Source organism: Vibrio clamense, from assembly GCF_050337905.1.
GTDB lineage: Bacteria > Pseudomonadota > Gammaproteobacteria > Enterobacterales > Vibrionaceae > Vibrio > Vibrio cortegadensis.
On the sequence record NZ_JAKJTJ010000033.1, the window covers coordinates 1 to 57,529 of the forward strand.

At 42.4% G+C, this 57,529-nt stretch carries 56 protein-coding genes, 1 tRNA gene, 2 rRNA genes and 1 riboswitch; of the genes, 40 read left to right on the forward strand and 19 right to left on the reverse strand.

Annotated elements, in window-relative coordinates; all coding sequences use genetic code 11:
- The 3 genes from L4C39_RS17825 to L4C39_RS17835 all read left to right on the forward strand — a co-directional run.
- Positions 1-237, forward strand: a 23S ribosomal RNA gene (locus L4C39_RS17825); the annotation flags it as partial.
- 125 nt (positions 238-362) lie between these two features.
- Positions 363-478, forward strand: a 5S ribosomal RNA gene (gene rrf, locus L4C39_RS17830).
- Positions 479-572: 94 nt separating this feature from the next.
- Positions 573-649 (forward strand) — tRNA-Asp (locus L4C39_RS17835).
- A gap of 210 nt (positions 650-859) precedes the next feature.
- Here L4C39_RS17835 and L4C39_RS17840 read toward each other — a convergent pair.
- From L4C39_RS17840 to hemC, 5 genes are all read right to left on the reverse strand, one after another.
- Positions 860-1,189, reverse strand: coding sequence for a c-type cytochrome (locus tag L4C39_RS17840; RefSeq protein WP_429747249.1), 330 nt, complete (start codon positions 1,187-1,189; stop codon positions 860-862).
- A 128-nt stretch (positions 1,190-1,317) separates the two neighbouring features.
- Entirely contained in the window at positions 1,318-2,499 is a 1,182-nt protein-coding gene (locus L4C39_RS17845) for a heme biosynthesis protein HemY (protein WP_429747251.1), read from the reverse strand.
- Complete coding sequence (locus L4C39_RS17850; RefSeq protein WP_429747253.1) at positions 2,499-3,716, reverse strand: uroporphyrinogen-III C-methyltransferase; 1,218 nt, start codon at positions 3,714-3,716, stop codon at positions 2,499-2,501. Before L4C39_RS17850 ends, L4C39_RS17845 begins: the two co-directional genes overlap by 1 nt.
- A 17-nt stretch (positions 3,717-3,733) precedes the next feature.
- A complete protein-coding gene (locus tag L4C39_RS17855) occupies positions 3,734-4,462 on the reverse strand; it encodes a uroporphyrinogen-III synthase (RefSeq protein ID WP_429747255.1) in 729 nt (242 codons plus the stop codon).
- 2 nt (positions 4,463-4,464) lie between these two features.
- The gene (gene hemC, locus L4C39_RS17860; RefSeq protein ID WP_429747257.1) at positions 4,465-5,403 is read right to left on the reverse strand and encodes a hydroxymethylbilane synthase; all 939 of its coding nucleotides are present in this window, start codon (positions 5,401-5,403) and stop codon (positions 4,465-4,467) included.
- Between the two features lie 347 nt (positions 5,404-5,750).
- Between hemC and L4C39_RS17865 the strand changes: the two genes are divergently transcribed.
- On the forward strand, positions 5,751-8,279 hold the full coding sequence (locus L4C39_RS17865) for a class I adenylate cyclase (protein ID WP_429747259.1): 2,529 nt from the start codon (positions 5,751-5,753) through the stop codon (positions 8,277-8,279).
- An 84-nt stretch (positions 8,280-8,363) separates the two neighbouring features.
- On the opposite strand, the gene cyaY is transcribed toward L4C39_RS17865, so the two are convergent.
- Entirely contained in the window at positions 8,364-8,678 is a 315-nt protein-coding gene (cyaY, locus tag L4C39_RS17870; RefSeq protein ID WP_017052860.1) for an iron donor protein CyaY, read from the reverse strand.
- Positions 8,679-8,753: 75 nt separating this feature from the next.
- Between cyaY and lptM the strand changes: the two genes are divergently transcribed.
- The 8 genes from lptM to L4C39_RS17910 all read left to right on the forward strand — a co-directional run bounded on the left by lptM (position 8,754) and on the right by L4C39_RS17910 (position 18,743).
- Positions 8,754-8,870, forward strand: coding sequence for an LPS translocon maturation chaperone LptM (gene lptM / locus L4C39_RS17875; RefSeq protein WP_017052861.1), 117 nt, complete (start codon positions 8,754-8,756; stop codon positions 8,868-8,870).
- Positions 8,871-8,901: 31 nt separating this feature from the next.
- Positions 8,902-10,155, forward strand: a complete 1,254-nt coding sequence (gene lysA / locus L4C39_RS17880; protein WP_113798805.1) for a diaminopimelate decarboxylase — start codon at positions 8,902-8,904, stop codon at positions 10,153-10,155.
- A gap of 11 nt (positions 10,156-10,166) precedes the next feature.
- Positions 10,167-10,997 carry a diaminopimelate epimerase gene (gene dapF / locus L4C39_RS17885; RefSeq protein ID WP_113798807.1) on the forward strand — a complete coding sequence of 277 codons (831 nt, stop codon included), beginning with the start codon at positions 10,167-10,169 and terminating at the stop codon, positions 10,995-10,997.
- Positions 10,998-11,037: 40 nt separating this feature from the next.
- A complete protein-coding gene (locus tag L4C39_RS17890; protein ID WP_429747262.1) occupies positions 11,038-11,757 on the forward strand; it encodes a DUF484 family protein in 720 nt (239 codons plus the stop codon).
- Positions 11,723-12,664, forward strand: coding sequence for a tyrosine recombinase XerC (gene xerC / locus L4C39_RS17895; protein ID WP_429747264.1), 942 nt, complete (start codon positions 11,723-11,725; stop codon positions 12,662-12,664). The genes L4C39_RS17890 and xerC overlap by 35 nt, the downstream gene beginning before the upstream one ends.
- Before the next feature lie 55 nt (positions 12,665-12,719).
- Entirely contained in the window at positions 12,720-13,436 is a 717-nt protein-coding gene (gene yigB / locus L4C39_RS17900) for a 5-amino-6-(5-phospho-D-ribitylamino)uracil phosphatase YigB (RefSeq protein WP_136995775.1), read from the forward strand.
- A gap of 164 nt (positions 13,437-13,600) precedes the next feature.
- Positions 13,601-16,090, forward strand: coding sequence for a bifunctional diguanylate cyclase/phosphodiesterase (locus L4C39_RS17905; RefSeq protein ID WP_429747266.1), 2,490 nt, complete (start codon positions 13,601-13,603; stop codon positions 16,088-16,090).
- A gap of 166 nt (positions 16,091-16,256) precedes the next feature.
- Positions 16,257-18,743: a bifunctional diguanylate cyclase/phosphodiesterase gene (locus L4C39_RS17910; RefSeq protein ID WP_429747300.1), complete on the forward strand. Its 2,487-nt coding sequence runs from the start codon at positions 16,257-16,259 to the stop codon at positions 18,741-18,743.
- Between the two features lie 96 nt (positions 18,744-18,839).
- On the opposite strand, the gene L4C39_RS17915 is transcribed toward L4C39_RS17910, so the two are convergent.
- From L4C39_RS17915 to L4C39_RS17930, 4 genes are all read right to left on the reverse strand, one after another.
- Positions 18,840-19,478, reverse strand: a complete 639-nt coding sequence (locus tag L4C39_RS17915; RefSeq protein WP_429747268.1) for a tRNA-uridine aminocarboxypropyltransferase — start codon at positions 19,476-19,478, stop codon at positions 18,840-18,842.
- A gap of 50 nt (positions 19,479-19,528) precedes the next feature.
- Complete coding sequence (locus tag L4C39_RS17920; RefSeq protein WP_113798819.1) at positions 19,529-20,557, reverse strand: COG3650 family protein; 1,029 nt, start codon at positions 20,555-20,557, stop codon at positions 19,529-19,531.
- Between the two features lie 186 nt (positions 20,558-20,743).
- Positions 20,744-21,595 carry a Cof-type HAD-IIB family hydrolase gene (locus L4C39_RS17925; protein ID WP_261888642.1) on the reverse strand — a complete coding sequence of 284 codons (852 nt, stop codon included), beginning with the start codon at positions 21,593-21,595 and terminating at the stop codon, positions 20,744-20,746.
- Between the two features lie 152 nt (positions 21,596-21,747).
- Positions 21,748-22,734: an alpha/beta fold hydrolase gene (locus tag L4C39_RS17930; protein WP_429747271.1), complete on the reverse strand. Its 987-nt coding sequence runs from the start codon at positions 22,732-22,734 to the stop codon at positions 21,748-21,750.
- Between the two features lie 76 nt (positions 22,735-22,810).
- Between L4C39_RS17930 and rhtB the strand changes: the two genes are divergently transcribed.
- From rhtB to arsJ, 6 genes are all read left to right on the forward strand, one after another.
- Positions 22,811-23,428 carry a homoserine/homoserine lactone efflux protein gene (gene rhtB / locus L4C39_RS17935; protein ID WP_017052873.1) on the forward strand — a complete coding sequence of 206 codons (618 nt, stop codon included), beginning with the start codon at positions 22,811-22,813 and terminating at the stop codon, positions 23,426-23,428.
- Between the two features lie 38 nt (positions 23,429-23,466).
- Entirely contained in the window at positions 23,467-24,693 is a 1,227-nt protein-coding gene (locus L4C39_RS17940) for an EAL and HDOD domain-containing protein (RefSeq protein WP_017052874.1), read from the forward strand.
- Between the two features lie 120 nt (positions 24,694-24,813).
- The gene (locus L4C39_RS17945) at positions 24,814-25,149 is read left to right on the forward strand and encodes a metalloregulator ArsR/SmtB family transcription factor (protein ID WP_429747273.1); all 336 of its coding nucleotides are present in this window, start codon (positions 24,814-24,816) and stop codon (positions 25,147-25,149) included.
- A 36-nt stretch (positions 25,150-25,185) separates the two neighbouring features.
- A complete protein-coding gene (locus tag L4C39_RS17950; RefSeq protein WP_017052876.1) occupies positions 25,186-26,187 on the forward strand; it encodes an ArsJ-associated glyceraldehyde-3-phosphate dehydrogenase in 1,002 nt (333 codons plus the stop codon).
- Between the two features lie 12 nt (positions 26,188-26,199).
- Positions 26,200-26,703 carry a cyclin-dependent kinase inhibitor 3 family protein gene (locus L4C39_RS17955; RefSeq protein ID WP_429747275.1) on the forward strand — a complete coding sequence of 168 codons (504 nt, stop codon included), beginning with the start codon at positions 26,200-26,202 and terminating at the stop codon, positions 26,701-26,703.
- A gap of 124 nt (positions 26,704-26,827) precedes the next feature.
- Positions 26,828-28,051 carry an organoarsenical effux MFS transporter ArsJ gene (gene arsJ, locus L4C39_RS17960; protein ID WP_017052878.1) on the forward strand — a complete coding sequence of 408 codons (1,224 nt, stop codon included), beginning with the start codon at positions 26,828-26,830 and terminating at the stop codon, positions 28,049-28,051.
- A 102-nt stretch (positions 28,052-28,153) separates the two neighbouring features.
- Here the strand turns inward: arsJ and L4C39_RS17965 are convergent, their stop codons facing one another.
- On the reverse strand, positions 28,154-28,993 hold the full coding sequence (locus L4C39_RS17965) for a LysR family transcriptional regulator (protein WP_429747278.1): 840 nt from the start codon (positions 28,991-28,993) through the stop codon (positions 28,154-28,156).
- 143 nt (positions 28,994-29,136) lie between these two features.
- Between L4C39_RS17965 and L4C39_RS17970 the strand changes: the two genes are divergently transcribed.
- On the forward strand, positions 29,137-29,856 hold the full coding sequence (locus L4C39_RS17970) for an SDR family oxidoreductase (RefSeq protein WP_371730981.1): 720 nt from the start codon (positions 29,137-29,139) through the stop codon (positions 29,854-29,856).
- 121 nt (positions 29,857-29,977) lie between these two features.
- Positions 29,978-30,991, forward strand: coding sequence for an acyltransferase (locus tag L4C39_RS17975; protein ID WP_429747280.1), 1,014 nt, complete (start codon positions 29,978-29,980; stop codon positions 30,989-30,991).
- Positions 30,992-31,017: 26 nt separating this feature from the next.
- Here the strand turns inward: L4C39_RS17975 and L4C39_RS17980 are convergent, their stop codons facing one another.
- The gene (locus L4C39_RS17980) at positions 31,018-31,353 is read right to left on the reverse strand and encodes a DUF2500 domain-containing protein (RefSeq protein WP_113798834.1); all 336 of its coding nucleotides are present in this window, start codon (positions 31,351-31,353) and stop codon (positions 31,018-31,020) included.
- Between the two features lie 247 nt (positions 31,354-31,600).
- Here L4C39_RS17980 and L4C39_RS17985 point away from each other — a divergent pair, with 247 nt between their 5' ends.
- The 4 genes from L4C39_RS17985 to L4C39_RS18000 all read left to right on the forward strand — a co-directional run bounded on the left by L4C39_RS17985 (position 31,601) and on the right by L4C39_RS18000 (position 34,515).
- A complete protein-coding gene (locus L4C39_RS17985; RefSeq protein WP_017052883.1) occupies positions 31,601-31,969 on the forward strand; it encodes a hypothetical protein in 369 nt (122 codons plus the stop codon).
- 934 nt (positions 31,970-32,903) lie between these two features.
- Positions 32,904-33,524, forward strand: a complete 621-nt coding sequence (locus L4C39_RS17990; protein WP_113798836.1) for a lysoplasmalogenase — start codon at positions 32,904-32,906, stop codon at positions 33,522-33,524.
- A gap of 75 nt (positions 33,525-33,599) precedes the next feature.
- Positions 33,600-33,833: a YecH family metal-binding protein gene (locus L4C39_RS17995; RefSeq protein WP_017052885.1), complete on the forward strand. Its 234-nt coding sequence runs from the start codon at positions 33,600-33,602 to the stop codon at positions 33,831-33,833.
- Between the two features lie 97 nt (positions 33,834-33,930).
- On the forward strand, positions 33,931-34,515 hold the full coding sequence (locus L4C39_RS18000) for a YhgN family NAAT transporter (protein ID WP_017052886.1): 585 nt from the start codon (positions 33,931-33,933) through the stop codon (positions 34,513-34,515).
- A gap of 75 nt (positions 34,516-34,590) precedes the next feature.
- On the opposite strand, the gene L4C39_RS18005 is transcribed toward L4C39_RS18000, so the two are convergent.
- The gene (locus L4C39_RS18005) at positions 34,591-34,857 is read right to left on the reverse strand and encodes a DUF1145 domain-containing protein (RefSeq protein WP_017052887.1); all 267 of its coding nucleotides are present in this window, start codon (positions 34,855-34,857) and stop codon (positions 34,591-34,593) included.
- The gene (gene rsmD / locus L4C39_RS18010) at positions 34,854-35,453 is read right to left on the reverse strand and encodes a 16S rRNA (guanine(966)-N(2))-methyltransferase RsmD (RefSeq protein ID WP_017052888.1); all 600 of its coding nucleotides are present in this window, start codon (positions 35,451-35,453) and stop codon (positions 34,854-34,856) included. The genes L4C39_RS18005 and rsmD overlap by 4 nt, the downstream gene beginning before the upstream one ends.
- Positions 35,454-35,637: 184 nt before the next feature.
- Between rsmD and ftsY the strand changes: the two genes are divergently transcribed.
- The 6 genes from ftsY (at position 35,638) to glpG (ending at position 41,209) form a co-directional block, all read left to right on the forward strand.
- Complete coding sequence (gene ftsY, locus L4C39_RS18015) at positions 35,638-36,912, forward strand: signal recognition particle-docking protein FtsY (protein ID WP_429747284.1); 1,275 nt, start codon at positions 35,638-35,640, stop codon at positions 36,910-36,912.
- A 44-nt stretch (positions 36,913-36,956) separates the two neighbouring features.
- Complete coding sequence (gene ftsE / locus L4C39_RS18020; RefSeq protein ID WP_017051804.1) at positions 36,957-37,631, forward strand: cell division ATP-binding protein FtsE; 675 nt, start codon at positions 36,957-36,959, stop codon at positions 37,629-37,631.
- The gene (gene ftsX / locus L4C39_RS18025; RefSeq protein ID WP_113798840.1) at positions 37,621-38,592 is read left to right on the forward strand and encodes a permease-like cell division protein FtsX; all 972 of its coding nucleotides are present in this window, start codon (positions 37,621-37,623) and stop codon (positions 38,590-38,592) included. The genes ftsE and ftsX overlap by 11 nt, the downstream gene beginning before the upstream one ends.
- A 206-nt stretch (positions 38,593-38,798) precedes the next feature.
- A complete protein-coding gene (rpoH, locus tag L4C39_RS18030; protein WP_017051806.1) occupies positions 38,799-39,656 on the forward strand; it encodes an RNA polymerase sigma factor RpoH in 858 nt (285 codons plus the stop codon).
- A gap of 398 nt (positions 39,657-40,054) precedes the next feature.
- Positions 40,055-40,375 (forward strand): thiosulfate sulfurtransferase GlpE, encoded by a 321-nt coding sequence (gene glpE / locus L4C39_RS18035; RefSeq protein WP_113798842.1) that lies wholly within the window; start codon positions 40,055-40,057, stop codon positions 40,373-40,375.
- The gene (glpG, locus tag L4C39_RS18040; protein WP_113798843.1) at positions 40,376-41,209 is read left to right on the forward strand and encodes a rhomboid family intramembrane serine protease GlpG; all 834 of its coding nucleotides are present in this window, start codon (positions 40,376-40,378) and stop codon (positions 41,207-41,209) included. It abuts the gene before it with no gap.
- 137 nt (positions 41,210-41,346) lie between these two features.
- Here the strand turns inward: glpG and L4C39_RS18045 are convergent, their stop codons facing one another.
- The gene (locus tag L4C39_RS18045) at positions 41,347-41,754 is read right to left on the reverse strand and encodes a flagellar basal body-associated protein FliL (RefSeq protein WP_017051809.1); all 408 of its coding nucleotides are present in this window, start codon (positions 41,752-41,754) and stop codon (positions 41,347-41,349) included.
- A 151-nt stretch (positions 41,755-41,905) separates the two neighbouring features.
- Here L4C39_RS18045 and L4C39_RS18050 point away from each other — a divergent pair, with 151 nt between their 5' ends.
- A complete protein-coding gene (locus tag L4C39_RS18050) occupies positions 41,906-42,445 on the forward strand; it encodes a chorismate lyase (RefSeq protein ID WP_113798845.1) in 540 nt (179 codons plus the stop codon).
- Complete coding sequence (ubiA, locus tag L4C39_RS18055; protein WP_429747288.1) at positions 42,446-43,300, forward strand: 4-hydroxybenzoate octaprenyltransferase; 855 nt, start codon at positions 42,446-42,448, stop codon at positions 43,298-43,300.
- A 109-nt stretch (positions 43,301-43,409) separates the two neighbouring features.
- Here ubiA and plsB read toward each other — a convergent pair whose 3' ends face one another.
- Positions 43,410-45,830 (reverse strand): glycerol-3-phosphate 1-O-acyltransferase PlsB, encoded by a 2,421-nt coding sequence (gene plsB, locus L4C39_RS18060; RefSeq protein WP_113798847.1) that lies wholly within the window; start codon positions 45,828-45,830, stop codon positions 43,410-43,412.
- A gap of 469 nt (positions 45,831-46,299) precedes the next feature.
- Between plsB and lexA the strand changes: the two genes are divergently transcribed.
- From lexA to dinF, 3 genes are all read left to right on the forward strand, one after another.
- Positions 46,300-46,914: a transcriptional repressor LexA gene (gene lexA / locus L4C39_RS18065; RefSeq protein ID WP_029203273.1), complete on the forward strand. Its 615-nt coding sequence runs from the start codon at positions 46,300-46,302 to the stop codon at positions 46,912-46,914.
- 83 nt (positions 46,915-46,997) lie between these two features.
- Positions 46,998-47,810, forward strand: a complete 813-nt coding sequence (locus tag L4C39_RS18070; protein WP_371730970.1) for a class I SAM-dependent methyltransferase — start codon at positions 46,998-47,000, stop codon at positions 47,808-47,810.
- Positions 47,811-47,924: 114 nt separating this feature from the next.
- Entirely contained in the window at positions 47,925-49,295 is a 1,371-nt protein-coding gene (gene dinF, locus L4C39_RS18075) for an MATE family efflux transporter DinF (RefSeq protein ID WP_429747291.1), read from the forward strand.
- Between the two features lie 134 nt (positions 49,296-49,429).
- Here the strand turns inward: dinF and sthA are convergent, their stop codons facing one another.
- Positions 49,430-50,830 (reverse strand): Si-specific NAD(P)(+) transhydrogenase, encoded by a 1,401-nt coding sequence (gene sthA / locus L4C39_RS18080; RefSeq protein WP_017051815.1) that lies wholly within the window; start codon positions 50,828-50,830, stop codon positions 49,430-49,432.
- 299 nt (positions 50,831-51,129) lie between these two features.
- On the opposite strand from sthA, the gene fabR reads away from it, so the two are divergent.
- A complete protein-coding gene (fabR, locus tag L4C39_RS18085) occupies positions 51,130-51,771 on the forward strand; it encodes an HTH-type transcriptional repressor FabR (protein ID WP_029203275.1) in 642 nt (213 codons plus the stop codon).
- Positions 51,771-52,148: a YijD family membrane protein gene (locus tag L4C39_RS18090; protein ID WP_017051817.1), complete on the forward strand. Its 378-nt coding sequence runs from the start codon at positions 51,771-51,773 to the stop codon at positions 52,146-52,148. Before fabR ends, L4C39_RS18090 begins: the two co-directional genes overlap by 1 nt.
- 62 nt (positions 52,149-52,210) lie before the next feature.
- Here L4C39_RS18090 and trmA read toward each other — a convergent pair whose 3' ends face one another.
- Entirely contained in the window at positions 52,211-53,320 is a 1,110-nt protein-coding gene (trmA, locus tag L4C39_RS18095) for a tRNA (uridine(54)-C5)-methyltransferase TrmA (RefSeq protein WP_429747294.1), read from the reverse strand.
- A 154-nt stretch (positions 53,321-53,474) separates the two neighbouring features.
- Positions 53,475-53,679, forward strand: a riboswitch (cobalamin riboswitch).
- A 40-nt stretch (positions 53,680-53,719) separates the two neighbouring features.
- Here trmA and L4C39_RS18100 point away from each other — a divergent pair.
- The 3 genes from L4C39_RS18100 to murI are packed head-to-tail and all read left to right on the forward strand — an operon-like array spanning position 53,720 to position 57,114.
- Complete coding sequence (locus L4C39_RS18100; RefSeq protein WP_429747296.1) at positions 53,720-55,534, forward strand: TonB-dependent receptor domain-containing protein; 1,815 nt, start codon at positions 53,720-53,722, stop codon at positions 55,532-55,534.
- 42 nt (positions 55,535-55,576) lie between these two features.
- A complete protein-coding gene (locus tag L4C39_RS18105; protein WP_429747298.1) occupies positions 55,577-56,254 on the forward strand; it encodes a Dph6-related ATP pyrophosphatase in 678 nt (225 codons plus the stop codon).
- A gap of 56 nt (positions 56,255-56,310) precedes the next feature.
- Complete coding sequence (gene murI / locus L4C39_RS18110) at positions 56,311-57,114, forward strand: glutamate racemase (protein WP_029203276.1); 804 nt, start codon at positions 56,311-56,313, stop codon at positions 57,112-57,114.
- Here murI and L4C39_RS18115 read toward each other — a convergent pair.
- Positions 57,077-57,529 carry an RNA recognition motif domain-containing protein gene (locus L4C39_RS18115; protein ID WP_017051822.1) on the reverse strand — a complete coding sequence of 151 codons (453 nt, stop codon included), beginning with the start codon at positions 57,527-57,529 and terminating at the stop codon, positions 57,077-57,079. The two genes, murI and L4C39_RS18115, sit on opposite strands and share 38 nt — an antisense overlap.

Here is a 57,529-nt window from a genome sequence, read left to right on the forward strand (position 1 = left end):
GGAGTGGACGAACCTCTGGTGTTCGGGTTGTCACGCCAGTGGCATTGCCCGGTAGCTAAGTTCGGAATCGATAAGCGCTGAAAGCATCTAAGCGCGAAGCGAGCCCTGAGATGAGTCTTCCCTGGCACTATAAGTGCCCTAAAGGGTTGTTCAAGACTAGAACGTTGATAGGCAGGGTGTGTAAGTGCTGCGAGGCATTGAGCTAACCTGTACTAATTGCCCGTGAGGCTTAACCATACAACACCCAAGGGGTTTTGATGGACTCGATATATACAGACAAACTTGAATGAGTTTAGAGATAACTTTTAAATATAGCTTTCCAGATTATTTTTCTGAAAGAAAATCAGAGAAGAAAGAATTTGCTTGGCGACCATAGCGTTGCGGACCCACCTGATCCCATGCCGAACTCAGAAGTGAAACGCAGTAGCGCCGATGGTAGTGTGGGGCTTCCCCATGTGAGAGTAGGACATCGCCAGGCTTGTTTACTTGTTTTTAGATTTTGAAAAATCTAAAGGCAAAACTAGATAAAGCAATCTAACCATAAGACTTTATTTAGTAAAAGATACCACTGCGGAGTGGTAGTTCAGTTGGTTAGAATACCGGCCTGTCACGCCGGGGGTCGCGGGTTCGAGTCCCGTCCACTCCGCCACTTATTTTAAAAAGCCCTAATCGAAAGATTAGGGCTTTTTTACGTCTGTAACTTAGACAAAATTATAGTCTTTATGCTTATATATAGACGGTATAGGTGATACTACATGTGTCGCTAATACAAAAGCCAAAGTGGATCAATCTAGACCTAGAATGCATTTGAAACACTAAGACATCCTACCTCGACGAGCTCGAGATGTTATGCGATTGGTTATCCGTTGATCTTTTGGATGTATGCAAAGATATTCTTTACATCTTTTTCTTCCAATACACTTCTCCAGGCCGGCATGCTTTCATTACCGTTTAGCACAGTATCGATAAGTTCATACTCAGGCTCAAACCACGAGTTTAGACCTTCGTAAATATTTGAGGGTTGCTCTGATAAAGCCTTTCCAGCTAGGCCGTCGCCATGACCTAATTCACCATGGCAAGAAACACATAGGGTTTTGTAAGTACTCTCACCTGCGCTGATATTAATGTTGTCGGCATAAGCACCAGTACTGATAGTTGCAATTAGTAAAATGGCAGTGATCTTTAGCATAAGCTAGGCCTTCTGTATAATTGGATTACCTATAGTGTATGCTATGTTTGATGAATGAAGGCTGAATGAAATGTTCAAAAAAGCCGATGATAAACATCGGCTTAATCACGATAATGGCTAATGATATTTTAAGCGGGATTCATTAACTCTAGAGCTTTACGAGACACCTCATGGGCTGCTTTCGTTAAGTTTTGCTTCTCTAGCGCGTCAGAAAGATAACTGTAGTCAGACACGCTTGCACGTAACTCTAGTGCTTTTTCAAAGTGGTCTTGTGCTTCTTTCCACTTTTGATCTCGTAAGTAGAATTGAGCTAGAGCACTGTGCGCTTCCGCATTGCTACTGTCCTTATTCAATGTTTTTTCCAATAGGACCGTCGCAGGATATGCATCAGGAAGATTCATTTCAGGCAATAGGGTAAAAAGCTCAGGACTTGGGTTCTTTTTCAGAGCTTCTTTGACAACCGTATAGGCTTCAGAATCAGCTTTTCTTGCAATAAGCTGTTTAACAAAGCAATGAGTTAGATGTTGGCTCTGCTTTACTTTGCGAGGTAGGGAGTCCCAATGGCTAATTAAGCCTTCACTTCCTTGTTGTTGAGCAACCTCTGTTAATAAACCGCACTGCGCCGTTTGAGTTAAGCTCGCGTGCTCTTCACTATCGATTTGCTTAGCTTTAACAAGTTTAGGCAGCAAATCCAACAGTGGTTGCCATAGGCTTAATTCCATGTAGGTGGTTTTCAGTAGGTTTAATACAATGCTGTTATTTGGGTAACTTGATTTAAGTGATGACAAGATATCGAATGCTTTATCAAATTCACTATCGCGTACCGATTGCTTCGCCTTAGTTAGCTCAACAGCAAGGTGAGAGTTTTCTTCTTTACTTGCTAACGCTAAATAGTTATCACGCTTCTCTTTATTGCCCATGCCTTGTGCTGCTTCAGATGCGACTAAATAGCAGAGTAGAGGCATATCGTGGTGGTTTGCCCAGCGAGTGACTCTTTTCTCAGCCCCTTTCCAATCACCTTCTAACAATTTTATGATGCCTTCGTTGGTATAGCGGCGAGAACGCTTCAATTTACGAACGCTAAACCAGTTCCATGTTGTTGAGCTTGCGTACAATGCTTTTTTTAATAGGAACTCTAAGCCAAATAAGATAGCAAGCAGTGCAATAATCATTAGCACTAATGTTGTTACACTCATCTCTATGGTTTTTTCAGCGATAGAGATCAGTACGTAGCCCTGCTGTCCTGAAAATTGGGTTCCGGCGAATAGTCCAGCCCCAAGGATAATGAAAAGAAAAATCCAACGTACCATTATTTCTCCTCCGTAATGATGGTTGTCACTTCACGGCGCAGACGATCGGTTATTACATCGGATAGAACATTTTGTGTTTGCAGTTTCACTGGGTATTCAACCTGAACATTCTGCTTACTTAGCTGATTCAAACTCTTATTGAACTCTTTTACGGCATTATCATCTTGATTGAAGAAAGCTTGAGACCAATCATTCGCGACCGATAAAGCCGTGGTGTATATCTCTTGTTGGTCAACATAAACAGCTTTGATTGCTGTTTCTAATTTGGCTTTAATGTTCTCTCTTAAATAGAAGTGCTGCTCAGGAGAGAGAAGAGGGATGACATTACCATCACGAGTTCGGAAAGTAATAAACTGCTCGGAGAATGCTTTGAGTGAGGTAGTTAAGTTAGTCTGCCAATCATTGATATCTTGAGATACTTCTTTTTTAACTTCTTGAGGTGCGTCAGGAAGAATGGCATTGGCTAATGGAAGTTTATTCACTTGCTGTTGAAGGCTTGTTAAGCGAAGAACGAGACCATCTCTATCAATGAGTGGAATGGTTCTTAATTTGGTGATGTCGTTAGCCATTGCTTGGCGCAGCGGGACAAGGCTTGGATCATTCAATGCCGCTATGCGCTGATCCGCACTTTCCATTAGCTTAGTTGCACTTACCACGTCCTGTTCTAGGAATAATTTACGGCCTGCAAGTTTTACTAGGTAATCGGCTTCTGCTAGCAACCAATCATTTGGTCGGCGGCCTTTAACATCGGCAATCGCGAGTTGAAGGCTTTCAATGCTTTTTTGTTGTTGATCTAAAATGACTTCAGCTTTATGGCTCGCAACCGTCGCTTTCTCGATGGTTTCATTTTTAACGTTATTAAGCTCACTCTGCATTGATGTTTGAGCTTGCCCTAGCTGATCTTTTAATGCTGAGATTTGTTGCTGGTACACGGCATCTTTTTGCTGCATTTGGAATGTTAATCCGCCACCAAAAAGAATGGATAAAATAATCGCAACAGTACCGAGTTTGACGCCGCGTTTTCCTTGTTTTTCTACAAATTCAGCAGGTTGTGCTGGCGCATTTTCTTTCTCAGGTTGAGGAGGCATGCTTTGCTCTTCTTGCTTGGCTTCAGGCGTAAGGCTTTCGGCTTCAACAGAAGTTTCGTCAACTACGGGGTGGTTTTTTTCGTTCTTATCTTCAGGTTCAATATGCTGATTGTTTTTTTTACTTGTCATACTTATATCCTGTTGTGCTATGGCTGGAGAGTAGCCAGTAAATCTGAATTTGATGCGCTACCTACGTTCAGCGCGTTTATAAAGCCTAAATTTATTGCTGTTTCTACAATACGTTGACTTGGAACGAGCAGTTGAAGGTTAAACAGCCAAGTCTGATAAATTGGTGGTGTTTGAGAGACAAGAAACGCGAGTTGTTCACTACTTGTTATCACAATGCGAGTAACGTCATGTTGTTGCCAGTAAGGGAATGCTGATTCTGCAGAAAATGAGATAAATTCTCTGCAGTAGGTTTCACAATATTCAACCTTTGCTTGGCGTTGAACTAAGCGTTGATAAATTAACTCACGGCCACCATTACCGCGTAAAATTAAAACTCTTTTTCCATCAACATCTTGTAGTTCTGGTATTTCCAACAAGTGCTCACTATCCCCTACAAGCGGATAGTTTACTTTTTGTTTCGATAGTTTGCTTAAATAGTGTGCTGTTTTTTGACCAACGCCAAGGTAAATAATACCCGCAGGCCAGTTTGAAGAAGCATTTGAGAGCAATTGCTGGGCGAAATTTACAGCGTGTTGGCTTATGGCTATTAAGATGTCACATTCCGCAAGTTGGTGAGCTAAATTGTTTCCATTAGGGTTTGCGACAATATTAATGAGCGGATGGTGGATTGCAGGAATCCCCACCCCCACCAATTGCTGGCAAAGTTCTCGCCCTTGTTGATCGGGTCTAGTGACCAACACAGTCATGATTAATCGTGTTCAGCGTAAAGTTTTTCTAGAATTTCACGCGCACCATCTTCTAAAAGTTGGTTGGCTAAAGTCACACCTAGAGTTTCCGCGTCTTTTCTATGGCCTTTAATTTCACCACGTACAATTTTTGAACCGTCTGGTTCGCCAACAAGCGCACGTAGCCAAATATCATCGCCATCGAGTAAAGAGTAACTGCCAATAGGAACTTGGCAGCCACCTTCTAAGGTGAGGTTCATCGCTCGCTCACATAGAACGCGATCGGCTGTGTCTTTGTGATTTAATGCACTAAGTAGTGAAATAACGCGTTCGTCATCTAGGCGACATTCAATACCAACAGCACCTTGGCCAACAGCAGGCAATGATTGTTCCGGTTCGATAAAGCTGCGAATGCGCTCTTCAAGTTCAAGGCGCTTTAGCCCCGCAGCCGCAAGTACAATAGCATCATAATCACCAGCATCGAGTTTGCCTAAGCGAGTTCCAACATTACCGCGCAACTCTTTGATGATTAAATCAGGACGCTGCTCTTTCAATTGACATTGACGGCGTAAGCTACAAGTCCCAACGGTTGCACCTTGAGGTAAGTCTTCAATGCAATCATAAGTATTTGAAACAAAGGCATCACGTGGGTCTTCACGTTCACAAATCGTCACTAAGCCTAAGCCTTCAGGAAAATCGACTGGCACATCTTTCATTGAGTGAACAGCCAGATCAGCACGGCCTTCTAGCATCGCGACTTCAAGCTCTTTTACGAACAAACCTTTGCCGCCAACCTTTGCAAGTGGTGTATCAAGAATGATGTCACCTTTAGTTACCATGGTAACCAATTCGACTTCTATACCTGGATGGGCCGCTTCAAGTTCGGCTTTAACAAAGTATGCTTGCCATAGTGCTAGAGGGCTTTTGCGAGTCGCAATGCGGATAGGGGAAGAGTTTGTCATTTGAGTTCCGATACTTATCTATTAATGGGGTAATCGTACCATTCAAATATCGAAAGTATTACTGTTAGATCGAGTCTGTGATAATTCGGTGATTGAATATGAATAATTAGCCAAAATAGTGTGACAAAGTTCTCATTTGATAGATGGACTATTATTAGTGAAGAGCATTAGAGTGGACACTATCGGCGCTCAAGCGTTTGTCAGTTTTTATCTCTTTGTTCGCTGAGATATGAAATTGCAAATTCTTTACCATTCAGGATAAAAGTGTTAAATTGATCACGTTTTGTTGTCGCTTTAGAATAAAACATAAACAAAACGTGCGTTTATACTCAAACCAAGGAAACACCTTGCAGGCTTACACTCAAACGTTAATCCAAAGATTAGATAACCTTAATCAACAGCGCATTGATCGTGCGTTAGCTCTCATGGATTTAGCCAGTCAGCGAGTGTTCCATCTCATTCCTACCCTATTTCATTTTAATCACCCTGTGATCCCTGGTTACTTCGATCAACAAGTGCCTTTTGGTATCCATAATTTTGAACTTAATGATATTCAATCGCAGTTTATTGAAGATACCCAACTGACTATTTCCCAAGAGCTTAATACAGCAGAAAAGCCTGCGATATTGGGCTTGTATACCATGGGCAGTACTTCATCTATTGGGCAAAGTACATCAAGTGATTTAGATATTTGGGTATGTGTATCACCACAAATGAGTAGTGATGATAAAGAGAATCTGAGTAATAAATGTTTACTGATCACTGATTGGGCGAAAGGTTATGGTGTTGAAGCGAACTTCTTTTTAATGAATGAAGAGCGTTTCAGAAGTAACCATTCTGAGGAGATGACCGGAGATAACTGCGGGTCTTCTCAGCATTTACTTTTGCTTGATGAATTCTATCGTTCGGCTGTGCGCTTAGCGGGCCAGCGATTGCTGTGGCAAATTGTGCCTCCAGAAATGGAAGAGTGCTACGACGAATATGTGCAAGGCTTGTGTGACCAAGGTTACATTGATTGTTCTGACTGGATTGATTTTGGCCAATTGAACCATATTCCAGCAGAAGAGTATTTTGGCTCAAACTTATGGCAGTTATACAAAAGTATCGATTCGCCATACAAATCCGTATTGAAAGCCATTTTGCTTGAAGCCTATTCGTGGGAGTACCCTCACACTCAGTTATTAAGTATTGATACAAAGCGTCGTTTTTTCGCCCATGAACCCGATCTCTATGGCATGGATGCGTATTACTTGATGCTTGAGAAAGTGACTCGTTACTTGGTTCGTATCAATGATACGACTCGCTTGGACTTAGTTCGACGTTGTTTCTACTTAAAAACCCATGAGAAGTTGTCCCGAGAGCCTAGCATGGGATCGGTAGCTTGGCGTCGCGAAGCGCTCAGTGACATGATCCAGAAGTGGGATTGGGATGAGTCGGTGATTGAAGAGTTAGATTCGCGCCGTAATTGGAAGGTTGAGCTCGTTCAAATTGTACATCATTCATTACTAGATGCTTTGATGTTGAGTTATCGAAATCTGATCCAATTTGCTCGTCGTAATGGCATAACGTCTGCGATTAGCCCGCAAGATATCAGCATATTAGCTCGAAAACTGTATGCTGCTTTTGAAGTGCTTCCAGGAAAAGTCACCTTACTTAATCCACAGATCTCGCCAGATTTACATGAAGAAGATCTTAGCTTTATTGAAGTTCGAGAAGGGCGCAGTAATAAAGCCGGTTGGTATCTATATAAACAGCCGTTGATTGCTCATCGCATTATAGGTCAACCAGCGTTAGAGCATCATGAATACTTAAGCAAACTGGTTGCGTGGTCATTTTTTAATGGCTTGATCACGGAGTCGACCCGTTTGCATTCGGTTGTTCGTGACGCGCATATTGATATTGATAAGTTTTACCAGATGGTCAGCGACTTGAGAAATACCTTCTCGCTTCGTAAGCGTCGCCCAAGTATGCAAGCGTTAGCGAGCCCGTGTGAAATTAGCCAACTGGCGATGTATATTAACTTTGAAGATGATCCGACTGCTGAATTAAGTGGTAAGTCTCTTAAGGTTGATTTGAAAAATATCGATATTTTTAGTTTCGGGCCTGAAGCAAAAAGCTTAGTGGGCAGTGTGGATTTGGTGTATCTAAATTCATGGCACGAAGTCAGAACCCTGCATTTTAAGGGTGAAACCGCCATGCTAGATGCATTGAAAACGGTACTCGGAAAAATGCACCAAGATGCGATTCCCCCTGAATCCGTTGATGTGTTCTGCTACAGCAAGAATCTGCGCGGTGTGATGCGTAATATGGTGTATCAGCTTTTGGCTGAATGTATTGATTTGCGCCTTAAACCCGTAGAGCAAGAGAAACGTCGTCGTTTTAAAGCGATTCGTCTTGCTGATCAAATGTATGGCCTGTTTTTTGAACGCCGTGGCGTATCGGTACAAAAACTCGAAAATTCCGTCGATTTCTATCGCAGCATTTCGACCAATAAGCTGAAAGGCTCACCGCTGTTGATGTTGGATCGTGATCAGGAGTTCCAATTACCACGAGTAGTGGATGGCTTTGCGAGTGAAGGTTTGATTCAGTTTTTCTTTGAAGATACAGATCAAGGTTTCAATATCTATGTGTTAGATGAAGCGAACCAAGTGGAAGTGTATCACCAGTATAATGGTGAGAAAGATGAAATGATCGCAAGCGTAAATAGCTTCTATACCTCGGTTAAAGATGAGAACCAAGTTTCGTCGAAATACATTAACTTCAACTTACCGCAGTACTATCAAATCGTACATCCGGAAGATGGAGAAGCTTACGTCGTGCCTTATCGTAATGATTCATCACCGCACTCTAAACCCTCTAAAGCGGTGAATGCATAGATCTCAGCTTTTGGGTATGAAAAAGGAGTGATGATTCACTCCTTTATTGATTTCATTGCTTATCAAGTGATCTAAATGAGCAGGTTAAACCCAATCAATCGCTTCACCCGCGTGTTTTACGCACTCTTCCTTAACCATCTCAAAGAGTTCGATACCCGTTTTCGAGCATGTCCATTTATCATCAATTAATTTGAAGTGAAAACCACCCGAACGAGACGCTAACCAGATCTCATGCATTGGCTCTTGGCGATTAATGATGATCTGACTGCGATCATCAAATTCAAGCGTCATCACATTGCCAGATGTCTCAAAATCAATATCCGCACCCGATTCATCGATCGCTTCTTCGATGTTTTGCATCTGTGTATCTACAAGTTGATGAAATTCCGTATCGTTCATCCCGTCTATCCTATTGCTTTTCTTGAGTGTGGTGCGATTATAGGGGGCATTGAATCAATAATCACGATATGCAAAATGAAAAAATCAATCGCAGCCTTGTTTATGCTCTCTTTACTTGCCCTTTCTGGGTGTGGTCAAACCGGTGCGCTCTATCTACCAGAGCAAGCTCAACCAAGTGAACAGACGCAGTAATTGCAGTCGTTTTTTATAAGGGAAAAGAATTTTGGATTACTTCAACTATCAGGACGATGGCCAACTTTGGGCCGAAGATGTGGCGCTTTCAGAACTTGCTCAGCAACACGGAACACCTTTGTACGTATACTCTCGCGCAACATTAGAGAGACACTGGAATGCCTTCGATCAATCTGTTGGAGAGCATCCGCATTTGGTGTGTTATGCCGTTAAAGCGAACTCTAACCTTGGAGTACTTAATGTTTTAGCTCGTTTAGGCTCGGGGTTTGATATTGTCTCTGCGGGCGAACTTGAACGAGTGATCGCTGCTGGTGGTGATCCCGCTAAAGTTGTTTTTTCTGGTGTGGGTAAAACTGAAGCAGAAATGAAGCGAGCTTTAGAGTTAAAAATAAAATGCTTTAATGTTGAATCTGAACCAGAGTTAGAGCGATTAAATGACGTTGCGGGAGAATTAGGGGTGAAAGCACCTATTTCACTTCGTATTAATCCCGACGTTGACGCTCACACCCACCCTTATATTTCGACGGGCTTACGTGATAATAAATTTGGTATCGCTTTTGATCGAGCACCACAGGTTTATCAGTTTGCGAAAACGTTAAGCAACCTAGATATCCAAGGTATTGATTGCCATATTGGTTCCCAACTGACAGATCTTGCGCCATTTATTGACGCGACAGACCGTTTGCTTGCACTGATCGATCAGCTTAAGGCGGATGGGATTAATATCAAACATCTCGATGTTGGCGGAGGCTTAGGGGTAACGTATCGTGATGAATTACCGCCGCAACCGTCTGACTACGCAAAAGCGCTACTTGCTCGTTTAGAAAAGCATGCAGATCTAGAGCTGATTTTTGAGCCAGGACGTGCGATTGCGGCAAATGCTGGTGTACTATTGACGAAAGTTGAGTTCTTAAAACCAACAGAGTATAAAAACTTTGCCATTATTGATGCGGCCATGAATGATTTAATGCGCCCAGCACTTTATCAAGCATGGCAAGATATTGTGCCTGTCAAACCTCGTCAAGGCGAAGCGGTGACTTACGATTTAGTTGGTCCAATTTGTGAAACGGGTGACTTTTTAGGTAAAGATCGTGATCTTGTTCTTGAGCAAGGTGATTTATTGGCTGTCCGCTCGGCGGGTGCTTATGGATTTGCGATGTCGTCAAACTACAATTCTCGTTCTCGTGTGGCGGAAGTGATGGTCGATGGTAAAGATGCACACCTCGTTCGTCAGCGTGAAGCACTATCAAGCCTATGGGCTCTTGAAAATATTATCCCGGAGTAAGTTGAAGCATTATGCATTTCCATTTTTCTAAAATGCATGGTTTGGGTAATGACTTCATGGTCGTTGACTGCATTACCCAAAACATATTTTTTTCTCCTGATTTGATTCGCCGTTTGGCGGATCGCAATACAGGGGTCGGCTTTGACCAGTTGTTAGTGGTTGAAGCCCCTTACGATCCTGAAACTGATTTCCACTACCGTATTTTTAATGCAGACGGTAGTGAGGTGGAGCAGTGTGGAAATGGCGCTCGCTGTTTTGCCCGTTTTGTTCGTATGAAAGGTCTTACCAATAAATACACCATCAATGTCAGCACCAAAAAAGGCAAGATGGTATTAAAAATTGAAGACAACGATTTGATTACGGTGAACATGGGTGAGCCTGTGTTTGAACCGGCTAAAATCCCATTCAAAGCCAAGCAGACGGAAAAAACCTACATTATCCGCACTGATGAACACACCCTGTTCTGTGGTGCGGTAAGTATGGGTAACCCTCATGTCGTAACGGTCGTTGATGATGTTGATACCACCGATGTCGATAAACTGGGGCCTCTACTTGAATCACATGAACGATTCCCTGAGCGAGTTAATGCTGGTTTTATGCAAGTCGTCAATCGCGAAGAGGTTCGCTTGCGAGTGTATGAACGTGGCGCGGGTGAAACTCAAGCGTGCGGCAGTGGTGCATGTGGCGCCGTTGCTGTTGGTATTAACCAAGGTTTACTCGCTGAGTATGTGACGGTTCAGCTACCTGGTGGTGAATTGCAAATCAGCTGGCAAGGTCCGGGTTCTCCTCTGTATATGACAGGCCCTGCCACTCATGTATTTGATGGTCAACTTTCCTGTTAAGTCTTTCCATTATATAAAAATAAATTGTAGAGGATGAGTTTTGTCTCAAGTAGAAGCGAATGCCCTGACGGCTGAAATTGTTGCGGAGTATTTGCGTGATAACCCCGATTTTTTTCTCCAGCGCCGCGAACTTGTTGATCGTCTATCGTTACCGAATCATCAACAAGGTGCGGTTTCGTTAGTTGAGGTTCAGCTAAAGCGTCAGCGTCAACGAATTGAAGAACTCGAAGAAGAAATTACAACGTTAATGTCGTTGGCGGCCAATAACGACAGAACGTTTTATGAATTTATGGAGCTTCAAGAGCAAATTTTACAGTGTGATAATATTGCTCAAGTGGTTAAGGCGATAAAGCTAAAAGCGAAAGATTTAGGCTTGAAGGCTTATGTCCGTTTGCTTAACCAAGAGGTTCCAGAACTTCGTCTTAGCCCAGAACTGAATCTTAGCAAAGAAGGTTGGGCTCGGTTTTCAACCAATCACTTAAATGGTAAAGATGCGTATTTAGGTCGGTTACGTAAAGCCGATCGAGAAGCGCTATTGGGTGAGCATTCAGGGCCAGAACTCGGTTCTTATGTCGTTTTGCCTTTAGTTAAGCAATCTTCATTAGGGGCTTTGGCATTCTCCAGTGAAGATGGCGGCCATTTTCAACCTCATATGGATACCCTTTTCCTACGCCACCTTGCATTAGTTGTGGCTCACCTTATTGAGACCTTAACCTGGCCAGAGAATGACGAACGAATCCAACACACCTCTTTCTTCTAGCTTGCAAAAGCCCTTAAACCGCTTCTATGAATACCTTAGAAGTGAAAAAGGGCTTAGCTTGCATACTCAGCGTAATTACAAACAACAACTTGAAACCATGGGCAACCATTTACTCCAAATGGGGCAAGATGAGTGGCAACAAGTGGATGCCGCTTGGGTGCGCCAGCTTGCAAGTAAAGGGATGCGAGAAGGGATGAAAGCCAGCAGTTTAGCGACTCGCCTCTCCTCATTACGTAGTTTCTTTGATTTTATGATCTTACGTGGAGAGATGACGGCCAATCCCGCAAAAGGGGTGTCTGCTCCTAGAAAGCAACGAACGCTACCAAAGAATTTAGATGTAGATGAAATGAACCAGTTGCTTGAGGTGAATGAAGATGACCCTTTAGCTATCCGCGATCGAGCGATGATGGAGGTGATGTATGGTGCGGGCCTGCGTCTGGCTGAAATGGTTGGGATTAATGTAAAAGACATTCATGGCAGCCGTGGTGAAATTCGCGTGATTGGTAAAGGCGATAAAGAACGGAAAGCGCCGTTTTCTGGACAAGCCAAAGAGTGGGTCGCGAAGTGGCTTAAAGTCCGTGGTGATATTGCTGCACCGGGTGAACCCGCACTGTTTGTCTCTAAACTCGGCAGTCGGATCTCTCATCGAAGTGTGCAAAAACGAATGGCTGAGTGGGGTCAGAAGCAAGCTGTTGCCAGCCATATTAGCCCTCATAAATTACGCCACTCATTTGCAACACACGTATTGGAGTCGAGTAATAATTTACGTGCAGTCCAAGAATTGCTGGGGCATGAAAATATCTCGACCACACAGATTTATACGCATTTAGATTTTCAACACCTTGCTCAAGCGTATGATGATGCTCATCCTAGAGCTCATAAAAATAAGAAACCCAAAGAATCGTGAGTGAATTGGCACATTTACCCATTGAAAATTTGGCACAGTAACGTAGGAGTTAAGCATGCACATCTATCGCCGAACATCAGTCGTCAAAGCCATGACATTTGATCTTGATGACACCCTATATGACAACTGGCCTGTGATTCAAAATGTAGAGCAGAAGATGGTGGTTTGGCTGCATACTCATCACCCGGTATCGGCACTGATGAGCATTGAGCAATGGCAGGTGCTGAAACATGAACTGGCGATTCAAAACCCGAATTTAAAGCATGATGTCACTTTATGGCGCGAAACTCAGATTCAGCAAGGATTAATTCAATTAGGTTATGGTGAACCTGAAGCTACATCGGCAGCCAAAGAAGGGATGGAGCATGCATTGTGGTTGCGAAACCAGGTCGACGTTCCGGAACTTACTCACGAAGTGATGACCATTTTGGCAGAGAAGTTCCCACTGATCGCGATTACCAATGGAAATGTGGATCCTGATAAAATTGGATTGGGGCAATACTTTTCACATGTATTGAAAGCGGGGCCTGATGGTCGAGCGAAACCTTATGCAGATATGTTTGCTCGGGCGGTGGATTTGTTGGGCTTGCCTGCTGAGTCTATTTTGCATGTTGGCGATCATTTGATCACTGATGTATACGGGGCTAAGAGTAACGGCTTTCAAGCATGTTGGTATAATGACCAACGAAAAAATATTCAACATTGCGAAAAAGTGAGAGTTCTGCCTGATATAGAAGTAAATTCTTTGCGTGATCTCTTATACTTCAAATAGAAAAATTCCCATTTATGATAACTTATTGATAGATTAGATATTCTTGTACTCAATGTTTATCTGTTTATTCTTGATCTGCCTCGAAGAATGCGGACGGTGTCTAGATTTATGTTGGTATTGATTCAAATCTTTAACCGTACTTTATAGACAGACATTAGGCTTTCATGAAAACACACTCAATTCTGTTTGATTCCATCGAACAGTTAAATGCCCAGTTAGAAAACTCAGTTTGGAATACGAACAAAAATTATTTAATCCAAGTCTTTTCAACTCAAGCGCCAGAAACAGTCCAACAATACGCCGAAATGCTTCAAATCAAATATCCTAACGGCGTTATCATAGGACAGAGTACAATGAATATCATCTGTGCGAATCAACTTGAGAGTGCGGGAACGTTATGCTTGGTGAGTGAGTTTGATGACACGACATTTTCAGCGACACGGCAAGAGTACAGTTTCTCCCCTAAGCACGATAGCGCCCAACTACTCAATTCATTGAACCTTAAGCCTAATACTCAAGCTATTATCAGTTTTTCAGATCAAATTGAGGATGGTGATTATCCCATCTATTGTGCTTTCAATCAGTCTGACAATTTACCACCTATTTCTGGGGGCCAAGCGCAAGAAAATAGGCATGGCTGTTGGGTTCTATTTGGAACCAAGACATATCAAAAAACGTGTGTCGCAGTGGCATTACACAGTGATAGCTTAAAAGTGTGGCGAGATGCTTACTCTGAGTGGAACCCGATAGGAATGAAACTGAGGGTGACAGAGGCACAAGGTAATCGAATCGATACCATCGAGTACAAACCCGCTTATGACGTCTATAAACATTACCTTTCCGATGGGCATAAGCTCTCTTTTGGTCAGTTGGTTCATTTCCCGTTGTATCGAGAATCCGGTACTTGTAAAGGCGTATGCACCGTCAAACAGGTGCTAGATAATGGCAGTATAGAGTTTGATCAAGCGTGGGAAATCGGTGATGAAGTTCGTTTTTGCTATAACCACCCTTCGTTAACGGTTGAACAAGTTCGTCATGGTACCGAACGTTTAGCTCTGCATCAGCCTGAATCCGTATTCATCTATAACTGCGCATCTCGACTTGATTTTATTGATGGTGCCGAAGAATTAAAAACCTTTGAGGGGGTGGCAAGTAGTCACGGCGTCTACTGCATGGGTGAGCTGTATCGCTCAGAGCAGAAGCAAGAAATTTTGCATCACAGTATGACCTATTTGGCGATGCGAGAATCGTCTGTGATTGCCAAAATGACCAAGTTTGTTCCTCAAAATGAGCATGTCATTTCTCCACTATTCAGTTTAATCCGTAACGCAATTTCTGATTTAGACACGATGAATGCGCGTATGGAATACAAGCTTGATAAGCAATCGAAGAAACTATTAGACAGCTATCGCTATGATTCCCGAACTGGCTTGTTAAATCGCGCAGCGTTAAAAGAACACTTGGTCCATATTGATCCTGATGAGCATTTATTAACGTTAAAGCTGGTGAACTTTACGCAAGTGAATGAAAAGTATGGTTACCAAGTGGGTGACCAATTGCTGTGTGATTTATCCCAAAACTTCCAATCCCGCTTGGCGGATGTGGTTGGGGAGAAGAGTAGTTTTCGTCTGTTCAGTATTGGTGTTGGTGAGTGGGCGGTTATGTTCAAATCGAACATGCCGAGTTATACCATTAAGGCCCAGTTCGTCCAATTTGCGGATGAAATTGAACACATGAATTTTGAACCTTATGGGTTATCCGATGTGGATTACTTATCCGTTTCTCTGTGTGGAGGGTTGGCAAGTCGTCGTGATTTCATGTCTGACAGCGGTGATGAATGGCTGCTGAAGGCGATAGAAGCTCGTCGTGAGGGGGTCAGAAATAATACTCACATCTTTAATGCCAATGAGATTGAGTTGGGTGATGAAAAGCGAAGAGAGCAACTTGGCTGGTTAAGCTGTGTAAGCCGAGCGATCTTAGAACAGAAGATTGTCACCTTTCATCAGCCGATTGTCGCCGCCCACACTCACGACGTGGTTTCACATGAGTGCTTGGTGCGAATTATTGAAGATGATCAGATTATTCTTCCCGGTAAATTCCTACCGATTATTGAAGGGACTCATCTTTACACTCGATTAAGTCGACATATGATTAAAAAAACACTCGATTACATGTCAGATAAGGATCAGTCATTTTCAATCAATTTATCCCCTCAAGATCTGATGAGTGATAAAACGCTGCTATTACTTGAAGCATCAATTAATAATTTGCAGCACCCAGAAAATATTGGGTTGGAAGTATTAGAGTCGGAACAGATTAAAGATTACGGGCGGATGATTGAAGTTTGTAACCATTTCAAATCATTAGGCGCGCGGATTATTGTGGATGATTTTGGTTCGGGTTATTCGAATATCGATGAAATAATTAAACTTGAACCGCAAGTCATTAAGCTTGATGGAAGCCTTATTCGAAATATTGATACGGACTTAAAACAACGTAAAATTGCGTCACAACTTGTTAGATTATGCCAAGTGATTAATGCCAAAACCGTGGCTGAGTTTGTGCATAATGAAGAAGTGTGTCGCATTGCTGAAGGGATGGGCGTCGATTACTTACAGGGTTTTTACCTCGGTGAACCTAGCCGTCTGTTTTGATGGAGGGTTAACTTTTTACACTGCAAGGCATGTATCACGAATGAGAATTTAGGTTAGACTTAATCGTTAAATTCACATAATTAAAAAAATCTATAACCATTCAGTGCTATAGCGACGTTACCATTGCATAATGTTACGTATTACCACTCGTAACTGCTATGTGATTATGATATCTCAGTCTTACTTGATACACGATATTGAACAATTAAGAAGTGAATTGGCTCGCCTTGATAGCCAATTCACGGGTTCAGTGCTGGTTCAAATATTTTCATCACAGCCTCGTTCACTCGTCACGCAGTATAGCCGTGAAATTCAGCAATATTTTAATGACGTCACCATTATTGGGGCCAGTGGAAAGTACGCGATTAAGAGTGGCACGATCCAAAGTGAGAGTTCGTGTTTCGTCTTTACCTACTTTAAACAGTCGACATGTACATCATCGGTCGTGTCATATAGCGCTAATGCGGCGAGCGATAGCCAGTTGCTTGCCACAGACCTACATCTATCCTCATCGACAAAAGCCATCATATGCCTTGCCGACCGTCTTTCAGTTAGTGAACGCTCACTTTTTTCAGCCTTCAGTGAAGGGGAGTATCGTATCCCTGTCGCGGGCGGAGCATCTGCTGATACCGATACTGGCCGTTGGATATTACATAATCAAACTATTTATGAGAATGCTTATGTTGCTGTGGCGTTGCATGGCGCGGAATTATCGGCATGGACAGGAAGTTACTATGAGTGGAACCCGATAGGTAAAAAGTTTCGAATCACTCATGCCGATAAGCATCGAATTTACAGTTTGGATGATCAGCCGATTCAGCATATTTACAATCGTTATTTAGCGGATGGGCTTGATGTGCCTTATGCGCAGATTACCGACTTTCCTTTAATGATTGGCGATCCTCGTGAACAGAATGTGTACTTACCATTAGCTTGTCATCAAGATAATTCCATAACGTTTGACGGTGAGTTCAATGTGGGTGATGAAGTTCGATTTTGTTATGATCATCCCTCACTGACCATTGAACAAGTTCGTTTGGGGTTGCAGCAAGTTGCGTTGCATCACCCACAACAGTTTTTTATCTATAACTGTATATCTCGTTTGGATTTCATTGAGGGAAACCAAGAGTTAGAGCCTTTTCAACAGGTCGCGAATAGTGATGGATTCTTTTGTTTTGGGGAGTTTTGCTATGAGAATGACCATCAACAGATTCTACATCATAGCCTGACGTATTTAGCTCTGCGAGAAGGGCCTGCCGATAATGTGGTTCGTTCAATTCCGCATCATGAACACACGAGTTCTATTTCGCCGCTATTTTCTCTGATTCGAAACGCTTTATTAGATGTTGATATTATGCACCAGGATATGGCACAGAAAATTCAACATCAAGCGAAGGCATTAACAACAAGCTATCGAATTGAAAGAAGAACGGGGTTACCCAATCGAACGGTACTGCGTGAACACCTTGCTAAAATGAAAAAAAGTGAGTATTTGCTAACATTAAAAGTCACGAATTTTCATCAAATTAATGAGAAGTATGGTTACCCGGTTGGGGATATGCTGCTTAGTGATTTAAGCCAATACTTTAAAGATAAGTTACACAGGGTATTTGATAAAAAATGCCAACTATATGGGGTTGGCATTGGTGAATGGTCCATCATCTTCGAAAGCCAAAATAAAATGTCACATATTCAGCAGCGTTTTTCTGAGTTTGCTGAAAATATTGAGCATGTGAATTTTGAGCCGATGGGCTTGCCCGATGTTGATTACCTCTCTGTCTCAGTGAGTGCAGGTATCATCAGTAAAGCCGACTTTCCAAATAGCTCTGTAGATGATCTATTATTGCGTTCAATTGAAGCGCGTCGTTATGCGGTGAGCAATAATCAACACTGTTGCAATGCCCGTACTTTGAAAGAGCAAGAGCAGAAACGTCAAGAGCAGTTAAGGGTGTTATCTTGTGTTAGCCGAGCGGTGTTAAATCAAAATGTGATCGCCTATGCTCAACCTATCGTGGCTGCGCATAGTCATGAGGTACAATCTTTAGAGTGTCTGGTTCGAATCGAAGAGGAAGGGGTGATTATTCCGCCAGGCAAATTCCTCTCGATTATTGAAGACACGCATCTTTATACTCGTTTGAGTCGCCAAATGATCTCACGTACTTTCGATTTCATGAGTAATACAACGGATTCATTTTCGATAAATTTATCCCCCCAAGACTTAATGAGTGATAGAACACTGCAACATCTTGAAGCCGCGATAAGCAAAATTAGCCACCCTCAACGCATTGGTTTAGAGGTGCTTGAAAGCGAGAAAATAAAAGATTACGGACGAATGATAGAAGTCTGCGATCACTTCAAAGATTTAGGGGTGAGCATTATTGTGGATGATTTTGGCTCGGGTTACTCGAATATCGATGAGATCATCAAATTAGAGCCGCAAGTGATTAAGTTAGATGGCAGTTTGATCCGTAATATTGATACCGATAAAAAGCAGCGTAAGATCGCGCAGCAATTGGTGAGTTTGTGCGGCATATTTAAAGCGAAAACCGTGGCTGAATTTGTTCACAACGAAGAAGTATGCAATATCGCAGAAGACATTGGTGTGGATTATCTACAAGGTTACTATTTAGGAAAACCGAAGCGGTTGTTTTAAATCGGTGACGAAACCATTGCTGGTGGAAGTGTTGGTAAAAATGAAACAAAGGCTCGAATTTTCGGGCCTTTGCTTTTTCTTCGATGCGATGCATGGTTACTTTTTGAGAAGGTGACCGCATTTGTCAGCTTTGAACATGGCCATGTAATGATCAAAATACTGGCTGAGCTGTATTGATGAAGATGTCTCTCCTAGCTGACTGAGTAACTCAATAGCGACTTCACAGGTACATAAATGACCATCATCTTGATTACGTCGGAGCTGATAGCGTGAAGAGGCGGTCGATGACAAATGCACATGAGGTAATGCTTTTAGCCATGGGCTACGACGAAGCATCTTCTTGGCTTCTTGCCAGGTTCCGTCCAAGATAATAAAAAGTGGCTTAATGGCTTGGTGTTGAGATGACGTATCTGACTCTGCCGAATTTTGGGCAGCGGTAGTGTCATGCAGTGTCGTGACATCCACGCTGTGTTCATTGGGGAACAATAAGTAGGGCTGAAGACCTTGAATCTTTATTCGATTGAGTAACGCTTCAGGTTGCTCTTTTCTGACCCAAACATGTTGGCTGCATTCGGGCAGCGTTTGTAGCAGTAGACGCCCAGTATTGGTATCTCGCGATAGCTCATTTTCATGCATCAGCAATGCAATCGGTAATGACGAGTGAATGTTAGGTATATCATTACAGATGCATTGATGTTGGAACCCACAATGAGGGCATGGTTTAGTCTTGGTCATTCTGATTGTGTCTTATTCTAAGCTTAACGATGATGATTCGAGTGAAAGTCTTAATTCCCTTGTTCCTGAAATAACACCAATCCGCCATTCGCGATGGGGTAGATAGTGTCACCGACTTTCTCTTTTTGTGCCGTTATTTTTCCATTATGACCCGTAAAGATGCGTTCTGACACTAAGTATTGCCGTTGGTGGCGTGTCATCACCACTTGAATTTGATTGGCATTGAGTTGCTGCCAGAACCCCGTTTCAATCGTAGGAGAGTCACCGTTAGCATAATCATAGGTGGTGATTGCGGTGTGATCTGACTTTAGTTCTAAATTGACACTGAAGTTGACGGATTGAGTGTGGCTTGCAAAATAATTACCCACCCAAGTTAATGTAGGATCTTGATTCGCGAGTGTCGCACACCCGGTATAATCTTGTTTGTTAATATTCAGTTTTGCTTTCCATCCATAAATAGAGTCACTCATGGTGTCATTACAGGTGGTTTTATTAAGGCTCAGTTGCCCATCACTAAAATAATACTTGCGGCTTGCTTGCTGTATAAGGGTTTTATCTAATGCGACTGTTTTCGTCTCTTCTCCCATTGGCTCAAAGTTTATGTGCCCTTTAGAGAAAGAGAGAGACCAAAATGGTTCGTTACCAAATGCGCGAGTAGAACGTAAGGATTGGTCACAGCGGTTCGGATTTTCTGCGGTCAGGAAATTTACATGGTCGACAACAAAACGAGCGGTGTAATCAGCATCAAACCCCATTTGAGTTGGACGCTCTAAATGACCGATAACTTCCCCATATAAAGGTTGATATGGGCGGGAAGTTAAGTTCATCACTTGTTGAGTATACGTTTGAGGTAATGTGAGCCAGAATTGTTTATTACTGCCACAAGGTGTGATGGTTTGAGCTTCATGACCAATAACAACTTCACCTTGCATGATAAATGTAGGAGGCGAAATGGATGATGGGCTATCTAAGCTCGCTTTTGGCATAGGCGTTGGGCTAGGCTCTGATTCTTGTGGAGTAGAGCAAGCTTGTAAAGTGAGTAACACAAGCAGCAAGCCTGAGATTTTAAGCGTTTTCATGCCATTCATTCCTTATACGGAGACAGGTCAGCAAACATTATGGCATATCAGTGGTTTAAAATAGAGCGATAGGGCTTCTATTGACCGTTTCCAGACATTGAGGTGGCAGATGTAGAGATGAAAATGTGGAAAGGAAAAGGCAACCTAAGCTGCCTTTGATTTCGTTACTTTGGATATGGAGTGTATTTAGAAAAGGTTATCTCGTAAGTAATGCGCAACGGCATCATCAGCATGGCTGCCAATGACCTGATTATTCGGTAGTGCTTTCATTACTTTTTCATGAGAAGTGGCCATGACTAACCCTTTTCCTGCCATTGAGAGCATTTCAACATCGTTCATGCCATCTCCGAAAGCAATACAGTTCTCTAGCGTCTTGCCAAGTGATTCAGCCACGACTTTGAGTGCTTCGCCTTTTGACACTTCAGCGGCCATCACTTCTAAACACCAAGGCGTTGAAAATGCGATATTCAATTTGTCACCAAAAGAGGCGTTGAGCTCCTCTTCAAACTTAACTAAGTATTCGTGATCTTTTTCGGGATGGGTAAGAAAAACTTTGGCAATGCCATCGGTCGGTGCATTGTCTTTATCGAATAGCGTGTAAGTAAAGCGTGAATCTTCATGAAAGTTTTTCATGTATTCATCTTCTTGGTTGAGTAACCAGTTGTCATCCTGATAGATGTGTATCATCAAATTAGGATCTTGCTTCATGATATCGACGACGGGCTGGATTAGATCTTGGGGGACATTCTGGCTGTACATTAACTGGTCATTTTTATCATGAACACGAGCGCCGTTTGAGGTAATCATGTAAGCAGGGATCCCTGTTTGCTCACGAATACCGGCTACATCTACATGATGGCGACCAGTCGCAAAAATAAAAGTGAACCCTTTTTGATGCAACTCTCGCAAGGTTTGCTTGGTAAAGTCACTAAGCTGATGATTTGGTGCCAGTAATGTTCCGTCTAAATCTGACGCTACAAGTTTGATCATTGCGTGATTATCTTCAATACAGTTTTTGCTTAGTGCGCTAGTGGTCATGCAACCCTCTTTGAACATCAATCGATGACAGTAGTTAATAAATATAGCCCGATTTAAAGCGTGGAAAGCCATCGGTTAAGCTAAGGATTTTACGCCAAATTAAACAGGAAAAAGAGGGTAAAAGTCAGGTGGTTGATTTCCTTATTTCGTCATTAATTGTTTTTAAAAAAATTAAACAGCGCATCTAATGTTTGGTTACGATACCGATCTTGTTCGAACAGTAGCTCATGTTTAGAGCCCGTAACACGGATCATTTGGCTGCAATGATTCGTTTTATTGAGTTTAGTAAAGAAGGTCTCTTGAGCGGTGTTACTGACGATCTGATCATTACCTGCCTGCAATAGAAGCAGAGGAATATGTATTTGTCGGGTTTGCTGAATGCACTGTTTTGCCGCCATCAAGCCTTGCCAAACCCAGCGAGTACTTGGGCCTCCAAGTTTTAACTCAGGCTTTTTCTCATAAAGGTCTCGGAACCAGTGGTAGCGAATGGCACTTTGGGTAAGCAAGCTATCTTCAAAAGGTTTGGCATAATAGGCTTTATGGCCGGGAGCGTAATTTGGGGTTGCATGAACTTCGGTAAGCAGTTGGCTTAATCCCATTGCAATTGGGCGTAAGTACCACGCGACGTTAATACCGTACATAGGGGCACTTAACGCGATCGCATCAAAGCTATGCTGTGGTGTTGTCTCTAAGTAACGGGTCGCAATGGCACCACCCATAGAGTGAGCTAATAGATAACGCTTTTGATAGTGGCCGAGTTTAAAATGGTCGACCATAGCAGCGAGATCCACTAGGTAGTCATCAAACTCATCTACGTATCCCATTTGTTTATCGTCAATCAGGCGATCGGATAAGCCTTGACCTCGATGATCAAATGAGTAGATGTCATAACCCTGTTGGTAAAGGTCATAAAACAACTCTTGATATTTCCAAGCGGACTCAATACGCCCATTGACTACCACAATGGCTTTAGTATGCGACGCTGAGGTAAGGGAGCACCAATAGAGTGATTTTTTGTCGCTACTTTTGATATAGCCATCATTACGCTGCTGCCACAGTTCTGCAATCTGATGATTGATTGCTTGCTCAAAATTGCTCTCTTGGGTATAACGAGAATTCACAGAGCTCGAATTGACCATAAAACTACCTATTGTATGGATTGATCTTGAGTGGCGATTAATATTCGCTAGATTAAAGCAGTAGAGAGGAAATGCAATGGATACTCATGTTTGGTTGGCATATGTTGCTACCGCTATTATTTTTAGTTTAGCGCCGGGCTCTGGAACCGTAAATTCGATCAGTAATGGCTTAAGCTACGGCACTCGAAAGTCACTCGCGGCCATCGTTGGGTTACAGTTAGGCATGATTTTCCATATCATTTTAGTCGGAGCTGGCATCGGTGCATTAGTCGCGCAATCGGCATTGGCATTTTCAATCATTAAATGGGTTGGGGTGGTTTACTTGGTGTGGTTGGGTATCCAAAAGTGGCGAGATCGTTCGAGCATGGTTGCGAGAATGGGTGATGATGGTCTCTCAAGCATGACATTAATGCGTAAAGCGATACTGATCAATTTAACCAATCCTAAGTCGATAGTCTTCCTCGTCGCGCTTTTCCCTCAATTTTTAGACCCAGCGAAAGACCAACTTACTCAGCTTTTAATTCTGGGTGCCACTACGGTATTTATTGATGCGGTTGTTATGTTAGGTTACACATCATTAGCGTCACAAATGGGACGATTTATTCGCTCAGATGCCGTGATGGGTAAAATAAATAAAGTCTTTGGTTCAATGTTTATCGGTTGTGGTGCATTATTAGCGGCAGCTAAAGCGTAGCAGATCAAAATAATCAAATAGTTATATTGAGTGGATCGATGAATAACACCTATGTGGCAAGACAGCCTATTTTTAACCGAAAACAGAATACTATCGGGTATGAGCTGTTATTTCGTGACGGTGAAAATAATGCTTACCCAGCCCATATTGATTCAAACCGGGCCACTTATCGGCTGATTGTCGAAAATTTCTTATCGATAGGCGTTAATCCGACGATTCAAAGTTCGCGTTGTTTTATTAATTTCCCTCAAGCTAGCTTATTGCGTGGCTTGCCTCTGACTCTGCCTAAAGAAAGTATTGTGGTAGAAATTCTAGAGACGTGCGAACCGACGGATGAATTGCTTGAGGCGATACGTGAACTTTATCGCCGTGGTTATATTCTGGCTCTTGATGATTTTACCTTTCTTCCTGAATGGGAACGTTTTCTACAGTACGCCCATATCATTAAACTCGATATTATGGCGTTAGGCTTAGACAATGCTTGCCAAATTGTGCGTGAACAGCAGTTAAAAAGGACTAAGTGTCAGTTTCTCGCTGAAAGAGTCGAAACGGAAGCTGAATTTGAAAAAGCAAAAAACTCAGGTTTTAAGTTTTTCCAAGGTTACTTTTTTAGCAAACCTGAAGTGATGAAAACGCAATATGTCGGGCCAGAACAAGCGATTGCAATGGAGCTATTTCAAGAAGTTTGTAAGCCCGGAGTTGACTTTAAACAGGTGGAAAATATTGTCGCTAAAGATGTGGCGTTGTCATATAAATTATTGCGCTTTGTTAATACGATGTCACCGCGCCTTGAAGTCACTATCTCCTCTTTTCGCCAAGCTTTAGTCTATTTAGGGCAAGATAAGCTTAAGATTTTTGTCTCTTTGGCTGTTGCGTCTTATGTTTCTGATAAGAAGCCGAAAGAGCTATACAATATGTCACTGCATCGTGCTCAATTTTGTCAATTGATGTCTCGGTATCGCCCTTTTCAAGATCATCAAGAACAAGCCTTTATGATTGGACTGTTTTCAATGCTTGATGCTCTGCTTGATCTCTCCTTAGACAGTTTGGTTGAACAACTTCCGTTAAGCCATGTTATCAAGGTCGCACTACTCAGACGAGAAGGGCCCTACGGAAGCTTACTAGCATTGGAAGAGTGTTATGAACATGCTGATTGGAGTGGCATGGAGGAGCACTGTAAAATATTAGGCTTAAATATGGATGATGTGCGCTATGAATTAGTGGCGGCACAGAAATGGAGCCAAGACATGGTCAGTCTTTCTTAATTGCTCGACGCCACCTTATCATTTTTGGATATGAATTTTTGATGACAAGAACGCACTCGCATTGACGGGTGCTTTTTTTTATCTATTATATATGGATATGCGTATATGTGAGATTTAAGTATGTTACCTCATCAATTTTTTAAAATGCTTGCGGATGAAACTCGCATGCGCTGCCTGCTAATTATTGCCCGTGAAGGCAGTTTGTGTGTGTGTGAATTAACGCAAGCTTTAGGTGAAAGCCAGCCTAAAGTATCGCGTCATTTAGCACAGTTACGTCAATCCGGCGTGCTGGTGGATGAGCGAAAAGGGCAGTGGGTGTATTACCAAGTCTCAAGCGATCTTCCTGGTTGGATGAGGAAAGTGATCACCAGCTTGAAGGAGTCAAATTGCTTGCAGCAACAGTATTTAACCGATAGTGAACGATTGAAATTGATGAGCGATCGACCTTGTGTTTAATGGATTGAATTGAGTAAAGATTGAGAGAGAAAGAGTATGACGATTAAGATTGGTATCAATGGATTTGGACGAATTGGTCGCTTGGCTTTAAGAGCGTCATTTGATTGGCCAGAAGTGGAGTTTGTGCAAATAAATGATGTGGCTGGAGATACCGCGACTTTAGCGCATTTGTTGGAATTCGATTCTATTCAAGGCCGTTGGCACCATGCTGTAACGGCTAAAGATTCAGATATTGTTATTAATGGCCATAAGGTTGCGACTTCGCAAGAGAAAGAGATTAATGCCGTTGATTGGTCTGGCTGTGATGTTGTGATTGAAGCGACAGGCGTACATCGCAAAACGGCTTATTTGAACCAGTACCTTGAGCAAGGAGTGAAGCGCGTTGTGGTTTCTGCTCCGGTAAAAGAGGACGGTATTGCCAATATCGTTGTCGGTGTGAATGACCATATTTTTGACCCTGCAGTACATAAGATTGTAACAGCGGCATCTTGTACGACGAATTGCTTGGCTCCTATCGTTAAAGTGATTCATGAAAAGTTAGGCATTGAGCAAGCCGCGTTCACGACGATTCATGATTTGACCAATACTCAAACCATTTTGGATGCACCTCATAAAGACCTACGCCGTGCTCGTGCATGTGGTATGAGTTTGATCCCAACCACCACAGGGAGTGCTACAGCAATTGTTGAAATATTCCCTGAGCTAAAAGATAAGATCAACGGTCATGCGGTACGTGTACCTTTAGCGAATGCGTCACTGACAGATATTATTTTTGATGTTCAGCGCGATACAACCGCTGAAGAGGTGAATGCGTTACTGAAAGAGGCGTCAGAGAATGAATTAAGCGGCATTCTTGGCTTTGAAGAGCGTCCATTGGTCTCTATTGATTACAAAGGGGATCAACGTTCAACGATTGTGGATGCGCTTTCAACGATGTTGGTCGGTAAGCGTATGGTGAAAATTTATGCTTGGTACGATAACGAAATGGGGTACGCGACTCGTACTGCTGAATTAGTTCGTACTGTTGGTTTGGCATAAGGAGCAAACATCATGACAAATTCTACTGTTCACCCAACGTGGCAACTGGATGTAGAGACGGGAGCCTTAGTGCTCACACCGTGTCCAGGTACTAAAGGGGTCGATCTCGATACTTCTTTAGCCCAGCTTAAAACTCAAGGTGTTGAAGCGATTGTCACTGCACTTGATGACGCTGAACTGGCAAGCAAAGGCGTGAGCGAACTCGGTGAGAAGACCCAGGCTCTAGGCATGCGATGGTTTCAAATTGAAATTGAAGATGACTGTGCGCCAGGGGCTGATTTTGCCGAAAAATGGCAAGCGACAAGCCCGACCCTTCATAAGATTATAAGTAATGGAGGCAAGGTGGCGATGCACTGCATGGGTGGGTCAGGTCGTACAGGGCTATTTGCAGCGCACTTTCTATTAGAGAAAAACTGGGCATTAGAAGAGATTATTCGTGATGTTCAAGCTCTTCGTCCGGGAGCGTTTACCAAATCCGTTCAAGTTGAATACATCAACAGTGTCGCGGCTCAATAATTTTTGATTCGTTAGCTCATAGAGCTTTAGGATCACCATGTTCCTAAAGCTCTATGAACGACAGCTCTGGAAATAAAAGCTCCATGAACTACCTGAATCATTTTCCTTCGATAGGTATGACGTTATGTTTTCAAGCCTAAGCAAAAGCGTTCGCCAATATATATTGGTCACTTTTAATTATTGGAATTTTACATTAACCGATGGTGCGCTTCGCATGTTGGTGGTGCTCTACTTCCATGATTTAGGTTACGGAACGTTAGCGATCGCGTCTCTGTTCCTTTTCTATGAATTCTTTGGAGTGGTGACGAACCTCATTGGTGGCTGGTTGGGTGCTCGATTAGGGCTAAATCGAACCATGAATGTCGGTTTAGCAATGCAAATTATCGCCTTGCTCATGCTCGCGGTGCCAAGTGGGTGGTTGACGATACCATGGGTGATGGCGGCTCAAGCATTATCAGGAATCGCCAAAGATTTAAATAAAATGAGTGCAAAAAGCGCGATCAAGACACTAGTGCCAGATAACCAACAAGGTGCGTTGTATAAATGGATTGCGATTCTCACGGGGTCTAAGAATGCACTTAAAGGTGCGGGTTTTTTCCTAGGTGGGTTGCTGTTATCGATGATTGGCTTTCAAGCCTCGGTTCTGTTGATGGCTTCTGTCCTCGCGGTGGTACTGATTGGCAGTTTATCGTGGTTAGAAAGCGATATGGGCAAAGCGAAAAATAAACCTAAATTTACTCAGATCTTCTCTAAGTCTGAACCGATCAATATTTTGTCCGCCGCGCGAATGTTCTTATTTGGTGCCCGTGACGTATGGTTTGTCGTTGCTCTGCCTGTCTACCTGGGTAGCGTGTTTGGTTGGGATCACTTGTGGGTCGGTGGTTTTCTCGCGACATGGGTTATTGCGTATGGTGTGGTTCAAGGCTTTGCCCCTAAGATCACAGGGAAAGCGCAAGGACGAGTGCCAGATGGTCATGCGGCTCTACGATGGGCAGGGTTACTTGCCATCATTACAGGGCTGATTGCTTATGCCGTACAAATCGGTTGGCAGCCACAATTAGTGATTGTATTGGGGTTGATGATCTTCGGTGCGGTATTCGCGGTCAACTCATCATTACACTCTTACCTTATTGTGAGTTATGCCAAGGGTGATGGCGTATCAATGGATGTCGGTTTTTACTACATGGCGAATGCGATGGGCCGTTTGATTGGTACGATTCTGTCGGGTTGGGTATTCCAAGTGGCGGGGCTGGCAGCGTGTTTGTGGGTCTCGTTTGCTTTTCTATTGGTGACGACACTCATTTCACTCAAACTCCCGACACTTTCGAAAGATAGAGCCATTCAGTAGGGGATCTTATTGGTTGGCATTGAGTGATGAAGAAGCCGCGTATGATTATCCTACGTGGCTTTTTTCTATTCATCGTAACGAGCACCAATTGGATAATTGAATTTACTCGTTATGCTCTCGACTTAGCGCTTTTAAGATCAGTTGCAATGCTGGTTGTAAGCTCGTTGTGGCGGGGTAACATAGCCCTAAGCGGCGAAACATTCTTGGTCCATTGAGCGGGCGAGTGATCAGTTTTTGAGAGGCTTCTAATACACCAGTCGGTAGAAATGAAATACCTAACCCAGACTGCACCAAGTGCATGACTTGAGTTTTGTGTTCTGCTTTTGCCACCATATTCAGGGCGAGTCCATCACAAGCCAGTAGTCCAACGGTTTGTTGATGCGCTTGGCAAGGTGGACACTCAATAAAATCGTGCTGGTGGAGTTGATATGGCTCGACACTCTCTTGTTCGGAAAGTAGGTGATCAGGCAACATACAAAGAACGTAGTCCTCATCCCATAGCGGTAGGAATATCTCATCTTCCCCCTGAAATAGATCTAGGGTGATTCTCGCATCGCACTCTGCATCATGATCGACAATCTCTATCAGTAGGTTTGGGATCTGCTGAGTTAATCTTTTGAGCAGTTTTGCCATTTCAAGCTGGCTGATATCAGGGAAATTTGCCAGCTTGATCGGTAAGCATTCGGTTCTTTCTTGGAACAAACTAGGTAACTTATTAATGTCATTGAGTAAACGAATGGCAAGAGGGTAGAGGTAATGTGCCTCGTCAGTGAGATCGACCCCTTTTTTGTGTCGAACAAAGAGCGACGTATTTAATTCTTCTTCTAGCTGTTTTACGGCATTTGAAATGGAGGGTTGAGAGACAAAACAACGTTCAGCCGCTGCCGTGATATTTTTCTCTTCATAAACAGCAACAAAGCTGCGTAACAGGCGTAAGTCCATCCTCATTCCTTTTCTAAAAATCAAACCATAAGTTTAACTTATCATAACTCTAAGAAAACGATATTTATCATTTACTCTTGTTATCCATATAGTAGCGCCATCCACACAAAACGTGTGACTCAAACAAGATAGGAAGAATCAGAATGTCTAAATTAATCGTCGTTACAGGTGCAAGCTCTGGTATTGGTGAAGCAACAGCGAAGCAACTTTCATCTGAAGGTTTTTCATTACTACTTCTTGCTCGTCGCGTTGAAAAACTAGAAGCATTAAACCTACCAAACACACTTTGTCGTCAAGTAGATATCACAGATCTAGAAAGCTTCCGCAGTGCAGTTGCTGAAGCAGAAGAAAAATTCGGCCCAGTTGACGGTTTAGTTAACAACGCTGGTGTGATGCTGCTTGGTAATGCTGATGTTCAAGATCCAGCAGAATGGAAGCAAATGTTTGACGTGAATGTACTTGGTCTTCTAAACGGTATTCACTTAGTTCTAGAGAAAATGAAAGCGCGTAAAACAGGTACGGTTATCAACATCAGTTCTGTTGCAGGTCGTAAAACATTCCCAAGCCATGCGGCTTACTGTGGTACTAAATTTGCGGTTCATGCGATTACTGAAAACATCCGCGAAGAAGTGGCAGATGATAGCGTACGCATGATCACGATTGCACCAGGTGCGGTAGAGACAGATCTTCTTAGCCACACAACTAACGAAGATATTATTTCTGGTTACCAAGAGTGGAAAGAAGGCATGGGTGGTGCAATTGCTCCTCAAGATATCGCTAATGCCATCAGCTACGCTTACAGCCAACCACAAAATGTCTGTGTACGTGAAATCGTGATTGCTGCGACTCGTCAACCTGCATAATTTTTTGCAACCGACATAAGCTTTTACTTATCGCTGACCTTGTGTATTCACAGGTCAGCTTTTTTGTTGTTATAGTTTGATGACGCCACTTATTCGGCTCGACTACAGGTCATCAATTTATATGAGACAAAGAGTTCAATTTTTCGATTTATTGCGATGTGTGGCAGCGATTGCTGTTATTGCCATTCATGTACTCGCCCCTTACCGTTCCGAGTTAGGTTCGATTCCATTCGACCAGTGGTTAACGGCGGTGAGCATTAATAGTGTGAGTCGTTGGGCTGTCCCAGTGTTTATTCTTATCACTGGTGCATTAATGCTGAGTGATACACGCCCTTTTGATGCGAAGTATTATGTCAAAAGACGCTTAGGAAAAGTGCTGCTTCCTTTTATTATTTGGTCTCTTTTCTACACTTATCTTTCAGGCTGGTCGGCTGCAGGGTTTGATGGTGCAGTGAGTTGGGATGTACTGCTTAATAGTTACCACCATTACACTTACTACCATTTAGGCTTCTTTTACTACTTTATTCCACTCTATTTTGTGATCCCATTCCTGCAGATCTTCGTCAGGAAAACAGACGACTCCGCCATATATGCGTATACCGCAATATGGTTACTGACCACCACGCTATTTCTATTTCAAATTGATGGCCCTTGGAGTCACCAGTTATGGCTTTATAGTGGGTACTTACCATTGGGGTATCTGCTGTTTAAAAAAGTGCCGTTAAATAAAATGACCCTCTTCCTTTCGGTAGCGCTAGGGATCATTGCTTTGGTTGCAACGATTGCAATGGTGGTTTCAGGAAGTATCACTGCTGAAAAATATACGGTAGGGCGCTGGTTATCTTACAAAACGCTGAATACGGTTTTAGCGGCGAGCATGGTGTTTGTGGTGTGTCGTTATTATGGTGAAAGGTTATCTCAGCGTAGTCATCAAGTGGTGAGTTTCATTAGCCAACATAGTTTAGGGATTTATATTCTCCATCCGATTTTTTTATGGCCGATGAAAGCGTTTAACTGGCATCAAGGCCATCCTGCTTGGGTTATCCCTCTGTGGGTCATCATTGGAGGCGCTGGTGCCTTAGGGTTAAGTTGGTTGTTGTCTCGTTCAGCCAAAACGCGCTGGTTATTACCATAGATAGCGAGTGCGATTAATAAAGGTGCTTAGCTTTCTCTCTGTTTCGCAAAATGTAGAAAGCGAGTTCCTTGGTATGTCATCGCCCCTTTATCCCCCGGTTGAAGTGCATGAAAGTAGTGAATGCCAACTTGAAATTCTCGTTTTAATCCCATGCGGCCTCGCTGTACATAAATCCAATACTCTTGGTCATCTTCTCCTGGCTGAGCGTCTTCTATCTGAATGGATTGCTTATCAAGAATCGTTACATTCGCAGTTTGTTCTGGTGCATTCTCACCTTGAATATGTTGTTGGTAGAATCGACTGAACCCCCAACCTGCGAGGATAGCTAAAGTAATAAGAGAGAGTAAAAGTGAGACTGGCATGGTGATGACCCCTATTGTAATAAGTCTATATTCTATATGGAGAAGTGCTCTGAAAGTCGGACTTTGATATTTATCTGCGATTTTACTTAGACATGGGGAGTTATTTTTCGGCTCACTTCACAATCTTTGGTGTGGTATATGCATCGTATTTACTCAAATTTACGCTTAAGTGCTCGAAAATGTGTTCTATTTATAGAAGAATGGAAAGTAGCTCGACTAGAATTATGATGAGTTAAGGAGAACTGCGATGTCTGATATTGAGAAAGTCGTCACGCGCACTCGAAAGATCGAGAAGCTGTTGAGAGTTCAATACCATGCCGATGGAAAGGGTTTGCATCAACTGATTACCAGTAGTGAAGAGAGGTTACCTCACGACGTTATCGGTAAGTTGAGATATATCGCGACGATTCGTAATAAGATTGTTCACGAGGATAATTATAAGCTTGATGACCGAAAACAGTTTTTATCGGTGTGTGATGAATGTGAAAGAGAGTTAACCCCGAGAAGTAGCCGATTCATTTGGCGAGTTGTGGTGTTATTGATGGGGCTGATCACTTTTGCAGCATTGGGTGTTTATTACTTACACTGGGATGAATTAATGAATCATCTTTCATAATAATGAGAATAAAACAAAAAAGGGACGCAATCGCGTCCCTTTTTGTATTTTTGATAGTACTGATTAGTACATCATTGGCAGTGTCATTAGGCCAACAACTACTGCGATCATTACAAGCCCTTGTTTTTGCGACGAAGAAATCATAACACTGCTCCTTTGTTTGGTGGATGTTCTCTATGTCTTTAACAATAGCATTACTTTGGTGGTTTGATCAACTAATTTGTTGTCAAGCTTTCGTAAATATACATTATCTACCCAGTAATCTTGTTTATATCCTTACTTTTTTTGTATTTTTGATGTGTTTTTTATTTGTGCGTTAAGTCTAAAAAACATACGCCAATGGTTTTAACTTGTTGTTTTTGTTGGTGGTATTTAGTGTTTTTATTGTGTTAATAGATGTAAAGTTTGCTTAATTGCGCTTTCCTTATCTGAATCTTGTTTTGGTCGGTAAATGATACTTTTGATTATTCCTGTTGGCTCTGTTTGTAAGGTGAGTGTCAAAAAAAAGATGCAATGACAATAAATCGTCATCAATTACATTGTTTTGTTGGCTCTGGATAGGTTGTGGAGTCTGTCTCTGTGTAAGTTGTTATTTTTGTTTTAACTATATGAAATTAATAATTATTTGTTGGGTGTTTCTGGTTTTTTTTAGGATTTCAAAGGACAAAAGTAGGCATGACCATGCTCGCAGATGGAGGTTGCTAGAGAGTAAGCGCTGTAATCGTTTGCTTTTGGTGTTTTACTTTAATTTTTGAGCCGAAGAGGCCGCTATAAAAGGCTTGAGCGTTGTGAGGAATACGCGGCTAGATTATTTATAAACTCGTAATGCCAATAAATACTTATTCACAATCAAGATCCAACTTTTTCTCTATATCGCTTTACATCAAATCATAGCTCCCTAGACTGACGGCGATGAATCATCAGAGGTAATGATATGTGGAGTTGGCTAGCTGTTAGCCTATCAGGCTATATTTGTATTTCGGCCGCTAATCGAGGCGAGCGAACTCACTCTTTAGCAGCGAAAGTATTTACGCTGTTGTTACTGATTTTGATTGTTTTGACCGAAGTTCAGACTCAAAGCACTGCGTTCTGGATGGTTTCGGGTTTAGCGCTCTTCATGTTCTCAGATGTATTGCACGTACTGACAGAAAAAAGAGTCTTACCTTTTATTGGCTTTCTGATTGCGCAAATATGCTATAGCAAACTATTTTGGTTGCAGCTTTCTGGCGATATTGTGTGGTGGTTACCTGCATTGTTGTTGGCGACCAGTATCGTGGCGTTTCTGTTGCTTCTTCCCCAACTTGATAGCTTTCTATTTCCAGCCACAATTATGGGGATTGTCTTAATACAGTTAAGCTGGGCGAGTGGAGAGTTGTGGTTGCTAGAACCCACGCTAGGGCATAGTCTTGGGTTTATTGGCTGTTTTATTCTTATTTTTTCGGGGTTAATGTTTGTTATTAACAGTTATCGAAAGCCGATAAGAGGTGCGAACTACTGGATATCAGGTAGTTATTTTCTTGCTCATGCGCTTATTGTGTCTTCTATCATTTTCTAAAATTAAACTGTGATAAATCAAAACAGAGCATTGATAATTCGCTATGCTGTGTGCCTCAAAATAGGAGTGAATAAAATGACTGAAGTTCATGGCCATAATGTGCTGAATTTATTAAACGAAACCCCAATGTCTAAAGAAGACCTACATGCACATGTTGCCGCTGAACATGGTCAAGATACTCGCTTTTGTACTTGTCAGCACAGCGACCTTACATTAGATGATCTGCTTGAGTTCCTACTATCAAAAGGAAAACTGGTGGAAGTGGATGGAAAACTGGCAACAAATACAGAGCGTGTTTGTCATCACTAATACGTTTTCATTCTAAATAGTATTCCCGCTTTTAGCATCGAAAAGCCAGAATTAGGCTGTTATACTGCGCCAATTCTGGCTTTGTGAGACTATCTTCATGGAAATCTTATCTGCTGCAACCATGTTGTTCCTTATTATGGATCCACTTGGTAACTTGCCTATCGTTTTATCGATCCTAAAACACTTAGATCCAAAGCGTAGAAGAATGGTTTTAATTAGAGAGCTTTTCTTTGCTCTAATTATTCTCATGGTCTTTCTATTTGCAGGTCAGGGGATCTTAAGTTTCCTTCATGTCCAGCCTGAAACATTAAGTATTTCTGGTGGTATCATTCTATTTATCATTGCGATTAAGATGATATTCCCGCAAGCAGGAAGCATTACTGGTTTGGCGGCGGGTGATGAACCTTTCATCGTACCAATGGCCATTCCCATGATTGCTGGGCCATCGGTTCTTGCATCTTTGCTTCTGCTTTCAAGTAAAGAGCCCGATAGACTTTTTGACTGGTCTATCGCTGTGTTACTCGCTTGGGGGGCTACTTTCTTTATTTTGATGTTCTATAACTTCTTCCATAAATTACTTGGTGAGAAGGGACTGAAAGCCATTGAGCGACTCATGGGGCTTATGCTAGTGATGATTTCAACTCAAATGTTCCTCGATGGTGTGAAGCTTTACCTAGGCTAGACTACGAATAGAGTGTATTGAATAAAAAAACGGAGCTCGATAATGAGCTCCGTTTTTATTTGGTACGATGAAAGATCACATCATATGTTTACGACGTATATCCAGCAGAGCGAAAATACCAAAGAAAAGAATCGACCATCGTTCCCAGCGACTCATTTTGACTTTATCGCCGAAAGCCCCAATGAAGATAAGCATTTGCAAGCCATGCATAATGAACAGAAAGGCCGTCATGATATATAGAGCAATGGCTGCTTTGCCTGGGAAAGGCTGAAAAATATTAAACAGCAATACAAACCACACAAAAGCAATAGACGCTTTCGCTAATAAAATTAGAATTTTCATTCAGTTACCCTTTCAAATAATCGATAGCAAACTTGGCCTGCGGTTTTCTCGCGGTGTAAGTTCCAATGCTGAGGTATCCCCTCTAACAGCAGCTCTTTTTCTGTCTCAATATAGATCATCGCGCCATCACTGAGCCAACCATTTTGCTCTAAAAGTGTAACGGTTTCTGTCAGTAAGCCTTTATGAAAGGGAGGATCAATAAAAACCACATCATAAGGGGTACCTGATTGGCCTAAAAAAGCTAAAGCATCGGTTTTTACTGCCGTTATGTTATTGGCTTTCAACGCGGTGATGTTAGTCTTAATCTGTTGGAAAGCCGCAGGGTTTAACTCCAATAAGGTCACTTTGTCTGCTTGACGAGAGGCGGCTTCAAAACCTAGCCCTCCTGAACCAGAAAAAACATCCAAGCAGTTAGCATGTGGGATATCTTGTGCTAACCAATTAAATACCGTTTCTTTCACACGATCGGTCGTTGGTCGTAGACCTTCAGCATCATGGACAGGAAGTTTTCTGCCTCTCCATAAGCCACTAATGATACGCACAAAGCCAGTTGAAGGCTTTTTTTGTGATGTGTTTTGCTGACGACGTCTTACCATAGATTTTTTGACCGCTAATAAAGTGATACTATACCGAGCCCCATGACATTGGAGTGGGTGTTAAACAAATTTGTAATGGTGAAGTGTAGCAAGCTAAATGAAAAATTTTCACTGCTTTATCATTTTTCTTTGTCGAAAAGGCAGAGAGTTGTAATTATTTAAGTAGATCTAGGAAGCTCCTCAGATGACAGAAAAAAAGAAGCGCGGATTACTCTCGTGGCTTGGCTTTGGTGATGATGATCAAAAAGCCCCAGTAGAAAAGCAAGAGATTGAACAGTCAGCATTAGAACAAGAAGCCGTTGAGCAAGAACTTGCCCAGCAGGAATTGGTCGATGAGCTTAAAGAAGAGGTTTCTGAGGTTGAAGAAACTACACAAAATAGTATTGAAGAAGAGACGACTGCAGATAATGCTGACCTAGCAGAAGCAGAAGCAGAAGCAGAAGCAGAAGCAGAAGCAGAAGCAGAAGCAGAAGCAGAAGCAGAAGCAGAAGCAGAAGCAGAAGCAGAAGTCAGAGTTCAAGAGCAAGAGAAGCCAACAGAAAGCTTTTTTGCACGCTTAAAACGCAGCTTAAGCCGCACGAAAGCCAATATTGGTGCTGGGTTCTTTGGCTTGTTTAAAGGCAAAAAAATCGACGAAGATCTTTTTGAAGAACTCGAAGAACAGTTACTTATTGCTGATGTGGGAATGAACACCACAGTAAAAATTATCGAAAACCTAACGGAAAAAGCATCGCGTCAAGATTTGAAAGATGGTGAAGCGTTATATGGCCTATTAAAAGAAGAGATGTCAGACATCTTGACTCAAGTCGACCAACCACTAGAAGTGGATACCACCAAAACACCTTACGTTATTTTGATGGTGGGTGTGAATGGTGTTGGTAAAACCACGACGATTGGCAAACTTGCGAAACAGTTCCAAGGCCAAGGTAAAAAAGTCATGCTTGCGGCGGGTGATACTTTCCGAGCGGCAGCCGTTGAACAACTGCAAGTTTGGGGTGAGCGTAACGACGTTCCTGTGATCGCGCAACATACCGGAGCAGACAGTGCTTCTGTTATTTATGACGCCATTGAAGCGGCGAAAGCGCGTGGTGTTGATGTTGTGATCGCCGATACCGCTGGTCGTTTACAGAATAAGAGCAACCTGATGGAAGAGTTGCGTAAGATTGTTCGAGTGATGAAGAAAATTGATGATTCAGCACCGCACGAAATTATGCTAACCCTTGATGCGGGTACAGGACAGAACGCAATTAGCCAAGCAAAGTTGTTTAGTGAAGTTGCGCCAGTAACCGGTATCACATTGACTAAATTGGATGGCACAGCAAAAGGCGGCGTTATCTTTGCGATTGCAGACCAATTCCAGATCCCTATCCGTTTTATTGGCGTGGGTGAAGGCATTGACGATTTACGTCCGTTTGAAACTCAAGATTTTATTGAAGCGCTATTTAGCCGAGAAGAGTAATAGTTCGCCGTTAATGGTGACTAACTTGTAAGAGGATATATTCGGTGATCAAATTTCAACAAGTGAGTAAAGCTTATCGCGGTGGGCGACAAGCATTGCAGAAAGTGGATTTTCATTTACGTCGCGGTGAAATGGCGTTTTTGGGGGGGCATTCTGGTGCAGGTAAAAGTACCTTGTTGAAATTGATCTGCGCGATTGAAAGACCAACTGATGGCAAAATCAGTTTTAATAATCACGACATCACGCGAATCCCAAACAAAGATATCCCTTTTTTGCGTCGTAACATTGGTATTGTCTTCCAAGAACACCGATTGTTAATGGATCGCAGTGTATTTGAGAACGTCGCGCTACCAATGCGAATTGAATCTATCTCTGAAAATGAGATAAAACGCCGAGTGTCGGCAGCATTAGATAAAACCGATCTATTGGATAAAGCGCGTTGTTTGCCAAGCCAACTGTCTGGTGGTGAGCAACAGCGCGTTGGCATTGCACGAGCAGTGGTTAACCGACCAACGCTACTATTGGCCGATGAACCTACTGGTAACTTAGATACAGAACTTTCCAGCCGAGTGCTTAAGCTATTTGAAGAGTTTAATCGTGCAGGTGTCAGCATTCTATTAGCGACGCATGATGTCAGCCTTGTGAATTCTCGACCTCAGTATCGTCACTTAGAGTTGAATCAAGGTTTTTTGAGTGAGGTCGAAGATTATGGCCGCTAATCGTCGTAATAAAAAAGTCCAAAATAAATCTCGAACGGGCTACCGACCAAAAACAGATGGTTTCATTCGCATCCACATCAACCAAGCAAAATCCTCATTTTCAGCATTGTGGAGCCGCCCTTTAGGCAACTTATTAACCCTAGCCGTTATTTCAATGGCATTGAGCATGCCAGCTTGTCTTTACTTATTGGGTAAAAATATTTCAGTTGCGGCACAAGATGTTACGGGCTCTTCGCAAGTGAGTGCTTATATAGAAGAAGGAATGCCAGACGCCCGGGTCATGGTGCTTAAAGATGAAATTGAACGATGGGATGTGGTGGCGGGGGTCGAATATATCTCTCCACAACAAGGCCTCAGTGAATTAAGTCAGTATTCTGGTTTTGATCAAGCGATCAGTCTGCTTGATGACTACGCCTTGCCCGGTGTCCTTGTTATTACTCCTAATGTGAGTGATAACACAGAAGTAAAAGGTATCGCTAAGCAGGTTCAAGCGAAACAAGAAGTGACAGATGTGCGTTTGGATGAAGATTGGTTGGCTCGGTTGAGTGCCATTCAGACGTTAGCTACGGCAATCGTCATTGCATTAACGATTTTGATGGTTGGTGCCGTATTTTTGATTGTAGGTAATACATTACGCTTTAATGTATTGGCGAATAAAGATGAAATCCAAACCATGAAGCTTATCGGTGCGACTGATAGCTTTATATTACGCCCATACCTTTATTCAGGAATGTGGTTTGGTCTGTTAGGTGCGGTAAGTGCGTGGGTATTAACCGCATTAATAACCGTATTACTTAACAGTACTGTCGCCGATCTTGCTCGGCTTTATGACAGTCAATTTCGATTAATAGGCTTGAGTTGGGATGAGTCCTTATTGTTGCTCATGCTTGGGACGTTACTCGGTTGTATGGCTGCGAAGCTTTCTGCACAAAGGCACCTAAAAGAAATTGAACCTGTATAAGTGAATGGGGTCATATTTAAGCAATAAGTAAGCTCTGTGGTTTATTTATTGACTTGTATCAGGGGAAAGTTTATGCATAATAACTTCCCCCAACTTGAATCCTGTTCATTTTAGGTTCAAGATAGGCGGTTAGAATACTCAATCGATGTAAGTTTAATCGATTCGAAGTAGGTAATACTCCAGATCAGAGATTGATGAGGAATTGAATGACAAAGCAAGCATACCCAATGGCTCTAGTCACACAAGACAGTTTAGACAGCTATATTCGTTCTGCTCACAGCTACCCAATGCTGACACCAGAAGAAGAGCGCAGTCTAGCTGAGCGACTACATTACAAGGGTGAAATCGATGCAGCGAAAGGTTTGATCCTTTCTCACCTTCGATTTGTTGTCCATGTGGCTCGTGGTTATTCCGGTTACGGACTGCCAATGGCCGACCTTGTCCAAGAAGGTAACATCGGTTTGATGAAAGCGGTAAAACGCTTTAACCCAGAAGTGGGCGTCCGACTGGTCTCTTTTGCTGTTCATTGGATTAAAGCTGAAATCCATGAGTATGTATTACGTAACTGGCGTATCGTAAAAGTAGCAACGACAAAAGCTCAGCGTAAATTATTCTTTAATCTACGTAAGTCAAAAAAACGCTTAGGTTGGTTTAATAATGGTGAAGTTGAGACGGTAGCGAAAGAGTTGGGTGTCGACCCTTCTGAAGTTCGTGAAATGGAATCTCGCTTGGCTGCTCAAGATCCAACGTTTGAAATGCCTTCTGACGATGATGATTCAGCTTCTGCTTATACTGCTCCTGTTCTGTATCTTGAAGATCATGCTTCAGATGTTGCAGAAAACATTGAGGCGGATAACTGGGAGTCGCATACTAATAACCGCTTAGGGCTCGCTTTGGCTACTCTTGATGAGCGCAGTCAGCATATCGTGCGATCTCGTTGGTTAGAAGATAATAAATCGACCTTGCAAGAGTTGGCCGAAACTTACAGTGTTTCTGCCGAACGAATTCGCCAACTAGAAAAAAATGCCATGAAGAAATTGAAACTGGCGGTTGGAGAGTTCTAACGACCTCAAACAAATATTATGAAAAAGCCGAGATCATTTGATCTCGGCTTTTTTGTGGGTGATCGAAAATAAATCGAAATAAGATCGTATATGACAACTTTACCTGTGGGTAAGTCTGTGGGGTAATTCTTCAACAGTAGTGAAAAAGCAGGGTGTATCAAGGCAGGAGAGCGGTTTGTCTTGTGGGGATACTTTCCATCTTACACACAAATAAATAAGGATCATTACTATATATAGTGGATCTAATTTGTAGGTAACACTTTATCAACGCAATCCACAGCTTTATCCACAAACGATGGTTTTTTGAACGTTAGTGGATAACCCTACTGAGTGTCTGTGCTTGTTTGTCTTGGGATAGGTTACAATGACTAAATAATAATTAGCCTAAGAGAAAGTCAATGGAACAGTTTCAACACATTAATGTTCAAGATGCCAACAACCTGATAGATCAGAAAGGCGCTCGCCTTGCCGACATTCGAGACCCACAGTCTTTTGCTGTTGCTCATGCGAAATCGGCTTACCATTTGACCAATGACAGTATGGTTTCCTTTATGGATGAAGTAGAATTTGAACAGCCTATTTTAGTTATGTGCTACCACGGAATTAGTAGCCAAGGTGCGGCACAATATCTAATTAACCAAGGCTTTGAACAAGTTTATAGTGTCGATGGTGGGTTTGAAGCTTGGCACCGTGCACAGTTACCAATAGAGAATCACTAAATGATAAGACTGATCACATTAAATAATCCTCGAGTTGCCCAATCGTTCATTGATTATATGGCAACGCGTCAAATTGAAGTTCAGATGATGCCTGAAGGAAGTGGTCAGTTTGCATTGTGGCTCAGGGATGCGCAATTTCAAATTGAGGTCGAATCTGAACTGAATCAATTTTTGCAAAACCCTCAGCAGAGTAAATACCAAGCTGCATCGTGGGATGTGGCTGAAACGAGAAAGAACGTACTACATTATCCAATGCCAAGCATGCTAGCCATGATAAAAGCAAAGGCTGGACCTTTTACTCTTGTGATTATGCTGACTTGTATTGTCGTTTTTATTTTGCAACAAGTTGGTTTTGGACAGCAGATATTCTCTGCTTTGCATTTCCCCGCAATTGAAGGACAACAATGGCAAATTTGGCGCTGGTTGAGCCATGCTGTATTGCACTTTTCTGTCATGCACATCGCATTTAATGTTCTGTGGTGGTGGCAACTTGGCGGCGATATTGAGAAAAAGCTGGGTGCGTTCAAGCTCGCCCAGATATTCGTCATTTCTTCCGCTTTATCAGGAGCAGGGCAATACTGGATTGAAGGGGCTAATTTTGGTGGGCTCTCAGGGGTTGTGTATGCATTGGTTGGCTACTTATGGGTCTTTGGCACTCGTGCGCCACATCAAGGTTTATCGATTCCAAAACCAATAGTGGGGTTCATGCTGGTATGGCTCGTTCTGGGGTTTGTTCAACCATTTATGGCGATAGCAAATAGTGCACACTTAGCAGGTTTGCTCAGCGGTGTTGTTCTTGCCTACATCGACAGTGCTAAATATAAGAAAGCGTAATAGCCTTTCTGTTGGGTTTGAATATAAAAAAAGCGACATGAAGTCGCTTTTTTGGTTCTTTCATCGGTATAGACCTCATTGGTCTAGAGCTTATTAATAGATGGTTTATTAATAGAAAGCTTTACTGGTGACGCGTTTTATTGATAAAGATATTTTGTGAAAAGTAGATCGGCGATTAACGTTTTTCCCGTTTCAGGGAGTAAAATCGTATTTAGGTGATCAACTAACACTTTTCTCAAATCTTCACGTCCTGAGAGTGATTTTACGGTATCTTCTGATTGTTGGCCAAGTAGCTCAATAACAGCATCACGAATTAATGGTTGGTGAAGCTCCACCGTCGCTAAGTCTGCTGAATTAGCGACCATGATATCGATACGAACTTGAATATAGCCAAGCTTCTTACCTTTGGTATGAAAATTGGTTGTTAGATCCGGTTCTAATGTAAAGTAAGCCAATGTTGGAGCCGCTTCTTCTTCCGCAACGGTTGGGAGCGACATAAGAACGCTGAATGCGAGAAGTATCTGGGTTATATAACGTTTATACATAGTGCTAACTTTTCTTTCTCTTATCTCGATATTCGAAACGCCTTTGTCTTGGTACAATGGAGAGTCAAAAATTTATAATAAACAATATGGTCAGAGTGACCACTCATTGAAGCTTTATTGTACGATATAAAGCCACTAATTGAATACTAGTATGAATCAACTTACAGCACCTTATCTATCTTATTTATTAGAGGTAGAGTGGCAAAAAATAGAAAATTTCGTGTTCCCGAGTGAATTTGCCAAGCAATGGCTTTTAGAGCAAGGATCACTTTCACGTCGATTAGGTGAACATTGTCAGAATTTGACGGTTGAACTGTTACATAACCAGATTGTTGATATGTCCGTACTCAAGGATGACGAAACGAGCTTATTATCTCCTCAAGAATGTTTATTACGAGAAGTGGTGTTGAGTGGTGATAAACAAGCTTGGGTTGTAGGTCGAACACTGATCCCACGTTCAACATTGATTGATCAGCAGTATGATTTAGCAAGGCAAGGGGATATCCCATTAGGGCTGACCGTGTTCAGTGCTGATGCCGTTAAGCGTGATGGCTTGCAAGTGGGAGTTATTATGACTCCTGATGGTCCACTATTGGCTCGTCGCTCTCGGTTATGGATGAACCATAAGCCGATGCTCGTGGCTGAACTATTTTTACCGACATCCCCAATTTACTCTAAGGAGAGAGTGTAAATGACAGCATCGAAAGCTCGCGCCTATTGGCAGTTGATGCGTATGGACAGACCGATTGGAACCTTGTTGCTCTTATGGCCGACCCTTTGGGCATTAATTATTTCAGCACAAGGCATCCCAGATGTAAGCGTGCTTGTGGTATTTGTCGCAGGTGTGATTCTAATGCGTGCTGCTGGTTGTGTGATTAATGATTTTGCCGACCGCAAAGTCGATGGGCATGTAAAAAGAACCAAGTCACGTCCATTACCCGCAGGAAAAGTGAGCTCGAAAGAGGCGGTAGGGCTGTTTTTAGTGCTCGCAGTGGTCTCTTTTCTGCTGGTATTAACCATGAACCCACTCACCATTCAGCTCTCTTTTGTCGGGCTTGTGTTAGCGTTCATCTATCCATTCATGAAACGCTTTACCCACTTACCACAACTGTTCCTCGGTTTGGCATTCAGTTGGGCGATTCCTATGGCTTGGGCTGCACAGTCTGGTGAATTACCGACGTTAGTGTGGTTTGTCTTTGGTATTAATGCACTATGGACAATTGGCTACGATACTCAGTATGCCATGGTGGATAGAGATGATGATCTTAATATCGGCATCAAATCGACGGCTATATTATTCGGTCGTTTTGATAAGATGGCGGTAGGTTCTTTTCAGTTAATATCGCTAGCGATGCTGATTGTGCTGGGTAACTGGTTAATGCTAGGGGCGAGTTATTATTGGGCATTGTTAATCGTTGGCGCTCTGTTTGTCTATCAGCAGCACCTAATTCGTCATCGAGATCGTGATCTCTGCTTTCAAGCTTTTTTGAATAATAACTATGTCGGCATGCTTGTCACATTGGGTTTGTTTATTGCTTACTGGTAACCAAAAGCTATAGAAAGATAGAAAGATAGAAAGATAGAAAGATAGAAAGATAGAAAAAAGGCATCCCTCGGTAGGATGCCTTTTTGATCATGGTGTTACCAACGCTCACTTAAGCGTGGTAAGCACTTTCTTGAATGGTTAGGCGTATCTCTGGGTAAAGCATAGAAAACAGTAGATTAGAGAATTCACGCGTTTTCTCTAAGTCACAGTTACCATCTTGGTCGAGATAATCTTGTTCTTTCAATGTATTGAACATCGCAGAGAACACGCCTTTATCGAAGAATTCTGGTGCATTGATACCGTGTAGGCGACCTAAGCGCTGAGCGATATCTTGGCTCTTCTGTTCTAAATCTGATTTACCTAGCTCAGGGTTTGATACCAATAAGTTCATCGTAATCGAGTAGCGTTGTAGCGTTTCTGTAATTGTGCGTCCTAGCAGCATTAACGTCTGGCTATTTGATTCATTGATTGAGATGACATCGTCATCAATCGTGAGCATTTTCTGTTGAGAAAGTTCATTCACAATCGCCGTGACTACGCCATCTAACTGCTCATCTTCATAGCTTAAGAACAGCTCTTTCTTTAAGAAAGGATAAATGTTCGCAACATTCTCTTGGACTTGTTGAATCGATAAGTGGCGATGACGAATCAACATCTGTGCAATGAGCGAAGGCAAGGCAACTAAATGAATGATGTTATTGCGATAATAAGTCATCAAAATCGACTGGTTGCGATCGAGTGAAATGATGTCACCCATGCTGTCAGATTCGATAACAAACTTATTCAGTGACTCCGCGTGTTTCACTAACTCAGCCGCACTCTCACTTGGAATTGTACTGGTTGCTGAGTAAGGAATATTTCTTAAGATCGATAGATAACAGTCAATCTGAGAGATCAATGAATCACGAGATAATGCACGCTGACGAGAAGCCAATAGAGCGGTGGCACATAAAGTTAACGCGTTGGTGGCAGCAGCATCATTGATATGCGTCATCATCTTAGTGGCAAGTTGATTAACCACAGGGTTTAGCCATTGTGGTTTGGTTGTGCCCATCGCATCAATATCTTTATTCCACTCAGGAGCATGTTCATTTAGGTATTGATTCAGAGGAATTGGCTCACCAAAGTTCACGTACCCTTGGCCGAAATTACGCAGTTTACGAATGGTTCGTAGAACTAAACTCGCATTCTCTTTCTCTTTGCGTTTACCGCGTAGCTCTTTGGCGTAAGTGCCCACTTCCATTACGTGCTCGTAGCCGATGTAAACCGGAACTAACGTAACAGGGCGATCCAATCCACGGAGCATGGCTTGAATCGTCATCGCAAGCATACCTGTTTTCGCTTGCAGCAAGCGGCCAGTACGAGAGCGTCCACCTTCACTGAAATATTCGACAGAGTAACCTTTAGTGAACAACTCTGCTAAATACTCACGGAAAATAGTCGAATATAATTTATTGCCTTTAAAGCTACGGCGAATAAAGAACGCGCCACCACGGCGGAAAATAGGACCCGCAGGGAAGAAGTTTAAGTTAATACCAGCGGCAATATGTGGTGGAACCATACCTTCATGATAAAGCACATAAGAAAGTAGTAAGTAGTCCATGTGGCTGCGGTGACAAGGAACATAAACGATTTCATGTCCATCTTGTGCTAAACGACGCACGGTTGCCGCATTATTAATATTCAGACCTTGATAGATTTTATTCCATACCCAGCCCAATATTTTTTGACCATTTCGGATGAGCGAATATGAGAAGTTCGCAGCAATTTCATCCATGATCGCTTGGGCTTCTTTGCGCACTTTCTCTATCGGGATGTTTTTGGCTTGTGCTTCTTCTTCAATCGCTTTTTCAATAACCGCTGATTTCAGTAAGCGATCAAACAGCACCATGCGATTAGGTAAATTAGGGCCAGATGCTGCCAGTTTTTGGCGAGAAAAGTGAATTCGAGCCACTCGAGCTAATTTGTGCGCGATAGTTTCGTCGGTGCCGTGGGTATCTGCCATATGGCGTAGTGATACCACAGGGCTAAAGCGAACGAGGCAGTCTCGGCCAGATACGATAACGGCTTTCGCTTTTTGTAAACCATTCATCGCTTGCAAGTACGGCTTCTGTTTATCTTCTTTACCTGGCTTGCGACCCCAAAGTACCGTCGCAGGGATAACCTGTACGTCTAACTCAGAATCCAAGCTATGTAATTTTAGTAGCTCTGAGAATAACGAAATTGAATCACTTGGAACATGCTGATCATTTTGAACAATCGTAGGTCGTGATGAGATAAACACAAAACGTTTAAAGGATTGGCCATTGATCTCTAAAGGTGAAAGTGGATCGGGTAGCCCGAACTCTAGAGCATGTTTTTGAAGAGTCAGTAGGTCGACACTGGAGCGAAAAGGCAATGCATAAACAATGGGTTTATTGATATCAATACTATGGTCTTCAATAGGATTTGAAGGAATAGCCGTTCCTTTTACTAATAATGACATGGGTAATTTTAGTAATGAACGTGAGAAAGAGTGCCCTGAAGACATAAAGGTTCGCAGCCTCGAAAGTTATAAAAAATACATAGGCGTATCTTTACTTTCAACCACATAAGACAGAAAGGCTTAGGAAAAAAATAGAGATAGGCATAAGCGTTAAATTTAAGCGATGCAAGAATACCAGAAACTGGTCTAACCTTTTAATGGTATTAGTCATGTGAGCATCAATTAATGTAAAAGTATTCACTCACTAAATTTAAGTATACGCGATAACGGGTTAAAAAATATTAAACCATCGTTCTAGAAGCATTGATGTTTAATCGGCTGAATGTATGAATAGTTCAGTCGTTCTCGCAATGAATGAAGAGATTAAAAGACTAAAAAAGAGAGGTTTTTCCTCGGTAATGATGCAGGAACTCGTGCGTCTTTATGAAACAAATTAAAAAACAACCAATTAGCTTTTCATTTCACCACTTACTGGATATACTCACAGTCAACTGTATAAAAAGACAGGTGACTTATGAAGCCGTTAACGCCCCGCCAGCAACAAGTTTTCGATCTAATCAAAAGTAAGATTGAAGAAGCCGGAATGCCACCAACACGAGCCGAAATTGCCCGTGAACTTGGCTTCCGTTCTGCGAATGCTGCAGAAGAACATTTAAAAGCGCTTGCTCGAAAACAAGCGATTGAAATCATTCCGGGAGCTTCACGCGGTATTCGTATCCTTCTGGAAGATGCCCCTGATGAGGGTTTGCCTCTCATTGGACAAGTTGCCGCAGGTGAGCCAATTTTAGCCCAGGAGCATGTGGAGACTCACTACAAAGTGGATCCTGGTATGTTCAAGCCTCAAGCGGATTTCTTACTGCGCGTAAATGGCGAAAGCATGAAAGACATCGGAATTATGGACGGAGATTTACTTGCGGTTCATAAGACACAAGATGTGCATGATGGACAAGTGGTCGTGGCTCGTGTCGATGAAGATGTAACGGTTAAGCGCTTAGAGCGTAAAGGTTCTACCGTACTATTACATGCTGAGAATGAAGAGTTCTCGCCAATTCAAGTTGACCTCACATCTCAACATCTTGCGATTGAAGGCATCGCCGTTGGTATTATTCGTAATACAGACTGGATGTAGTTTATGGGATTTATTCTCAATAACTTGCAAGTGTAATTGATATTCATTATCATCTTCTTTATGGTGACATAAGGAAGATGATGATGCCCCGACCAAATAAAAAAACTGACTCTAGTTATCAAATTCCAGCCAATTTGTTACAACCTCTTTGGCTTCGAAGCCGAGAAAGTTTAGTTGATAATGGACTGGTGTATGACCCTATCGCAGCCCAAGCATGTCAACGTTGCTATCTTGCTGCTGAATGCTTATCTGGGAATGTTGACCAGAAACAACTCCTTCATGCCACTCTTACTCAATTATGCGATGCACAAGTACTCCTGTTCTTACAACAATACCCAGATGCGTGGGTGATTAACGTTGGAGCTGGGCTCGATACTCGTTTTTATCGTATTGATAACGGTCGTTGTCATTGGCTTGAGCTGGATGTCACTGAAAACCTAGTGTGGCGACAGAAACTATTTCACAAGAATGAACGTTACCAATTGAGCTGTGGATCTGTGAATGATTTATCATGGCTCGATAAGTTGAACATTCCTGAGCAAGCCCCTGTGATGCTCTTGTGTGAACAAGCGTTGTTAGATTGTTCAGAAAAGCAGGTTGCCAACTTTGTACAAGCCCTAGGCCGTCATTTTGTTCAAGCTCATGCGTGCTTGGTTCTCGCGGGAGATCAAACCTCTTCCCGTATTGGTCAAGGTTTAGGTTCTAGTGATTATCAACACGGCTTTTCATCTCCTAGTGAGAAAGTACTGAATTGGCTGCCATGGGCGCAATGGATCAGACAATTTTCGCCACTCGATAAAAACTGCAGCCGTTGGAAATTTTGGCAGCGATGGTTATGCCGTTTCCCCTCATTAAAGCAGAGGTTAACCCCCGTTCTTATTCAACTTCGCTGGTAGGTGAGTTAGAGCCTTGCTTTGATGTCGCTGATTGTCGCGTATGAGATCACCGCTGAATGAGTAGCGGCTGAAATTCGACTAAGCTACACTCGCTCATCAACCAAAGAGGTGAGCGTGCAGAATCTATTCTTCCAAACTTTATCCAATCAAGCAGTACACAAACGCGTGTTGTTGCTTGCTATCCCAATGGTGTTATCCAATATCACGATTCCTTTATTAGGTTTAGTGGATGCCGCCGTCATTGGTCATCTTGAGCATGCTTGGTACCTCGGCGGTGTGGCTTTAGGTAGCATGATGATCAGCGTGACTTTCTGGTTACTTGGTTTCTTGAGAATGTCGACCACAGGACTTGCTGCTCAAGCATATGGCGGCGAGGATAAACGCCAACTGGCTTTGGTTTTTGTTCAGGGTGTTGGAATGGCATTGAGTTTTGCATTTATTTTCTTGCTATTACACAGCGTCGTCGCCGATATTATTTTCGCTTTTAGCGATGCGAGTGAACAAGTTAAGCAATACGGAGAGCAATACTTTTCGATTCGAGCTTGGAGTGCGCCAGCAGCGTTAGCTAATTTTGTCATTTTAGGCTGGTTACTCGGAACGCAAAATTCGAAAGCGCCTATGTGGATGGTGATTATTGCCAATGTCACTAATATTGCACTCGATATTCTTTTTGTAATGGGGTTAGGGTTAAAGGTCGAAGGTGCTGCCTTTGCTTCCGTTATAGCGGATTATGCAGGGATGAGTTTCGGTTTGCTATGTGTCGCTCGGGTGTGGCGACAAAAATCACTGCCTTCCCCAATGGCGATTTTGTCTCAAGCTCGTTCTGGTTTAAGCCGATTCATTAATTTAAATCGTGATATTTTCTTACGTTCACTTTGCTTGCAGGCCGCGTTTAGCTTTATGACCTTTAAAGGTGCGAACTTTGGTGATGAAGTGGTTGCTGCTAACGCGGTATTGATGAGTTTTCTAATGATGATCTCTTATGGCATGGATGGTTTCGCATATGCGATGGAGGCCATGGTTGGAAAAGCGATTGGAGCTAGGGATCGTGCGGAGCTAAATCAATCGCTCATAGGTACTTTTTTCTGGAGCTTGATCATCTGCGTTGGGCTGACCTTTGTTTTTGCTTTTTTGGGATCGCACATGATCCTGTTGATCACCTCTATCGGTGAGGTCCAAGAGCTTGCCAATACCTATTTACCTTGGCTTGTAGTTATGCCTCTCGCGGCGATGTGGTGTTTTTTGTTGGATGGTATCTTTGTTGGTGCAACGAAAGGCAAAGAGATGAGAAATAGTATGTTTATTGCAACCAGCGGCTTCTTTCTACTCTTTTTCCTTTTTTCTTCACTTGGTAATCATGCGTTATGGTTGGCGATGATCGGTTTTATGCTAATGCGTGGCATTGGTTTGGGAACTATTTTTATCTATCAATGGAAGAAAGGGACGTTTTTAGGTGATTTTGACATTAAGAGCAGTGTTGCCTGATTAATTAAATTTTATAATAAAGCGCCCTCACTGACGAGGGCGTTTTTATTTGAAGGAGAACTCTAGCGTTACATCAGCTTATAGCGACTTAATCCCATCGCGACCTAACCGATATCGGTTTGCAAATATGAAGGTTAAAATAAGCGATTCAGCCCATTTAATGCGGCTACACGATAAGCTTCAGCCATTGTAGGGTAGTTAAAGGTTGTGTTGACGAAGTACTCAATCGTATTCGCCTCTCCTTTCTGTTCCATAATAGCCTGACCAATGTGAATAATTTCCGCAGCACGCTCTCCGAAAACATGGATGCCTAAGATCTCTTTTGTTTCTCGGTGGAACAGTATTTTTAAGCTACCTAAATCTTTACCTGAGATCTGTGCGCGCGCTAAATGTTTAAACGCAGATCGTCCCACTTCATAAGGCACTTTTGCTGCGGTGAGCTCTTGTTCTGTTTTACCTACTGAGCTGATTTCCGGGATGGTATAAATGCCCGTCGGGATATCTTCAATCAGATGACCTTTCGCTTGACCATGAGTGATCGCTTGAGCGACAAAACGACCTTGGTCATAGGCGGCACTGGCTAGGCTAGGGTAACCAATCACATCCCCGACAGCGTAGACATGGTCTATCTCAGTTTGATAGTTTTGGTTCACCGCAATTTGACCACGAGAGTCCGCAGATAACCCCGTCGCTTCCAAATTGAGTTTATCAGTATTACCGGTTCGTCCATTGGCATAGAGAATACAGTCGGCTTTCATTTTCTTGCCAGACTCTAAATGGACGATCACACAGTCATCAGTGCCTTCAATTTTCTCAAAAGTTTCGTCGTTACGGATCACGACACCGCTATTCCAAAAGTGATAAGACAAAGCATCAGACGTCTCGTTATCTAAGAAAGAGAGAAGTCGGTCGCGAGTATTAATCAAGTCTGTTTTGACGCCTAAGCCACGGAAAATCGAAGCATATTCACAACCGATAACTCCCGCACCGTAAATGATGATGTGTTGAGGGTCATGCTTTAACGATAGAATTGAATCGCTGTCATAAATTCGTTCATGTAAAAAATCGACATTGTCGGGTTGGTAAGGGCGCGAGCCTGTGGCAATCACAAATTTATCGGCACTGTAGATTTCAATGGTTCCATCGGCTTGAGTGACCGAGATTGTGTGAGAATCAGTAAATCGGGCGGTACCAAATACCAAGGTGCATTGGTTTCGATCGTAGAAACCTTGGCGTAAGCGAGTCTGTTTATCAATGACTGATTTGGCATGACCAAGGATGTTAGAAAACGTCGAGTGAATGCTGGAGTTGTTATTACAGAATAGGGGGTTGTTATTGAATTCAATAATACGACTGACCGCATGACGCAATGCTTTCGATGGGATCGTGCCCCAATGGGTACACCCTCCTCCAACGCTGCTCTCCTTTTCAATAATAGCGACATTCAATCCCGCTTTGGTTAATCCCATTGCTGCCCCTTCACCTCCGGGGCCACTACCAATTACGATCACGTCAAAGTGATTGGAATGTGCCATAATTCATCCTTGTTATAATTATTAACATTGCTGTAGCGAGATTTTAACTGATTAGTGGTCTTGGTAAATGAAAAGCACCCCAGAGAGTGGATCGGATCACGCAGATTCATCTAATTCTCAAATTTGGTATGCGGTATGTCTCCAAATACAGAGTTGTCGATTGCAATTGGATCTCTGGGTGTATTAACGTCTTTGGGTTATTCAAGTGGGTGAATGTAAAGCTTAAATTACGTCGTTATTCGCGTTATATTAAACACTACACATCATTCAATGATAACCAACAGAAGACCTAGTTAACTATGAAGTCCATGGGAATCCGCGCACAGCAAAAAGAGAAAACTCGTCGCTCATTGATTGACGCTGCATTTAGTCAGCTGAGTGCAGATAGAAGTTACTCGAATTTAAGCTTACGAGAAGTCGCTCGTGAAGCGGGTATTGCACCTACCTCTTTTTATCGTCATTTTAAAGATATGGATGAGTTAGGCTTAACTATGGTTGATGAGGGCGGATTACTATTAAGACAGCTGATGCGACAAGCTCGTCAAAGAATAGTCAAAGAAGGCAGCGTGATCCGGACATCGGTAGAGACCTTTATGGAGTTTATCGAGAGTAATCCTAACGTTTTTCGCCTCTTATTACGTGAACGCTCTGGTACCTCATTTGAATTTAGAACTGCGGTAGCTCGAGAAATCCAACATTTTGCCGCAGAATTGACAGAATATTTAATTACCACTGGTATGAATAGAGAAGAGGCGATGACTCAAGCTGAGGCGTCGGTCACTCTTGTTTTTAGTTCTGGTGCTGAAGTATTAGATGTAGAAAAACATGAGCGAGAAGAGCTCGAAGAAAGATTGATTATGCAGTTGCGAATGATTGCCAAGGGCGCTTTTTGGTATCGCAAAGAACGTGAACGTAACCGATTAAAAGGCAGGATTGAATAATGTCGAATGAAAATAATGCTACAACTCGTAAGTCTGAAAAAAAAACGTTGGTATTAGCACTCATCGCGGGTGTATGTGGTGATGCTCTTTTGTCTTGGATGACAATGAGCGAAGTTTCGTTTTCTATTTTTCCACTAATTGCATTGGTACTATCTGTTCAGATGCTATACCAAGAGTATCTAAGCCGTCCTGTATCTGAAGATATTCCATTAGTTGGTTTGGCATGTTTCTTTGTCGGGATGTTTGGCCACTCCGCTTTCGTAAAAGCACAATATCCAGAAGCAGGCTCAAACTTTTTCTCGATTATGGTAATGCTTGTTCTGTTGGCTTGGGTCGGCAAGAAACTTGGCTTTATGGATCGTCCAACGGCTGAGTAAGTGATTTTTAAAATAAAAAACGAGCCGAAAGTGGCTCGTTTTTTTTTGCTTTCAATTCTGTTCTACGCTTTGCGCTCTAGGAACACGCCTGCTTCCATGTGGTGCGTATATGGAAATTGGTCAAATAGAGCAAAGCGAGTCACGTTGTGAGTTTCACTTAAAATATCTAGGTTTTCTTGTAGTGTCTCAGGGTTGCAAGAGATGTACATGATTCTCTCGTAGCTTTGAACCATCTTACAGGTATCGACATCCATGCCAGAGCGAGGTGGATCAACAAAGATGGTGTTGCAGTTGTAGCTCTTTAAATCAACGTTAGCTTGCTTCAAGCGACGGAACTCACGTTTGCCTTCCATTGCTTCTGTGAAGTCTTCAGCAGACATTCGGATGATTTGCACGTTATCGATATGGTTTGCTTCAATATTGTATTGTGCAGACACAACCGATGGCTTTGCTAATTCAGTCGCTAATACACGGTCAAAGTTTTGAGCTAAAGCTAATGAGAAGTTACCGTTCCCACAATACAGCTCAAGTAAGTCACCACTGCTATCTTGAGTACAATCGATAGCCCATTCTAGCATTTTCGTTGCAACTACACCGTTGGGTTGAGTAAAGCTATTTTCGACTTGTTGGTAGATATAAGGCTTGCCGTTTACGTCCAGTTTTTCGATGACATAATCGCGGTCTAATACAATTTTCATCTTACGCGCACGGCCAATAATGTTTAGATTGAACCCTTCATCATTAAGTCGCTGTTTTAAAGCTTTGGCGTTCTCGATCCATGCTTCATCTAATTGGCGATGGTAAAGCAGAGAGACTAAGATCTCACCACTGAGTGTTGATAAGAAATCGACTTGGAATAATTTATGACGCAGTGTCTCACACTCTTTCATGGCATCAGTAAGCAGTGGCATTAAATCATTTATTAATCGACTCGCTGCTGGGAATTGATCGACGCGATATTTCTCTTTAGTCTCTTGATTGAACATGACGTAGTAGAGATCGTCACCTTCATGCCAGACGCGAAATTCTGCACGCATACGATAATGCTGCTCTGGAGATTTGAAGACTTCCAATTCAGGCACGTTGTATTGAGTAAACATTTGAGTAAGGCGTTCAACCTTCTCGGCCAATTGTTCTTGGTAGCGTTGCGGGTTTACATCTAGAGTCGCCATGTTCATGCCTTTTTGGTCGCGTGCATTTAAATCAGAGCGCAGATTTTATTCAATCCCTCGCGCTTGTCCAGTGCTGTTGTGTAATCCGTCTAAATTGTGTCCTAAAAACTATAGCTTATGCCTATCTTTAACTAGACAAACTATCAATAGCTTAATACTATCCTCGCGAGCTGGTGCCATTTTAGATGTATAGATGGCCGAAAAGGGAATCTGGTGTAAATCCAGAACTGACGCGCAGCGGTAAAAGAGAACGAGTATTTGTCAAACACTGCACATAGGTTTGTGTGGGAAGTTAAATATAAGGTGGCCTATTGGCTGTGCTCTTAAGTCCGAATACCTGCCAGCAGCTGAGTCATATCGGATGATTTAGTCGGAATTTACGCGATTTAGGAATACAAAATGAACAAATCCCTTTTAGCGATCGCTGTAGCATCGCTGCTTACCCCTATCTCTTATTTACATGCCCAAGAAGCCTCTGCTGATGAAACCATGGTGGTGACGGCTAATCGCTTTGAGCAGCCTCTAAATGAAGTTATTGCTTCAACTACTGTTATTACCAAACAAGAAATTGAAGAGTACCAAGCAAAGTCATTGGTTGATGTATTAAAACGAGTGCCTGGAATTGAGGTTTCTCAAACGGGTGGCCGTGGGCAAAGTGCCTCTATTTTTATGCGTGGCTACAATAGTGATCATGTCTTAGTCTTGGTTGATGGTGTAAGAATTGAAACATCGGCAGGCAAAGTTAGCTTTAATCACTTTCCAATTGGCTTAATCGAGCGTGTAGAAATTATTAAAGGAGCTGGTGGCGCTTTATATGGTTCTGATGCGATTGCTGGTGTCATCAATATAATTACAAGCACACAAGATGCAGAAGAAAGAACATCTGTAAATATTGGTGCGGGTAGTGACAACCAGCGTGAAGCTAGCTTCTCGACAACAAAAAAAGTAGCGGCAAGCGGTACGCTTAAACTTGCTGGTGGTTTTGAAGAAACTGAAGGTTTTGATATTAAAGACCCTGCAACAGGGCTGGATTATGGATATGAAAGCAGCAATATTTTTGCTGGCTATTCGCATCAAATTTCAAAACAGTGGTTAGGTTCACTTTCTGTTCGTTGGTTTGATAGCTTGGCGGAGTACGATTCATTTGGGAAAAAATTTGGTTATACAGAAAACTTAAGTGTAACCGGAGAAGTACAATATCAAGGTGATAAACTCAATTCCGTGTTTCGAGTAAATCAACAGGGCATTGATTCCCTGGAATATACTTCTGCAGAAGGTAAAGATGGAGCGGGAACTAAGAAATTTATTGATCAAACTAGTGTTCAATTCCTCAATCTTTATGCAATAAACAATTTGGTTTCTCTTGGTGCCGGTGCGGATTGGAGACAAGAAAAGCTCAGTGATGATTCTGTTGGGTGGGGGTTAGACCCACTAGTCGGGGAGACTCAAAATACGACTGGTGTTTATGTTTCTGGTGATATTAAAGATGAACGCTTTCATGTAAACGCGAGCGTTCGTAATGATAAGCATGATAAATACGACAATTATACCACTTGGAGTTTAGGTGGATCTTATAGTGTCGCTAAGAATCATCAAGTGCGAGCAAATATAGGTACGGCTTTTAAAGCGCCTAGCTATTCTGATTTATCAAGCAACCCAGATTTGAAAGCCGAAGAGTCTATCAATCGTGAAATTGGATATAGTGGCCAATTTGATCTCATTGATGTTGATGTCACTTATTATAACAATGAAGCCGACAATTTGATTATCTGGTACCAAGGAAGCCCATGGTATGCCGAAAATGTAGATGCGAAGCTGAAAGGTATCGAGATTTCAGCTGGATTTGATACCGGATTTATTCATCACACGATAGTTGCTGAATTTAAAGATCATAAAGATTCTAGAGGCAACAAACTCGCTAAACGAGCAGATGAAAATTATAAATGGTTGCTAGATGCTTACTATGAAGATGTTGAGTTCAACTTAACTTACCTTTATACCGGTGAGCGATTGGGGAATCCTGATGAAACCAATATTTCCGGAAATATGCTGCCATCAGTTAGCCTTTGGGATGTGTCTGTTGGCTACTGGATCAGTCCTGAACTAATTGTTCGCGGTAAAATTGATAATTTAACTGATGAAAAATACCAAACGTCGCTGGGCTATAATGCTCCAGAGCGTCGGTTCTTTACTAATTTAAGCTATCAATTCTAAATATCTAAACCGCCTTCGGGCGGTTTTTCATTAGGGATAATTATGAAAAAGAACGTTGTCATTAGTTGGTCATCAGGCAAGGACTCAACTTTAACTTTAGAGAGACTAATTGAAGATCCAGATTATGATGTGGTTGGCCTCTATACAACATATGTTGGAAACCTGGTTCCCTTTCAAGCAACACCAATCGCTGTCGTTGAGATGCAAGCCCATCTTATTGGTTTGCCTCTAATCTTAATAGAGCTGCCTGAAGTCTTTCCAAGTAATGAGGTATACCAATCAGCAATTGTTGATGGTTTAAAGCAAAGCTCATTAGACATTCAAGCCGTAGCGTTTGGGGATATGTTTTGTAACGGTATTGCCGAATACAGAAAAGAATATATTGAACCTGCTGGCTGGGAATGCGTTTTCCCACTGATGGGTACACCAAGCGAAGAACTTGCTGAAGAGATCATTCAACGTGGTATTCAAACATTTATCGTGACGGTCGATGGCCAGCATTTAGCGAATGATTGGTGTGGAAAAGCGTATACAAAGGAATTACTGAAGAACCTGCCAAGTTCGGTTGATCCATGTGGCGAAGATGGCGAGTTCCACACGTTGGTGACGAACGCTCCTTGCTTTAAAGGGAGCATTGATATTGTGCTACAAAATATCGATAGTGAAGGGCGTTTTAGTCATCAAAAATATTTAGCAACCTTGAACGAAAATTCGAGGTGATTGCCAAAATATTAGGAGCGAGTATTATTGCTGCGTATTTTTCTCGAGGCTGAAGCGTGTCTAAACAAAGTAAACGAGTGCTGGTTTTTGATTCGGGTGTTGGTGGCTTATCTGTATATCAAGAAATCAAATGCCTCTTACCTCAACTTGATTACATCTATATTTTTGATAACGAAGCTTACCCATACGGTGAGCTCGAACAAAGTGTATTAATACAGAGAGTCAAAGCTCTTGTGCTTGATTTTGTAGCCAAGCATGAGGTTGACCTTGTTGTTATTGCTTGTAACACGGCCAGTACAATAGTACTTCCGACTCTTAGAGAAGAGTTAACTATACCGATTGTCGGTGTGGTTCCTGCCATTAAACCTGCATCATTGCTATCAACCAAAGCCGTGGGACTTATCGCTACACCAGCAACTGTCACTCGAGAGTACACACATGATCTCATTAAGAGCTTCTCTCTAGATAAAAACGTAAAACTCCTTGGCTCTACAAGATTAGTTGATATGGGAGAAGAAAAGCTAAGAGGCGAAAGTGTCAATATCGATGAACTTGCGACGATTTTATCGCCTTTAGTTAATCATATTGATGTTGCGGTTTTGGGATGTACTCATTTCCCTCTAATTAGAGATGAGATTCAACAAGTGTTAGGGTCGAATGTTGTATTAATCGATTCAGGAAAAGCAATTGCGCGGAGAGTTGGAGAGTTGCTCGAACTCACCGAGATAAAAGAGAAAAGTCAGGTAGGAATGAATCAAATTTTTTGTAGTGCGCCTCCTATAAAAGAGGACGCACTAAATATTATATTGAATCAGCTAGGCTTTATTCCTGTTCAGCTTCATCAATTTCAGGATGTTTAGGGTCATTTGCAATACGTACTTTCAGAGTTCGCTGCATATAATCCTTATCATTTAATGCTGAAATAGCCGTTTGCACATCATTGCTTGCCATAACAACAAAACCAAACCCTCTACGTTTACCAGTACGCTTATCTTTCATTAGGCGTACAGCAAACACTTCACCCTGCTCAGAGAACAATTCGCGAACATGAGATTCGTTGGCTTTATAAGGTAAGTTACCTACATAAAGAGTTTTAGTTGATGGGTTTTGTTCAGGCTCACTTGCCGACTTGGTGCTTGAAAGATTAAGAATAAAAGCGGAAGCCAAAACACCGATAACAAAAGTTAGCGCAGGGGAAATAGCAACCTGCGAGAATACAATGCCACCTAGAACAACTAGAGCGACGATTAACAAGATAGATTTTTTTGAGTTCAT

What these genes read in the sequence shown, in the direction of transcription:
- L4C39_RS18105 (WP_429747298.1), top strand. Translation starts at nt 55,577, where the DNA reads ATGAAAAAGAACGTTGTCATTAGTTGGTCATCAGGCAAGGACTCAACT.
- L4C39_RS17995 (WP_017052885.1), top strand. Translation starts at nt 33,600, where the DNA reads ATGACTGAAGTTCATGGCCATAATGTGCTGAATTTATTAAACGAAACC.
- L4C39_RS17985 (WP_017052883.1), top strand. Translation starts at nt 31,601, where the DNA reads ATGTCTGATATTGAGAAAGTCGTCACGCGCACTCGAAAGATCGAGAAG.
- L4C39_RS18000 (WP_017052886.1), top strand. Translation starts at nt 33,931, where the DNA reads ATGGAAATCTTATCTGCTGCAACCATGTTGTTCCTTATTATGGATCCA.
- glpE (WP_113798842.1), top strand. Translation starts at nt 40,055, where the DNA reads ATGGAACAGTTTCAACACATTAATGTTCAAGATGCCAACAACCTGATA.
- L4C39_RS18070 (WP_371730970.1), top strand. Translation starts at nt 46,998, where the DNA reads ATGCCCCGACCAAATAAAAAAACTGACTCTAGTTATCAAATTCCAGCC.
- hemC (WP_429747257.1), bottom strand. Translation starts at nt 5,403, where the DNA reads ATGACAAACTCTTCCCCTATCCGCATTGCGACTCGCAAAAGCCCTCTA.
- sthA (WP_017051815.1), bottom strand. Translation starts at nt 50,830, where the DNA reads ATGGCACATTCCAATCACTTTGACGTGATCGTAATTGGTAGTGGCCCC.
- L4C39_RS18050 (WP_113798845.1), top strand. Translation starts at nt 41,906, where the DNA reads ATGAATCAACTTACAGCACCTTATCTATCTTATTTATTAGAGGTAGAG.
- L4C39_RS18090 (WP_017051817.1), top strand. Translation starts at nt 51,771, where the DNA reads ATGTCGAATGAAAATAATGCTACAACTCGTAAGTCTGAAAAAAAAACG.
- ubiA (WP_429747288.1), top strand. Translation starts at nt 42,446, where the DNA reads ATGACAGCATCGAAAGCTCGCGCCTATTGGCAGTTGATGCGTATGGAC.
- L4C39_RS17980 (WP_113798834.1), bottom strand. Translation starts at nt 31,353, where the DNA reads ATGCCAGTCTCACTTTTACTCTCTCTTATTACTTTAGCTATCCTCGCA.
- L4C39_RS17920 (WP_113798819.1), bottom strand. Translation starts at nt 20,557, where the DNA reads ATGAAAACGCTTAAAATCTCAGGCTTGCTGCTTGTGTTACTCACTTTA.
- yigB (WP_136995775.1), top strand. Translation starts at nt 12,720, where the DNA reads ATGCACATCTATCGCCGAACATCAGTCGTCAAAGCCATGACATTTGAT.
- ftsX (WP_113798840.1), top strand. Translation starts at nt 37,621, where the DNA reads ATGGCCGCTAATCGTCGTAATAAAAAAGTCCAAAATAAATCTCGAACG.
- L4C39_RS18115 (WP_017051822.1), bottom strand. Translation starts at nt 57,529, where the DNA reads ATGAACTCAAAAAAATCTATCTTGTTAATCGTCGCTCTAGTTGTTCTA.
- cyaY (WP_017052860.1), bottom strand. Translation starts at nt 8,678, where the DNA reads ATGAACGATACGGAATTTCATCAACTTGTAGATACACAGATGCAAAAC.
- xerC (WP_429747264.1), top strand. Translation starts at nt 11,723, where the DNA reads ATGACGAACGAATCCAACACACCTCTTTCTTCTAGCTTGCAAAAGCCC.
- L4C39_RS17990 (WP_113798836.1), top strand. Translation starts at nt 32,904, where the DNA reads ATGTGGAGTTGGCTAGCTGTTAGCCTATCAGGCTATATTTGTATTTCG.
- dapF (WP_113798807.1), top strand. Translation starts at nt 10,167, where the DNA reads ATGCATTTCCATTTTTCTAAAATGCATGGTTTGGGTAATGACTTCATG.
- L4C39_RS18100 (WP_429747296.1), top strand. Translation starts at nt 53,720, where the DNA reads ATGAACAAATCCCTTTTAGCGATCGCTGTAGCATCGCTGCTTACCCCT.
- plsB (WP_113798847.1), bottom strand. Translation starts at nt 45,830, where the DNA reads ATGTCTTCAGGGCACTCTTTCTCACGTTCATTACTAAAATTACCCATG.
- ftsY (WP_429747284.1), top strand. Translation starts at nt 35,638, where the DNA reads ATGACAGAAAAAAAGAAGCGCGGATTACTCTCGTGGCTTGGCTTTGGT.
- L4C39_RS17970 (WP_371730981.1), top strand. Translation starts at nt 29,137, where the DNA reads ATGTCTAAATTAATCGTCGTTACAGGTGCAAGCTCTGGTATTGGTGAA.
- L4C39_RS17905 (WP_429747266.1), top strand. Translation starts at nt 13,601, where the DNA reads ATGAAAACACACTCAATTCTGTTTGATTCCATCGAACAGTTAAATGCC.
- arsJ (WP_017052878.1), top strand. Translation starts at nt 26,828, where the DNA reads ATGTTTTCAAGCCTAAGCAAAAGCGTTCGCCAATATATATTGGTCACT.
- L4C39_RS17925 (WP_261888642.1), bottom strand. Translation starts at nt 21,595, where the DNA reads ATGACCACTAGCGCACTAAGCAAAAACTGTATTGAAGATAATCACGCA.
- L4C39_RS17855 (WP_429747255.1), bottom strand. Translation starts at nt 4,462, where the DNA reads ATGACTGTGTTGGTCACTAGACCCGATCAACAAGGGCGAGAACTTTGC.
- L4C39_RS18045 (WP_017051809.1), bottom strand. Translation starts at nt 41,754, where the DNA reads ATGTATAAACGTTATATAACCCAGATACTTCTCGCATTCAGCGTTCTT.
- trmA (WP_429747294.1), bottom strand. Translation starts at nt 53,320, where the DNA reads ATGGCGACTCTAGATGTAAACCCGCAACGCTACCAAGAACAATTGGCC.
- L4C39_RS17975 (WP_429747280.1), top strand. Translation starts at nt 29,978, where the DNA reads ATGAGACAAAGAGTTCAATTTTTCGATTTATTGCGATGTGTGGCAGCG.
- L4C39_RS17965 (WP_429747278.1), bottom strand. Translation starts at nt 28,993, where the DNA reads ATGGACTTACGCCTGTTACGCAGCTTTGTTGCTGTTTATGAAGAGAAA.
- L4C39_RS17955 (WP_429747275.1), top strand. Translation starts at nt 26,200, where the DNA reads ATGACAAATTCTACTGTTCACCCAACGTGGCAACTGGATGTAGAGACG.
- rsmD (WP_017052888.1), bottom strand. Translation starts at nt 35,453, where the DNA reads ATGGTAAGACGTCGTCAGCAAAACACATCACAAAAAAAGCCTTCAACT.
- L4C39_RS17850 (WP_429747253.1), bottom strand. Translation starts at nt 3,716, where the DNA reads ATGACAAGTAAAAAAAACAATCAGCATATTGAACCTGAAGATAAGAAC.
- rpoH (WP_017051806.1), top strand. Translation starts at nt 38,799, where the DNA reads ATGACAAAGCAAGCATACCCAATGGCTCTAGTCACACAAGACAGTTTA.
- L4C39_RS17840 (WP_429747249.1), bottom strand. Translation starts at nt 1,189, where the DNA reads ATGCTAAAGATCACTGCCATTTTACTAATTGCAACTATCAGTACTGGT.
- L4C39_RS18005 (WP_017052887.1), bottom strand. Translation starts at nt 34,857, where the DNA reads ATGAAAATTCTAATTTTATTAGCGAAAGCGTCTATTGCTTTTGTGTGG.
- L4C39_RS17950 (WP_017052876.1), top strand. Translation starts at nt 25,186, where the DNA reads ATGACGATTAAGATTGGTATCAATGGATTTGGACGAATTGGTCGCTTG.
- rhtB (WP_017052873.1), top strand. Translation starts at nt 22,811, where the DNA reads ATGGATACTCATGTTTGGTTGGCATATGTTGCTACCGCTATTATTTTT.
- L4C39_RS17915 (WP_429747268.1), bottom strand. Translation starts at nt 19,478, where the DNA reads ATGACCAAGACTAAACCATGCCCTCATTGTGGGTTCCAACATCAATGC.
- lptM (WP_017052861.1), top strand. Translation starts at nt 8,754, where the DNA reads ATGAAAAAATCAATCGCAGCCTTGTTTATGCTCTCTTTACTTGCCCTT.
- L4C39_RS17940 (WP_017052874.1), top strand. Translation starts at nt 23,467, where the DNA reads ATGAATAACACCTATGTGGCAAGACAGCCTATTTTTAACCGAAAACAG.
- fabR (WP_029203275.1), top strand. Translation starts at nt 51,130, where the DNA reads ATGAAGTCCATGGGAATCCGCGCACAGCAAAAAGAGAAAACTCGTCGC.
- L4C39_RS17910 (WP_429747300.1), top strand. Translation starts at nt 16,257, where the DNA reads ATGATATCTCAGTCTTACTTGATACACGATATTGAACAATTAAGAAGT.
- L4C39_RS17945 (WP_429747273.1), top strand. Translation starts at nt 24,814, where the DNA reads ATGTTACCTCATCAATTTTTTAAAATGCTTGCGGATGAAACTCGCATG.
- L4C39_RS17845 (WP_429747251.1), bottom strand. Translation starts at nt 2,499, where the DNA reads ATGGTACGTTGGATTTTTCTTTTCATTATCCTTGGGGCTGGACTATTC.
- lexA (WP_029203273.1), top strand. Translation starts at nt 46,300, where the DNA reads ATGAAGCCGTTAACGCCCCGCCAGCAACAAGTTTTCGATCTAATCAAA.
- glpG (WP_113798843.1), top strand. Translation starts at nt 40,376, where the DNA reads ATGATAAGACTGATCACATTAAATAATCCTCGAGTTGCCCAATCGTTC.
- L4C39_RS17930 (WP_429747271.1), bottom strand. Translation starts at nt 22,734, where the DNA reads ATGGTCAATTCGAGCTCTGTGAATTCTCGTTATACCCAAGAGAGCAAT.